48 protein-coding genes, 1 tRNA gene and 1 pseudogene (2 of these 50 only partly in view) are annotated in these 56,753 nt (G+C 70.7%); 25 read left to right on the forward strand and 25 right to left on the reverse strand.

Translation table 11 applies throughout. From position 1 onward, the window contains the following. Window positions 1-245, forward strand: the 3' portion of a protein-coding gene (locus tag L1280_RS07040; protein WP_253581390.1) for a four-helix bundle copper-binding protein. 103 nt of this gene lie to the left of the window's left edge; only the last 245 of its 348 coding nucleotides appear in the window; the start codon falls outside the window, past its left edge; it ends in the stop codon at window positions 243-245. Window positions 246-301: 56 nt separating this feature from the next. Here the strand turns inward: L1280_RS07040 and L1280_RS07045 are convergent, their stop codons facing one another. After that, window positions 302-514, reverse strand: a complete 213-nt coding sequence (locus L1280_RS07045; protein WP_253581391.1) for a hypothetical protein — start codon at window positions 512-514, stop codon at window positions 302-304. Window positions 515-601: 87 nt separating this feature from the next. Here L1280_RS07045 and L1280_RS07050 point away from each other — a divergent pair, with 87 nt between their 5' ends. Next, window positions 602-1,798, forward strand: a complete 1,197-nt coding sequence (locus L1280_RS07050) for a M20 family metallopeptidase (RefSeq protein WP_253581392.1) — start codon at window positions 602-604, stop codon at window positions 1,796-1,798. Between the two features lie 57 nt (window positions 1,799-1,855). Here the strand turns inward: L1280_RS07050 and L1280_RS07055 are convergent, their stop codons facing one another. The 4 genes from L1280_RS07055 to L1280_RS07070 form a co-directional block, all read right to left on the reverse strand. Then, entirely contained in the window at window positions 1,856-4,633 is a 2,778-nt protein-coding gene (locus tag L1280_RS07055) for a diguanylate cyclase (RefSeq protein WP_253581393.1), read from the reverse strand. A 298-nt stretch (window positions 4,634-4,931) separates the two neighbouring features. After that, window positions 4,932-5,489 carry a GTP cyclohydrolase I FolE gene (gene folE, locus L1280_RS07060; protein WP_253581508.1) on the reverse strand — a complete coding sequence of 186 codons (558 nt, stop codon included), beginning with the start codon at window positions 5,487-5,489 and terminating at the stop codon, window positions 4,932-4,934. A 156-nt stretch (window positions 5,490-5,645) separates the two neighbouring features. Beyond that, a complete protein-coding gene (locus L1280_RS07065) occupies window positions 5,646-6,860 on the reverse strand; it encodes an adenylosuccinate synthase (protein WP_253581394.1) in 1,215 nt (404 codons plus the stop codon). Between the two features lie 171 nt (window positions 6,861-7,031). Beyond that, a complete protein-coding gene (locus L1280_RS07070) occupies window positions 7,032-8,492 on the reverse strand; it encodes an E3 binding domain-containing protein (RefSeq protein WP_253581395.1) in 1,461 nt (486 codons plus the stop codon). Between the two features lie 505 nt (window positions 8,493-8,997). Here L1280_RS07070 and L1280_RS07075 point away from each other — a divergent pair. From L1280_RS07075 to csaB, 4 genes are all read left to right on the forward strand, one after another. Continuing rightward, window positions 8,998-10,059 carry a Glu/Leu/Phe/Val dehydrogenase dimerization domain-containing protein gene (locus L1280_RS07075; RefSeq protein ID WP_253581396.1) on the forward strand — a complete coding sequence of 354 codons (1,062 nt, stop codon included), beginning with the start codon at window positions 8,998-9,000 and terminating at the stop codon, window positions 10,057-10,059. Next, entirely contained in the window at window positions 10,056-10,670 is a 615-nt protein-coding gene (gene udk, locus L1280_RS07080; RefSeq protein WP_253581397.1) for a uridine kinase, read from the forward strand. Before L1280_RS07075 ends, udk begins: the two co-directional genes overlap by 4 nt. Window positions 10,671-10,814: 144 nt before the next feature. Continuing rightward, window positions 10,815-12,749 (forward strand): DUF5693 family protein, encoded by a 1,935-nt coding sequence (locus L1280_RS07085; RefSeq protein WP_371922889.1) that lies wholly within the window; start codon window positions 10,815-10,817, stop codon window positions 12,747-12,749. After that, complete coding sequence (csaB, locus tag L1280_RS07090) at window positions 12,746-13,717, forward strand: polysaccharide pyruvyl transferase CsaB (RefSeq protein ID WP_253581398.1); 972 nt, start codon at window positions 12,746-12,748, stop codon at window positions 13,715-13,717. The genes L1280_RS07085 and csaB overlap by 4 nt, the downstream gene beginning before the upstream one ends. 184 nt (window positions 13,718-13,901) lie before the next feature. Here the strand turns inward: csaB and L1280_RS07095 are convergent, their stop codons facing one another. The 3 genes and pseudogenes from L1280_RS07095 to L1280_RS07105 all read right to left on the reverse strand — a co-directional run bounded on the left by L1280_RS07095 (window position 13,902) and on the right by L1280_RS07105 (window position 18,447). Then, the gene (locus L1280_RS07095; protein ID WP_253581399.1) at window positions 13,902-14,369 is read right to left on the reverse strand and encodes a PaaI family thioesterase; all 468 of its coding nucleotides are present in this window, start codon (window positions 14,367-14,369) and stop codon (window positions 13,902-13,904) included. 17 nt (window positions 14,370-14,386) lie between these two features. Next, window positions 14,387-15,334, reverse strand: coding sequence for a GTP-binding protein (locus L1280_RS07100; RefSeq protein WP_253581400.1), 948 nt, complete (start codon window positions 15,332-15,334; stop codon window positions 14,387-14,389). 35 nt (window positions 15,335-15,369) lie between these two features. Then, window positions 15,370-18,447, reverse strand: a pseudogene (locus L1280_RS07105) (type ISP restriction/modification enzyme). Between the two features lie 126 nt (window positions 18,448-18,573). Between L1280_RS07105 and L1280_RS07110 the strand changes: the two are divergent. After that, window positions 18,574-20,412, forward strand: a complete 1,839-nt coding sequence (locus L1280_RS07110; protein ID WP_253581401.1) for an ABC transporter transmembrane domain-containing protein — start codon at window positions 18,574-18,576, stop codon at window positions 20,410-20,412. Here the strand turns inward: L1280_RS07110 and L1280_RS07115 are convergent. The 5 genes from L1280_RS07115 to L1280_RS07135 form a co-directional block, all read right to left on the reverse strand. Beyond that, window positions 20,399-20,668: a hypothetical protein gene (locus L1280_RS07115; protein ID WP_253581402.1), complete on the reverse strand. Its 270-nt coding sequence runs from the start codon at window positions 20,666-20,668 to the stop codon at window positions 20,399-20,401. The two genes, L1280_RS07110 and L1280_RS07115, sit on opposite strands and share 14 nt — an antisense overlap. A 10-nt stretch (window positions 20,669-20,678) precedes the next feature. Beyond that, a complete protein-coding gene (locus L1280_RS07120; RefSeq protein ID WP_253581403.1) occupies window positions 20,679-21,167 on the reverse strand; it encodes a flavin reductase family protein in 489 nt (162 codons plus the stop codon). 60 nt (window positions 21,168-21,227) lie between these two features. Further along, entirely contained in the window at window positions 21,228-22,970 is a 1,743-nt protein-coding gene (locus tag L1280_RS07125) for a glycoside hydrolase family 10 protein (protein ID WP_371922890.1), read from the reverse strand. A 64-nt stretch (window positions 22,971-23,034) separates the two neighbouring features. After that, window positions 23,035-25,314, reverse strand: a complete 2,280-nt coding sequence (gene dnaX / locus L1280_RS07130; RefSeq protein WP_253581404.1) for a DNA polymerase III subunit gamma/tau — start codon at window positions 25,312-25,314, stop codon at window positions 23,035-23,037. A 218-nt stretch (window positions 25,315-25,532) separates the two neighbouring features. After that, a complete protein-coding gene (locus L1280_RS07135) occupies window positions 25,533-26,918 on the reverse strand; it encodes an NCS2 family permease (RefSeq protein WP_253581405.1) in 1,386 nt (461 codons plus the stop codon). A gap of 132 nt (window positions 26,919-27,050) precedes the next feature. Here L1280_RS07135 and L1280_RS07140 point away from each other — a divergent pair, with 132 nt between their 5' ends. The 4 genes from L1280_RS07140 to L1280_RS07155 all read left to right on the forward strand — a co-directional run bounded on the left by L1280_RS07140 (window position 27,051) and on the right by L1280_RS07155 (window position 32,297). Beyond that, on the forward strand, window positions 27,051-28,268 hold the full coding sequence (locus L1280_RS07140) for a CinA family nicotinamide mononucleotide deamidase-related protein (protein WP_253581406.1): 1,218 nt from the start codon (window positions 27,051-27,053) through the stop codon (window positions 28,266-28,268). Then, on the forward strand, window positions 28,265-29,002 hold the full coding sequence (thpR, locus tag L1280_RS07145; RefSeq protein ID WP_253581407.1) for an RNA 2',3'-cyclic phosphodiesterase: 738 nt from the start codon (window positions 28,265-28,267) through the stop codon (window positions 29,000-29,002). The genes L1280_RS07140 and thpR overlap by 4 nt, the downstream gene beginning before the upstream one ends. Continuing rightward, the gene (gene recA / locus L1280_RS07150) at window positions 28,999-30,078 is read left to right on the forward strand and encodes a recombinase RecA (protein ID WP_253581408.1); all 1,080 of its coding nucleotides are present in this window, start codon (window positions 28,999-29,001) and stop codon (window positions 30,076-30,078) included. Before thpR ends, recA begins: the two co-directional genes overlap by 4 nt. 353 nt (window positions 30,079-30,431) lie before the next feature. After that, window positions 30,432-32,297 carry a glycoside hydrolase family 2 TIM barrel-domain containing protein gene (locus L1280_RS07155; RefSeq protein ID WP_253581409.1) on the forward strand — a complete coding sequence of 622 codons (1,866 nt, stop codon included), beginning with the start codon at window positions 30,432-30,434 and terminating at the stop codon, window positions 32,295-32,297. 79 nt (window positions 32,298-32,376) lie between these two features. Here the strand turns inward: L1280_RS07155 and L1280_RS07160 are convergent, their stop codons facing one another. Beyond that, the gene (locus L1280_RS07160; RefSeq protein ID WP_253581410.1) at window positions 32,377-32,955 is read right to left on the reverse strand and encodes a biotin transporter BioY; all 579 of its coding nucleotides are present in this window, start codon (window positions 32,953-32,955) and stop codon (window positions 32,377-32,379) included. Further along, window positions 32,952-33,890: a biotin--[acetyl-CoA-carboxylase] ligase gene (locus tag L1280_RS07165; RefSeq protein ID WP_253581411.1), complete on the reverse strand. Its 939-nt coding sequence runs from the start codon at window positions 33,888-33,890 to the stop codon at window positions 32,952-32,954. The genes L1280_RS07160 and L1280_RS07165 overlap by 4 nt, the downstream gene beginning before the upstream one ends. Window positions 33,891-34,029: 139 nt before the next feature. Here L1280_RS07165 and L1280_RS07170 point away from each other — a divergent pair, with 139 nt between their 5' ends. The 6 genes from L1280_RS07170 (at window position 34,030) to L1280_RS07195 (ending at window position 37,882) form a co-directional block, all read left to right on the forward strand. Next, window positions 34,030-34,434: a Fur family transcriptional regulator gene (locus L1280_RS07170; RefSeq protein WP_253581412.1), complete on the forward strand. Its 405-nt coding sequence runs from the start codon at window positions 34,030-34,032 to the stop codon at window positions 34,432-34,434. A gap of 41 nt (window positions 34,435-34,475) precedes the next feature. Continuing rightward, on the forward strand, window positions 34,476-35,126 hold the full coding sequence (locus tag L1280_RS07175; RefSeq protein WP_253581413.1) for a hypothetical protein: 651 nt from the start codon (window positions 34,476-34,478) through the stop codon (window positions 35,124-35,126). Window positions 35,127-35,182: 56 nt separating this feature from the next. Beyond that, window positions 35,183-35,863: a MarC family protein gene (locus L1280_RS07180; RefSeq protein WP_104989703.1), complete on the forward strand. Its 681-nt coding sequence runs from the start codon at window positions 35,183-35,185 to the stop codon at window positions 35,861-35,863. Window positions 35,864-36,099: 236 nt separating this feature from the next. Beyond that, window positions 36,100-36,672: an HNH endonuclease gene (locus L1280_RS07185; RefSeq protein WP_371922891.1), complete on the forward strand. Its 573-nt coding sequence runs from the start codon at window positions 36,100-36,102 to the stop codon at window positions 36,670-36,672. Window positions 36,673-36,745: 73 nt separating this feature from the next. Beyond that, window positions 36,746-37,288: an HD domain-containing protein gene (locus tag L1280_RS07190; RefSeq protein WP_253581415.1), complete on the forward strand. Its 543-nt coding sequence runs from the start codon at window positions 36,746-36,748 to the stop codon at window positions 37,286-37,288. 114 nt (window positions 37,289-37,402) lie between these two features. Further along, window positions 37,403-37,882 (forward strand): hypothetical protein, encoded by a 480-nt coding sequence (locus L1280_RS07195; protein WP_253581416.1) that lies wholly within the window; start codon window positions 37,403-37,405, stop codon window positions 37,880-37,882. A gap of 136 nt (window positions 37,883-38,018) precedes the next feature. On the opposite strand, the gene L1280_RS07200 is transcribed toward L1280_RS07195, so the two are convergent. From L1280_RS07200 to L1280_RS07210, 3 genes are read right to left on the reverse strand one after another with little or no spacing between them, the layout of a single operon-like run. Next, complete coding sequence (locus tag L1280_RS07200; RefSeq protein ID WP_253581417.1) at window positions 38,019-38,483, reverse strand: response regulator; 465 nt, start codon at window positions 38,481-38,483, stop codon at window positions 38,019-38,021. Continuing rightward, window positions 38,480-40,756: a PAS domain S-box protein gene (locus L1280_RS07205; RefSeq protein WP_253581418.1), complete on the reverse strand. Its 2,277-nt coding sequence runs from the start codon at window positions 40,754-40,756 to the stop codon at window positions 38,480-38,482. Before L1280_RS07205 ends, L1280_RS07200 begins: the two co-directional genes overlap by 4 nt. Before the next feature lie 7 nt (window positions 40,757-40,763). After that, a complete protein-coding gene (locus L1280_RS07210; RefSeq protein WP_104989698.1) occupies window positions 40,764-41,429 on the reverse strand; it encodes a response regulator transcription factor in 666 nt (221 codons plus the stop codon). A gap of 264 nt (window positions 41,430-41,693) precedes the next feature. Between L1280_RS07210 and L1280_RS07215 the strand changes: the two genes are divergently transcribed. Further along, window positions 41,694-43,373: a ribonuclease J gene (locus L1280_RS07215; RefSeq protein ID WP_253581419.1), complete on the forward strand. Its 1,680-nt coding sequence runs from the start codon at window positions 41,694-41,696 to the stop codon at window positions 43,371-43,373. A 56-nt stretch (window positions 43,374-43,429) separates the two neighbouring features. Here L1280_RS07215 and L1280_RS07220 read toward each other — a convergent pair whose 3' ends face one another. After that, window positions 43,430-43,600, reverse strand: coding sequence for a hypothetical protein (locus L1280_RS07220; RefSeq protein ID WP_253581420.1), 171 nt, complete (start codon window positions 43,598-43,600; stop codon window positions 43,430-43,432). A 177-nt stretch (window positions 43,601-43,777) separates the two neighbouring features. On the opposite strand from L1280_RS07220, the gene L1280_RS07225 reads away from it, so the two are divergent. The 4 genes from L1280_RS07225 to lon all read left to right on the forward strand — a co-directional run bounded on the left by L1280_RS07225 (window position 43,778) and on the right by lon (window position 48,443). Beyond that, window positions 43,778-43,936, forward strand: a complete 159-nt coding sequence (locus L1280_RS07225) for a hypothetical protein (protein ID WP_253581421.1) — start codon at window positions 43,778-43,780, stop codon at window positions 43,934-43,936. A 96-nt stretch (window positions 43,937-44,032) separates the two neighbouring features. After that, window positions 44,033-44,644, forward strand: a complete 612-nt coding sequence (gene clpP / locus L1280_RS07230) for an ATP-dependent Clp protease proteolytic subunit (RefSeq protein ID WP_104989696.1) — start codon at window positions 44,033-44,035, stop codon at window positions 44,642-44,644. Then, the gene (gene clpX / locus L1280_RS07235; RefSeq protein WP_253581422.1) at window positions 44,641-45,861 is read left to right on the forward strand and encodes an ATP-dependent Clp protease ATP-binding subunit ClpX; all 1,221 of its coding nucleotides are present in this window, start codon (window positions 44,641-44,643) and stop codon (window positions 45,859-45,861) included. Before clpP ends, clpX begins: the two co-directional genes overlap by 4 nt. A 134-nt stretch (window positions 45,862-45,995) precedes the next feature. Next, the gene (gene lon / locus L1280_RS07240; RefSeq protein WP_253581423.1) at window positions 45,996-48,443 is read left to right on the forward strand and encodes an endopeptidase La; all 2,448 of its coding nucleotides are present in this window, start codon (window positions 45,996-45,998) and stop codon (window positions 48,441-48,443) included. A 76-nt stretch (window positions 48,444-48,519) separates the two neighbouring features. Here lon and L1280_RS07245 read toward each other — a convergent pair whose 3' ends face one another. Continuing rightward, window positions 48,520-49,326, reverse strand: coding sequence for a hypothetical protein (locus L1280_RS07245; RefSeq protein ID WP_253581424.1), 807 nt, complete (start codon window positions 49,324-49,326; stop codon window positions 48,520-48,522). A gap of 110 nt (window positions 49,327-49,436) precedes the next feature. Continuing rightward, complete coding sequence (locus tag L1280_RS07250; protein ID WP_253581425.1) at window positions 49,437-49,856, reverse strand: thioesterase family protein; 420 nt, start codon at window positions 49,854-49,856, stop codon at window positions 49,437-49,439. Between the two features lie 101 nt (window positions 49,857-49,957). Between L1280_RS07250 and L1280_RS07255 the strand changes: the two genes are divergently transcribed. After that, a complete protein-coding gene (locus L1280_RS07255; RefSeq protein ID WP_253581426.1) occupies window positions 49,958-51,139 on the forward strand; it encodes a YihY/virulence factor BrkB family protein in 1,182 nt (393 codons plus the stop codon). Window positions 51,140-51,199: 60 nt separating this feature from the next. Here the strand turns inward: L1280_RS07255 and hisA are convergent, their stop codons facing one another. Next, entirely contained in the window at window positions 51,200-51,931 is a 732-nt protein-coding gene (gene hisA / locus L1280_RS07260; RefSeq protein ID WP_253581427.1) for a 1-(5-phosphoribosyl)-5-[(5-phosphoribosylamino)methylideneamino]imidazole-4-carboxamide isomerase, read from the reverse strand. A gap of 64 nt (window positions 51,932-51,995) precedes the next feature. Here hisA and L1280_RS07265 point away from each other — a divergent pair, with 64 nt between their 5' ends. Both L1280_RS07265 and L1280_RS07270 read left to right on the forward strand, forming a co-directional pair. Beyond that, window positions 51,996-53,159 (forward strand): glycosyltransferase, encoded by a 1,164-nt coding sequence (locus L1280_RS07265; RefSeq protein WP_253581428.1) that lies wholly within the window; start codon window positions 51,996-51,998, stop codon window positions 53,157-53,159. Window positions 53,160-53,314: 155 nt separating this feature from the next. Then, on the forward strand, window positions 53,315-54,217 hold the full coding sequence (locus tag L1280_RS07270) for a phosphotransferase family protein (RefSeq protein ID WP_253581429.1): 903 nt from the start codon (window positions 53,315-53,317) through the stop codon (window positions 54,215-54,217). Between the two features lie 48 nt (window positions 54,218-54,265). Here L1280_RS07270 and L1280_RS07275 read toward each other — a convergent pair. The 3 genes from L1280_RS07275 to L1280_RS07285 form a co-directional block, all read right to left on the reverse strand. After that, window positions 54,266-54,350: transfer RNA gene (locus L1280_RS07275), tRNA-Leu, on the reverse strand. Window positions 54,351-54,434: 84 nt separating this feature from the next. After that, complete coding sequence (locus L1280_RS07280; RefSeq protein ID WP_253581430.1) at window positions 54,435-56,501, reverse strand: prolyl oligopeptidase family protein; 2,067 nt, start codon at window positions 56,499-56,501, stop codon at window positions 54,435-54,437. A 69-nt stretch (window positions 56,502-56,570) separates the two neighbouring features. After that, window positions 56,571-56,753, reverse strand: the end of a protein-coding gene (locus L1280_RS07285; protein ID WP_253581431.1) for a malate dehydrogenase. The gene runs 813 nt beyond the window's last position; the window shows 183 of its 996 coding nt (coding positions 814-996); its start codon lies off the right edge, out of view — the gene reads right to left on this strand; the stop codon is at window positions 56,571-56,573.

Genomic DNA, 56,753 nt, shown 5'->3' on the forward strand with positions numbered 1-56,753 from the left:
CGGACGTGACGATGCTGGCCGAGTGCATCCGCCGCGACCGCGACTGCGCCGACGCCTGCGCCCTTACGGCCCGGCTGCTGATGCGGGCGAGCGACCTGCACCCCGACGCCTGCCGGACATGCGCCGAAGCCTGCGCCCGCTGCGCCGGGGAATGCGAGCGCCACGCCGGGCACCACGAGCACTGCCGGGTGTGCGCCGAAGCCTGCCGCCGCTGCGAGGCGCTGTGCCGTCAGATGGCCGCCTGACCCTCAACAGGAAAGCACCCCCGCCCGAGTGGACTGGGGGTGCTTCTTATTGCGGCTCAGAACCAGCCGCGCCGCTTGGTCTTCTTGCCGCCGAGCCTGCGCTCGGCCTGTCCGAGCATGAAATCCAGGGCGCGGTCGCGCTTGCGGAGCTTGGTGTACTTGCCCCTTTTCGCCATCTGCTGGCGGCGCAGGGCCGAGACGACCTGCAGAATCAGGGGCGCGTAGACCATCAGCTTGCCGAGTTTGCCGGAGGAGCGGCGTGCTTTCATGCCTTCCATTACGGCATGGGGGCCGCAAAAGTTGCTGAGGTTCGGCTGACCTGCCTTCACCCTCCCCCCGGCGCCCTAGACTGGGGCATGACCACAATCCAGGACCCGGTGATGAGCCTGCGGGATCAACTCGTCGCGTGGCGGCGGCACCTGCACATGAATCCCGAAGTCGGCTTTCACGAGCACGACACCGCCAACTACATCGAGGCCGAGTTGCGCCAGATGCCCGGCCTGACTGTGTCCCGCCCCACCGCGACGAGCGTGCTGGCGATATTGAGGGGCGGGAAGCCGGGGCGCACCCTCTTGCTGCGGGCCGATATCGACGCGCTGCCCATTGAGGAGGAGAACACCTTTGAGTTCCGCTCGCAGCGTCCCGGCGCGATGCACGCCTGCGGGCACGACGGCCACACGGCGATCCTGCTGGGCGTGGCGCGGCTGCTCTCCGAGAACCCCGGCGAGGTGCCCGGCGAGGTCCGCATGATCTTCCAGCACGCCGAGGAGATCGGGCCGGGCGGCGCCGAGGAACTCGTGATGGAGACGGGCCTGATGGACGGCGTGGACGTGGTGACGGGCCTGCACCTCAACTCCCAGCTTCCGGCGGGGCTGGTCGTGGTCAAGCCGGGGGCGTTCATGGCCGCGCCCGACACCGTCCACATCACCGTGAAGGGCAAGGGCGGGCACGGGGCGCACCCCGAGCAGACGGTCGACCCCATCGCGGTGGGGGCGCAGGTCGTGACCAACCTCCAGCATGTCGTGAGCCGCCACGTGGCCGCGCTCGACGCGCTCGTCGTGTCCATCACCTATTTCCAGAGCGGCACCACCCACAACGTCATTCCCGACACGGCAGCCTTGATGGGCACGGTGCGGACCTTCGACCCCGAGCTGCGGCAGCGGGCGCCGGAGCTGATCGAGCGGGTGGTCAAGGGCGTGACGGAAGCGCACGGGGCGGGCTACGACTTCCGCTACGAGTTCGGCTACCGGCCACTCATCAACACGGAATGGGTGGCCGCGCAGCTCAAGGAGATCGCGCTGGAGACGGTGGGGGAAGAGCACTACCAGGACGCGCAGCCCACGATGGGCGGCGAGGATTTCAGCGCCTACCTGGAAAAGGCGCCCGGCGCGTACTTCAACGTCGGCTCGGGCAGCGACGAGGCCGACAGCCGCTGGCCGCACCACCACCCCCGCTTCACCATCGACGAGGAGAGCCTAGTGACCGGAGCGCGGATGCTGTACGCCGCCGCGCTGCGGCTGACCGGGGAGCCGGGGGCCGAGCGCCGGAACTGACCCTCTGCAACGAATGCGGCGGCTCCTTTGCTGGAGGCCGCCGCGTTCATTTCTGGCTTAATCCTCCCCGGCCGCAGGCTGCTCCGGGAGGCGAGGGGGTGGGGGCGCCTCGTGGCGGGAGGTGTGCAGGGGCGCCGTCCAGGGTGGCCCGAACCTCCCCGTCCGCTGCAAGGCCACGAAGCGGCCTACGAGCGCAGGATCGAACTGGGTGCCGCGCCCGGCTTCCAGGATGGCGAGGGCCTCTTCGGGGGGCAGGGCCGCGCGGTAGGGGCGGTCGCTCGTCAGGGCGTCGTACACGTCGCACAGGGCGAAAATGCGGGCGAGCAGCGGCACGCCCTCGCCGCGCAGGCCGTCGGGGTAGCCGGTGCCGTCCCAGCGCTCATGATGCGAGCGAATGACCCCGCGCGCCTCGGGATGCAGGAAGGGGATGCGGGCAGCGAGTTCGGCGCCGCGTGGGGCGTGCGTTTCGATCAGCAGGCGTTCTTCGGGGGTCAGGCGACCCGGCTTGAGCAGCACCGCGTCGGGCACCCCCAGCTTGCCGATGTCGTGCAGCGCCGCCCCCTGCCGCAAGCCCAGCAGCCGCTCCGGGGGCAGCCCCAGCCCCTCCCCGAAGGTCAGGGCGAGGTGGGTGACCCGCTCGGTGTGGCCCTGGGTTTCGAAGTCGCGCAGCTCGACCGCCACCCCCAGGGTTTCGAGCGCCGCGTCCAGGGTGGCCCGCAGGTCCCCGAAGTGCGCGTCGCGCTCCAGCAGCCGGGCGGCGAGGCTGCCCAGCAGCAGGGCGAGGTGTTCATCCGCCTCCCCGAAGGGCCGCTCGGGTTCGCGGGTCAGGATCAGGGCACCCAGCGGCTCGTCGTGGCTGCTCAGCAGCGGGACCGCCATCATCGCGCTCCCCCCCAGCCGCTCGCGGCGGTAGATGCGGGCGTCTTGCCGCACGTCGGACACCCGCAGCACCCGGCGTGCCGCGAGCGCGGCCCAGGCCAGCCCCTCGCCCCGCCGCAGCACGACTGGCCCCAGCGGCGGGACGTGGCGTTCAGGACCGGTCGAGCGCAGGGTGTCGGTGGGGGCGTCGTGGCGCAGCAGCAGGGCGTACCTGGCCCGCAGCAGGTCCTGCGCCGCGCAGGTCAGGTGGTCTTCCAGGGGCGCGCCCTCGGGAGCGGCGCTCAGGGACGTGTGCAGCTCGACCAGCCGGGTCAGCTCGTTCCAGCGCTCCTGAAGGTGCAGCAGGGCGGCGATCTGCTGGGTGAAGAGCCCCGCGTCCTCGACCGCCCGTGGCCCGAACGTCTCGTTTGGCGCCAGCGCGTCGAGGTTGAGGTGCGCGACGACCTCGCCCTCCAGCACGACCGGAAAGCAGAGGTTGGCCCGCACCTCCTGGCGGCGGCCCACGTCGCTGAGCAGCCGGGCTGCCGGCGAGGCGAGTTCGGCGTCCGACTCGGCGTAGGCCCGGATGAGGGCCTCGCCCCCCACCACGCGGGGTTCCCCGGCCCGCCACGCGGCGAGGGACGCGCCGTACCAGCGCTGCTGTGAGTCCTCGCTCAGGGTCAGGCCGACCAGCCCGGAGCCGTAGCCGTGCGCGGCGACCACCCGGAACTCCCGGCCCTCGCGGATGTCCAGGGTGCCGCACCCGGCCCCGTCCACCGCGTTCACCGCCAGGGTCAGCACCTCCGCCCAGTCGGCGTCCCCCAGGGTCCGCCGCCCGGCCAGCAGCGCCACGGTGGTCCGCAGGCCCTGCCACACCGAGTGCCGGGGCTGGGCCGGGGGCGCGGCGGGCCGGGCCGGACCGGCCGGGGGCGCTTGCGGCGGGCGCGGCGTCCAGACCACAAGCTGGTTGCGGCCGTTGGTCTTGGCGAGGTAAAGGGCCTCGTCGGCGCGGCGCAGCAGGGTGCCCTCGGGTTCAGCGAGCAGGCGGGTCGCCAGCCCCGCCGACAGGGTCAGGACACCCCAGGGCGCTTCTCCCTGGCCCAGGTGTGCCCGCAGGTCTTCGACCCGCGCGGTCAGGTATCCCCGGTCAGGTGCCCCGGCCAGCAGGGCGAATTCCTCGCCCCCCACCCGGTAGGCCCGCACCCCGTCGACCTCGAACTCGCGCAGCAGCCCGGCCACCTGCCGCAGCGCCCGGTCGCCGCCGCTGTGGCCGTAGCGGTCGTTCACCGCCTTGAAATGGTCGAGGTCCAGCAGCGCGAGGTGGCCCCCGGTGCCCAGCGCGGCGAGGTCGCGGTCGAACTGGCGGCGGTTGGGCAGCCCGGTCAGGGGGTCGGTGTGGGCCTGGGTGCGCAGGGTGTGCGCGAGGTGCAGCAGCCGCAGCCGCGACTGCAAGATGCCCAGCGCGACGAGCAGGCCCAGGGCGCTGAGCGACACGCCCAGCAGGTACAGCGGCCCGAACATCGCCTGTCCCTGCGGGTGCAGCAGCAGGCTCCAGCTCAGCCCCAAAAAGGGCACCGGCGCCAGCAGCAGGTCGCGTGGTCGCCACGCGGGGATGGGCAGCGGCCGGAAGCGCCGCACCAGGCCGCTCAACCCCACCACGCTCAGGGCGCTCACGGTCACGACCGCCGGAAACGCCCCCTGGGCCAGCAACCACGCCAGCGCGGGAGCGGCGACCAGCGCCCCGGCGGGCAGGCCGTAGCGCAGGGTCACCAGCGCGACCGGCACCAGCCCCAGGTCCAGCACCATCGGCCCCACCGGCGCCCCGTTGCGGGCCAGCAGCCACGTCGCGCCCGCCGCCAGCACCAGCCGCAGCGCGTGTTCGGCGCGTCGGCGGCGCACCGGCCACTCGCGGTAGGTCAGACTCAGGACGTATGCGCAGGCGATCAGCAGGCAGAAGTTGAGCAGCAGGGAAGTCATGACAAGGGGGGCCACCGGACCGTCAGGAAGAAGGCGGGCGCCGGAAGCTGTTCTCCCGCCGCCCCATGTGCCCCATTCTGCCGCAGCCTCCGCTGAAATGCCAGTTTTTCCGCGCCAGAACGTGACTTTTTCGTCTTTTTGGACTGCCCCCCTCTGGGGGGGGTCATCCGGTTGCCGTCCACTCCGTGACCGGAGCGGGAGAGCGCCGACGGGGGAACTCCTTTCCCGGCAACCGTGGTGTTCCTTCTCCCTTGGGCCGGGTTGACCAGCCCCAACAACGGTTCAACCGCAGTCCGTATCAGCGCCCACGCAGCGAGGTCTGCACCGCGCTCATGAACTCGGCGCGGGTGCGGGCGTCGTCCTTGAACAGCCCGCGCATGGCGCTGGTGGTCGTCGACGAGTTCTGCTTCTGCACCCCGCGCATCGCCATGCACAGGTGAACGCCTTCGAGCAACACGGCCACCCCACGCGGGGCGAGCAGTTCCCCCAGGGCGTCGGCAATCTGGGTGGTCAGGCGCTCTTGCACCTGAAGGCGCCGGGCGTACAGGTCCACGATGCGGGCGAACTTGCTCAGGCCCAGAATCTGCCCGTCGGGGATATAGGCGACGTGCGCCCGGCCGTAAAAGGGCAGCATGTGGTGCTCGCACATCGAATAGAACTCGATGTCCTTGACGATCACCATCTCGCTGCCCTCGGCGGCGAACACGGCGTCCCCGGCGGCGTCCGCGAGGGTGCGGCCATACCCGGCGGTCAGGAAGGCCCAGGCTTTGGCGACCCGCTGCGGGGTTTTTTGCAGGCCCTCGCGCTCCGGGTCTTCCCCAATGGCCGCGAGCCAGCCGTGGGTCAGGTCGCGCAGGCCCGGCACTTCCAGCCGCTCGTCGGCGGCGCTGATGGTGGGTGGAATGGTCAAGGTGGGATCGCTCCTTCTTCCGCGCCGCGCGGGCGCCGCGGGTGAATGCGCCGAGTCTAGGTCCGGCGGGCGGGGAGGGACTGTGGGGGATGCGGCCTGCGGTCAGCCCCAGCTCACGGCCCCGTAGGTCTGCTCGCGGGCGGGGCCGCACGAGAAGATCACGACGGGCACGCCCACCGTCTCCTCGATCAGGTCGAGGTAGGCCTGGGCTTCTTTCGGCAGCGTGTCGCGGCTCGTGGCCCCCTCGGTGGTGGTCCAACCGGGGAGTTCGCGGTAGACGGGCTGGCCTTCCGTGCCGTGGGCGACGCAGACCTTGACCGTCTCCAGCCCCGCGAGGATGTCCATCTTGTTGATGACCAGCCCGTCGAGGCCGTTCACCTCGGCGGCATATTTCAGCAGTTCGAGGTCCAGCCAGCCCACCCGGCGGGCGCGGCCCGTTGTGGTGCCGAACTCGTCCCAGGGCTGCGAGCCGTCGCCGCGCAGGCGCCGCTCCATCTCCCCGAAGACCTCGGTGGGAAAGGGGCCGTGGCCCACGCGGGTGTTGAAGGCCTTGGCAACCCCGTACACCTGCCCGATGGCCCGGTGGTTGACCCCCGCCCCCACCAGGATGCCGCCCACGGTGGGGTGGCTGCTGGTGACGAAGGGGTAGGTCCCGTAGTTCAGGTCGAGCAGGGTGGCCTGGGCGCCCTCGAACAGCACGTTCTCGCCCTCCCGGATCGCCCGGCGCAGGTCCGAGCCGGTGTCGTGGACAAAGGGGAGCAGGGCGTCCCGGATGGGGAGCAGGTAGCCCAGCGCGTCCTCCACGGTGGCCCAGCCCGCGTCACGGGTGGAGTTGGGTTTGGCCTCCAGCAGCCGGGCGACGCGCTCGCGGAGCGTGCCCTCGTCGGCGAGGTCCCCGAAGCGCAATCCCACCCGCCGCGCCCGGTCGGCGTAGGCGGGGCCAATGCCGCGCCCGGTGGTCCCCACGAAATCCTTGCGGCCGTCCACGTACTTGTGGTGCGGCAGCACGAGGTGGGCGCGGTCGCTGATCCGCAGCTCGGGCGAGAGGCCGCCCGCGAGCAGACTCTGGCGCTCGGCGAGGAACTTCTCGGGGTCGATGACCATCCCGTCGCCCAGCACGCTGATCACGCCCTCATGCAGCACCCCGCTGGGCAGCAGGTTGAGCTTGAAAGTCTGGCCCCTGGCCGTGACGGTGTGCCCGGCGTTGGCCCCGCCCTGATAGCGCACCACGTAGCGGGCCTCCGGCGCCAGAAAATCGGTGATCTTGCCCTTGCCCTCGTCTCCCCACTGCGCCCCGATGATGGCGATTCCCGGCATTGCAGCCTCCAGCCACGCGCTCAGACTTGCTCCCTCCCGGCTCCAGGCCAAAAAAAAGCACGGCGCGTGGCACCGTGCCCCAGTGTACCCCGGCGGGGCCAGGACCCCAGGGAACCCCACGACAAAGGCCCCAGCCGGAGCTGGAGCCTTCTTCGGAACGCGGGCGGGGGGTCAGATCACCAGGATGATCGGCTCTTCGAGGGTCGCCGCCACGCTCGCCAGGAAGCGGGCGCCCTGGGCGGGGTCCACCGGGCCGTTGAGGGTCAGGGCGGCGCGGCCCCCCTGCACGCGGCCCACGCTGAGGGTCAGGGCGTGCGGCAGGTGCAGCTCGTCGAGGTCGAGCGCCCCGGCGTCGGTCACGAGGAGGTCGGGCGTTCCGGCGAAGTTGCCGTCAAGGGCGGCGAGGGCTTCGCGCAGGCTGCCCGCCTGCACGGGACGGGCCTGTTCGCCACCCACCCGGTAGACCGCGACGGTGCCCAGCTCCAGCGTCTCGGCGTGGCGCTGCGCGGCGCGGGCGACCAGCAGCGCGAGCGGCACGTCCTGCCCCAGCGCCCCGGCGAGCTGACGGCACAGCTCCAGGGTGGGGGCCACGTTGCCGTCCCGGCGCAGGTAGGGACCGAACCACACGGCCTCGCGGACGGGCGCGGCGGGGCTGGGGGCGGGCGCGGGCTGAAGCTCGGGCTGGACCTCGGCGGGCGCGGGCTGCGCGACAGGCTCGATCTCGGTCGGCTCAGGCTGCACGGGCGCCGGGGCAAACTCGGGCAGCGGCGCGGCGGCCACCTCCTCGACCACCTCCGGAGCGGCGACCTCGGGCACGGGGATGACCTCGGGCTCGGCGGTGAGCTCGGGCTGGGGCGCCGGGGTGAAGGTGGGGGCCACCGGGGTCGGCTCGGCTGGGGCGGCCTCGGCCACGGGGGCCGAGAAGGGAGAGGCGGGCGCGGGCGTGAAGGCGGGGGCCGTCGGCTGGGGCTCGGGCTGCGCGGGGGCAGCGGGAGCCGCGTCCTGGCCGGGCTTCTGGTACAGGCGCGAGAGCAGGCCGCCCAGACCGCCCATCACGCCGCCGGTCGCGGCAGCCGCCGCAGCGGGGACGGCAGGTTCCGGGGTGACGGGTTCGCTGGCCGGGGTCGGCAGCGGCTCGCTGGGGCTCGGCATAGGGATGGCCGGGGTGACGGGCGGCACGTCCACCGACTCGCTCGTCGCCGCGAAGGGCACCGGCTCGGGCGTGGGGGCCACGATCTCCGGCTCGTCTTCCAGCTCGAACTCCATCGCCTCGTCTTCCAAGCTCACCTCGGGCAGGGTTGCCTCAGGGGCGGGCATGGGAGGCACCGGGGCGGGCTGGCCCACGAGCGCGGCGAGGTCCGAATCCACGCCCGCGCTGCTGAGCATGTCCATGCTGGGCATGCCGGGGGCGAGCAGGCCGCCGCCGGGGGGCAGTTCGGTGCCCGTCCACTCGGGCGGGGGGGCGTCGACGGGCGTGGCGGGCGGTTCCTCCTCCCCGCTCATGATGCGGGTGAGGTAGTTCAGGATGTCCTGCTCAACGATCATGCCGCCTTCGCCGCTGCCGTCGAGATGCTGCCAGTCGATGCCGTTCGCTTCCGCCAGAATCTTGGCGAGCGGAGCAATCCGTTCCATTCATGTCCCCCTTCGGGTGCCGCGGGGGCCGGGCACCAGCTTGGCACTGCCTTGCATACGGTCCCAGGGTGACGCCTGCCCCCTGACAGGCTTCTTTCAGAGGGGGCGGGCAGGGTGGTTGTCTCGTCTGGTAAAGAGGGCGAGCTGCGCCCGCCACCCCCCTCCCAACCTCCCCCGCAAGGGGGGAGGAGCGAAAAGCCCGTCTGAGCCGCTGAGCCTTCTAGAGAAGAATGAGTGCTGTTCTGACCCTCTCCCCTCGTGGGACTCGCAGAGCTGCTTGCAGAGAGGGCCTTGCGGAGCAGAAGGTGAGGGGGCGTCCAGACCAACTCGATGAGCAGTTTTTTTCGTCGAATGCTTTATGCCACACCAAGCGTCACAAGCTGGGAGAAGAAGCTTCACCTGCTCAGCGTGCTCTCTCCCGAATGGGACGCCTCCCGCCCGTCTTCCCGCCCCGCGCCTTGCTACCCTACGGGGGTTGCCGCGGGGGACGCGGCGAGGAGTCCGAATGCAGATATTTGACGAGATGCAGGCTCGGGGCCACGAGGCGCTGACGCTGCTTCACCATGCGCCCAGCGGGCTGAAAGCGGCGCTGGCGGTTCATTCCACGGTGCTGGGTCCGGCCATCGCCGGGGTGCGGCTGCGGCCCCTCGACGAGACCGAGGCGCTGCGCGGGGCGCTGGCCCTCTCCGAGAGCCTGACCCTCAAGGCGGCGCTGGCGGGCCTGAACTACGGCGGCGGCGCGTGCGTGCTGATGCTGCCCGAGCAGGGCGTGGACGACCCGCACGCCCGCGAGGCCCTCTTCCGGGCGCTGGGGCGGCAGGTGCGGCCGCTGGAGTCGCGGGTGGTGCTGACCGAGGACATCGGCGTGACGCCCACCGACATCGCCTTTGTCGCGCAGGAGACGCCCGCCACCCTGGGCGTGAACACCGACACCAGCAGCGTGACGGGCTACGGCGTCTACCGGGGCATGAAGGCCGCCGCCCGGCACGCCCTGGGGTCCGAGAGCATGCGCGGGGTGCGGGTGGCGATCCTGGGGGTGGGGGCGGTAGGCCGCACGCTCGCCGCGCACCTGCACCGCGAGGGCGCCCGCCTGACCCTGGCCGACACCCGCCCCGAGCGGGCACAGGCGCTCGCCGAGGACCTCGACGGGGTGACGGTGGTGTCCGCCCACGAGCTGTTCGACGTGCCCTGCGACATCTTCTCGCCGTGCGGCTACGGGCACTCCATCCGCAGCGCGGACGTGCCCCGCTTGCAGTGCCGCCTGATCGCGGGCGGCGAACACCATCCCCTCTCCCGGCAGGGCGAGGCCGCCGTGCGGGAGGCCGGAATCGTGTATATGCCCGACTTTGCCATCAACGCCGCCGGACTGATCGCCGCCGCGACCACCCTCACGCCCGAGCAGGCCGCCGAGCGGGTGTACGCGACCGTCTCGCGCATCGCTGCCGCCGCCGAGCAGTACGGCAAGCCGCCCCACCTGATCGCCCGCCGCATGGCCGAGCGCCGCATCGACCTGATCGGCAGCCTCGGTGCGGGGGCCGGGGCGGGGACCTACGGGAGGAGCGCATGACCTCCCCCTTCGTCATCGGCGTGGCGGGCGGCTCGGGCAGCGGCAAGACCACCGTGACCCGCCGGGTGATCGAGACGGTAGGCGCGGGCAGCGTGGCCGTGCTCAACCAGGACAACTATTACCGGGCGCAGGACGACATCCCCTTCGAGGCGCGGCTGACCACCAACTACGACCACCCGGCGGCGTTCGACTGGGTGCTGCTGCGCGAGCATCTGGGGGCGCTGCTGGCCGGGGTGCCCATCGAGATGCCGGAGTACGACTTTACCCGCCACACCCGCTCGGCCCAGACCAGCCGGGTGATGCCCGCACCCGTGGTCGTGCTGGAGGGCTTTTTCGCCCTGTACGACGAGGAGGTGCGGGAGCGGATGCACCTCAAGGTCTTCGTGGACGCCGACGCCGACGTGCGCTTTATCCGCCGGTTGCTGCGCGACACGCAGGAGCGCGGGCGCACTCCCGAGAGCGTGATCTCGCAGTATCTGGAGTTCGTGCGGCCCATGCACCTGAGCTTTGTGGAACCCACCAAGAGATACGCCGACGTGATCATCCCCCACGGTGGCATGAACGAGCCCGCGCTGGACATGCTCGCGGCGCGGATTCGCACCACGGTGTGAGGGCGTGTGGCCGGTCGCAGCTTGGATCACCGGCCCCCTTCCCCCTTTCGGCGGACGACGCCCCCCGCCCCGGCGGGCACGCTGACGCCCGGACCTCTCCCCACCCTCGCCTCTCCCCTCACCCGCGCCCCCTAGGATGACCCCGTGACCGACCCCGCCCCGACCCCGTCGCCGTCCGTCCGCCCCGACCTCACGCCGCCGCCCGCACCGGGGGGAGCGCTGGCCCCGGCCACGCCGCTGCCGCCTGCGAGTCGCCACCGCCTGACGTGGCCGCTGCTGGGGGTGATTCTGCTCTCGCTGATTCCGGCGCTGCTGCTGGCCTGGGACCGGGTGAATTACGAGCGGGGCGAGAAGACGGTCGCGCTGGTGATGGACTACCCGGCGCTGGCGGTGCAGGCGCAGCGGGTGGGCCTGACCCCGCAGGCGCTGCTGGACCGCTACAAGGCGCTGGGGGTCAACGGGGTCGCCGTCTACGAGGACGTGATCGGCAACCGCGAGCAGCGCGGCGACCTGTACGTGAAGCGGGGCGCCGACCTCGCCGCCGAGAATCCCGGCGAGAACGTGAATCCGCAGTGGGTCTACATGCGGGCGCTGCGGCCGGGAGCGCTCGACGGACTGGCCGAACGCTACACCATCCCCACGCGGGAGGTGCAGATCGCCGGGCAGACGTGGTTGGAGTGGCCCACCGATCCCTCCTTCCTGCCCGCCGGGCCGAACACCGAACTGATCGCGGACCTGGGGCGGCAGGGCCTCGTGACCGTCTACCGCCCCTACGACGACGTGGCGGTCAAGGCTCCCGGCGCGGACTGGCCCGACGTGCCCTTCGTCGCCTTTACCGGGGACGAGGTGATCGGGGCACGGACACCGGAGCGCCTCGCGCAGATCGACCGGGCGATGGGCAGTCGCCTGCCCGCCCTGGTGGAAGGCTCGGACCAGCGCGGCCTCGACACCTTGATCGAGGACCGGGGGGGCGTGCGGACCTTCGCCATGAACCCGTCATGGCAAAACCGCCTCGCGCCGGAGGAGGTCGCCAGCAAGTACAACCTCGCCGCCCGCGAGCGCGGCCACCGCCTGCTGTACCTGCGCCCCTACCCCACGGTGAACGAGACGGAAGCCCTGCTGCGCCGCACCTCCGAGCTGCTGGAGCGCTCCGGCCTGACGGTCGGCACGCCCGAGGTGCGCCCCTACGCGCCGAACCCCACCCTGCGCTGGCTGAGCCTGCTGGGGCCGCTCGCCGCTGCCCTGCTGCTGGCGCTGAGCTTCCCGCTGCCCCGGCTGGGCCTGCTGGTCATGGCGGGGGTGACGTTGCTGGCGTTCGCGCTGAACAGCCTGGACGGGTTCCAGCCCTTCGCGGGCGCGGCGCTGCTCGCCGCCGTGACCTTTCCGGCGCTGGGGCTGGTGCTGCGGCGCTCCAAGGTGACCGACTGGTTCCTGGCGACGGGCCTCTCGCTCGTCGGCGTGCTGTTCGTCTCGGCGCTGGGGGCCAGCCGCGAGAGCGTGCTGGGCCTGGAACCCTTCCGGGGCGTGGGCCTGACCCTGCTGGTGCCGCTGGTGCTGGTGGCCCTGAGCTTTCTGCCCCGGCAGGACCTGCGGAAGACGGCGCGGGACCTCTACAACTCGCCCATCCGGTTGGGTGACATCGCCGTGATGGGGCTGGGGCTGGCCGTCTTCGCGCTGGTCTTCCTGCGCCGGGGCAATGTCAGCGCGGTCGGCGTGAGCGACGCCGAGGCGCAACTGCGGCAGGGTCTCCAGGACTCCATCGTGCGACCCCGGTTCAAGGAACTCGCCGGGCATCCGCTCGCCCTCGTGGGCCTGAGCGGCGTGTTGCCGGGCTACTTCAGCCCGCTGCTGATTCTGGGCGGCGTGGTGGGGCAGGCGAGCATCCTGAACACCTTCTCGCATTTCCACACGCCGCTGCTGATCAGCGCCGCCCGCTGCTTTATCGGGCTGGGGGCAGGGCTGCTGCTGGGACTCATCGCCATTCCGGTCGTGAAGTACCTGCTGCGGCTGTGGCAGACGTGGGGAGCGAGAGGGGCCAGCCGCCAGCCGCCAGCGACCAGCGGGGAGAGCCGGGCGTGAGGGTCGCCGTCAGCGGGTATTACGGGTTCGGGAATACAGGGGACGAGGCCATCGCCCTGGCGATCACGCGGGAGCTGAAGGCCGCCGGGCACACGCCGCTGCTGCTGTCGAACACGCCCAGCGAGACGGCGCAGACCTACGGGAGCGAGAGTGCGCCCCGGATGCAGCCGCTGGGACTGGTGGGCGCTTTGGCCCGCTCCCAGGTGCTGCTCTCGGGCGGCGGCGGGCTCTTGCAGGACGGGACGAGTGCCCGGACATTGACCTATTACCTCGGCGTCATCCGGCTGGCGCAGGCGCTGGGCAAGCGTGTGGTGGTTTTTAACCAGAGCGTCGGCCCGCTCAGCGAGGAGGGGGGGCGCAAGGTGGCCTCGGCGCTGAGGGGCGTACCCCTGATCGTGCGCGACCGGGGCAGCCTGGAGACGCTGCGGGGGCTGGGGCTGGAGGGACGGCTGGGCGGCGACCCGGCGCTGCTCCTCGCGCCCACGCCGGGCCTGACGCCCGACCCCGCCCACGTGATCGTCGCCCCACGCGGGGACGTGACGGCGGCCGCCCCGGCGCTGGCCGAGACGGTGCGGCGGCTGCGGGCAGAGGGCCGCCGCGTGACCGCTCTGAGCTTCATGCCGAGCCACGATGACGCGGCGGCGCAGGCCCTCGGGGCCGACCACGTGCTGAGCACCCGCGACCCGCAGGAGGCGCTGGACGCCATCGCCGCTTCCGGGTTCGTGATCGGGGTGCGGCTGCACGCGGTGATCCTGGCCGCCGCCGCCGGAGTGCCCTTCGCGGGGGTGGCCTACGACCCCAAGGTCGCGGGCTTCTGCGCGGACGCAGGGGCACCCGCCCACCCGGTCACGCCCGGCGTGGACACGCTGAGCACCCAGGCCCTGGCCCGCACCGCTCCCGACTGGGGCGCGGTGGCGGAGATGAAAGGGCGGGCGCGGGAGAGCTTCGGGTGGGCGCTGGGGGTGTAGGGTTCGCTCTTGGATGGTGCCTTGAGCAATTCACCGACTTTGGGACGCCGGACCTGCTCACCCCCTCTCCTGCGGAGCTGGGCCAGTCCCAGCCTCCCCCCTCAAGGGGAGGAGCTTTTGTTGCTATGCGACCCCTCTACCTCGGGGAGAGGAGCGCTGCGTCAGCAGCGGGGTGAGGGGTCCCCTACCCTGCCCCGTGCGTCACCACGTTGCAGGTGCACCGCGCCAGCGTGGTCGTCCGGCCCCGCTCGTCGCGGACCTCCACCGTCCAGACCATCACCGTGCGGCCCCGGTAGGCCAGGCCAGCCTCGGCGGTGACCCAGCCTTCCGAAACGCCGCGCATATGGGTGCCGCTCACGTCCACGCCGACGCCGACCTGCCGCCGCACGTCCAGATTCAGCCAGGTGCCGATGCTGGCGAGTTCCTCCGCGAGCGCGAGGCTGGCTCCCCCGTGCAGCCGTCCGGCGGGCTGGCGGTTGCCCTCCACCGGCATCCGGGCGGTCAGGCGCTCCCGCGAGGCGGTGAGCAGTTCGATGCCCAGCCGCTGGCCCAGGGTGCCGGACAGGCCATTCATGCGAGACGCCAGTTCCTCCGGCGTCAGCGTGTCCAGCTCGTCGGGGCCAGGCAGGTGAAGATCCGGGTGGAGGGTCATGGGGGCAGGATAGGCGCTCAGGCTTCCGCCACGCACCCCGCCCACGCCGCCCCGTACTCCGCCCGGTCCAGCCCCCGCCCGATCAAGACGAGTTCGGACGCCCCCGGCTCGCCCTCCCAGGCGTCGGCGGTGAAAAGGTCGCGCACAGCCTGAAACAGCACCGGGTGCGGGTAGCCCGCGAGCGAGAGCGTCCCCTTGACCCGCAGCACCTCGGCGGGGCGCGAGAGAATCAGGTCGGTCAGGAAGCGCTGCCAGCGGTAGGGGTCCAGCGGCGCCTCCGAGCGCAGGGTGAAGGAGGTCAGGCCCGGCGTGTGGGTGACGGGCGCGGCCCCCTCCAGGGCACGGGGGTCGAAGTCGTCGCGGGCGAGCAGCGCGTCCGCGTCCACCTGTCCCTGTTCCACCCGCACCACGCGGGCGAGGGGGTTGACCCCGTGCAGCACGTCCTCGGCGTAGGTCAGGCGCACCGGGTCCGCGAGGTCGGTCTTGTTCAGCACGATCACGTTGGCGTAGGCGAGTTGCCGCGCCGCCTCGGGGTGCTCGCGCAGGGTGGTCAGGACGTGCCGGGCGTCCACCACCGCGACCAGCGTGGTCACCCGGAAGGCCGCCCGCACGGAGCGTTCCAGCAGGGTGGTCAGCACGGGCGTGGGGTCCGCCACCCCGCTCAGCTCCACCAGCACGGCGTCGGGCCTGTGCTCGCGCAGCCCGATGGTCACGAGCGCCCGCAGCAGATCGTCCCGGCCCGTGCAGCACAGGCATCCGGCGGTCAGTTCGGTCACGTCGTCCTGAAGGCGCTCGATCAGGCCGCCGTCCACGCCCGTGGCCCCGAACTCGTTCACGATCACGCCGAGGCGGTGGGGCAGCGAGCGAATCAGGTGGTTCACCAGCGTGGTCTTGCCCGCGCCCAGAAAGCCGCCGATCACGAGGACGGGAATGCGGTCGTCGGGGCGGGCGCCGGGCGGGATCATGGGACCGAGGATAGCGGGGGCCGGGGCCTGCCCCCCTACACCGTCTCCGGCGGCATTTCCCCCAGAATCCGCACCGTCTCCACGCTCACGGTGGTCACGCGGGCGAGCAGGTCCACGACCCGTTCCTTGTGGTCGGCAAAGCGGTAGGTATGGAACCGCTCGCGGATGGTCGGGTCTTTGGGTGCCGTCTCCTTGTGGCGCTCCAGCACCCATTCCAGCGCCGAGCGGTTGCCCAGGCGGTAGCGCCACGCCGCAGGCGGCACCCCGCGCAGGGTCGTCAGGCCGTCGAGCTCTATCGCCCCGGTCGGCACCTTCGCCGCGTCCCGCACCACCTTCAGCCGTCCCCGCGCCGCCAGCGCCCGCGCTTCGGGCGTGTCCCCTTTCGGCGGCACCTCCACGCGCTCCAGCGGGTAGGGGTCCGCCGATTCAAAGTCCACGTGCAGCGCCATCAGCTCGCGGCCCCAGCCTGCCCAGCGCCCGAAATCCGGGTAAAAGGGCACGCGCGGAAACTCCTGGCGCAAGTTCAGCGCGTACTTCTCGCGGTACGCCGGGTGGTGCAGCACCGCGTAGACGTAATGAAAGATGTCCTCCCGGCTGATGCTGGCGTCGGCGTAATGGCTTTGGAAGGCTTTCAGGGCAAAGTCGGTGATGTTGGGAATGCGCTCGCCGCCTGAGTAGCGGTAGAGGGGGAGGCATTGAGCGCCGCCGTAGAGACAGTTATAATCTAGAACATATTTAGATTATAGACAATCCCAACGTACATTATTAAAGCTGTTGAACGCAATAAGAAGGTTTTTATCTGATCCTTCGGGAAATATAAATCTATTTTGATACTGCATTTCGTTAAGGTTCTCGTCATAATAAAATTCAAGAAGTTGGTATGGTCTGTAAAGCGCACGGACTATCTTATCAGCATGAAATCCAAAGATCACACCTTTTAGCAACTTGCTTTTCACTGCACGGGACCATTTTATCACTCTGTCGTCTTCGTAGCTCCCTCCCATCTGACTATTATAATACGCCGTTAAATACTCAACTTTGCCTCCTAATGACCTCTTACTGAAGTCAAAAACCCACTCATCTCTCGCTGTTACCACTCCCAACGAATACAGCTTGAAAATTGCCTGCTCTTGCCCTTCCACCTTCGCCTGCTTCGTTTGCTTATCCGCCACAGGCAGGAACTCCTCCCACCCGTGCTCGGCCTGCCCGATCCAGTTGTGCTTGGCGTCGGGGCGGATGCGCTCGAAGTCCACGTCCTCGAAAGGGGTGGTGGCGAGCCACTCCAGCTTCTGGCGGGCGGTGTCCATCTCGGGGCGGCGGACGTACTCGATCACGGCGGGCTGCGCCCTGGCCTCGGCGCGGCGCCGCTTGGTGGGCGTCGCCTTGACCAGAAAGGCGATGGCGATGCCCGTCTGAATGGCAAAGACGTTGTGCCTGGGGCCGCTGAGCCGGGGGTTGGCCCGCACGTCGCCGCCGAGGTCGATGACATAGATGTGGGTGTACTCCTCGGCGGCGACCTTGCGAAAGCCGTCGAAAGTGCGGCTGTCGATAAAGCTGCGATTCATGACAAAGGCGACGATGCCGTCGTCCTTGAGCCTATCGGTGGCCCAGCGCAGAAACCGGGAATACATGTCGTAGAGCTTGGTTTTCTGGGCGCGGCTGGCGGCGACGTAGGTTTCCTTGATGCGGCGGTCGATCTCGCGGTACTCGCGGTTCTTGTTGTTGTCGTTCTCGTTGGCCTGGTTGGCGCGGTAGGGCGGGTTGCCGATGATGACGCGCAGCGGGCGGGCGTTCTGCCGCTTGACCCGCTCCAGATTCTCGGCGCTGACGCCGCCGAACAGCGACTCCTGGGCACTGGCGACGCCGAAGCCCGTGTTGTCGAGGGTATCGACGAGGACGATGTTGCGGAACTCGGCGTAGTAGCCCATCTTCTGGGCGTAGGTGGCCTCGATGTTCAGGTTGGCGATGTAGTAGGGCAGCAGCGCCAGCTCGTTGCAGTGCAGGTCGTGGGCGTACTTGTGTTCCAGCCTGTTGCGCGGCAGGTAGTCGATCAGCTCGGTGATAAAGGTGCCCGTGCCGGTGGCGGGGTCCAGAATCTCGACGCCGGGGTCACTCAGCGCCTTGCCGAAGTGGCGGTCGAGCAGGGCGTCGGTGGCCGCTACCATGAAGCGCACGATCTCGCCGGGGGTGTAGAAGATGCCCAGGCGGTCGGCCCCGGCGGGGTTGTAGGCGCGGTAGAAGTTCTCGTACAGGACCTTCAGGAACCGCTGTTTCTCGTGGTGGTCGGCGATCTGGGCGGCGGCGGCGTTGATCGCGCCGTAGTAGCGCCGGGTTCGCCCGGTCACGTCGCGTTTGATCTGGCCCTTGTAAAAGGTGTCGGCCAGCCGCCCGAGCTGCTGGGCGATGTTGTTGTCCTCGTGGTACTGGGCGTTGTCGAAGACGCTGCGAAAGAGGTCCCCGGTCAGGATGTGCTGAATCAGCATCTCGCCCGCGTCCTTGGCCCGGAACTCGGGGTCGATGGCTTCCCGCCCCAGCTCGACAAAGGCGCCCAGCTCGCGCCGGTAGTCGGGGTTGTCCCCGGCGGCGGCGATGGCCTCCCGCAACACGCCCAGCAGGTGCGGCATCTCGGCCCGGAACTGCTCGATGGCCCGCCGGAACTCGGTGACCTGCGGCGGCTCGAAGGCGAAGAAGGTGGTCAGCAATCCCGCGAGCGCCTCGGCGTCGTCCATCGGCACGCGCCGGACCTCCTCGCCATGCTGAATCAAGACGGCGGTGCGGCTGTCCTCAAAGAGGATGTTGTCGCGCGGGTACCCCTTGGCGAACTTCTTCTCGATTTCATGGTCCAGCGTGTCGGCCTCGTCCTTGCTCTCCCAGAAGCCGCGCGGCTGTTGCAGGGCGTCTTTGAGGGTGCCGTCGGGGTAGACCGTGTTCTTCTGGCCGGGCGGACGGTACCCCACCTCGGGCACCAGCCGCAGGGGATCGCTCTGGGCCTCGGCCCACTCGGTCAGCAGGCCCTGAAAGGCCCCGCGCACGCTCGTCTCGTTGCGCGTGCCGCCGAACTGCACGGCGTCTTCGAGCCTTTTTTGAAACCTGCGGACGAGCTGAAGGGACATGCCCGGCAAGATAGGGTGCGGGGAAACGGGGCGGGGGCAGGGTTGCGGGGGGCGGCAGGGAGCAAGGGGGGAGGGGGCCACCGTGCACCCCCGCCGCCTACCTCCCCCCGCGCTACCCTCTTCCCCGTGCCCCCCAGCCCCAATCCCCAGAGCGCAGGCCCCGCCACGCTCGGCCCCGGCGTGACCCGCCGCCTCTACGGCCTGCTCACGCCCTACCGCCGCACGGTGGGGCTGGGCCTGCTGCTGCTGGTGGGCAGCGTGGCCGCCGAGCTGTATCCGCCGCTGGTGTGGATTCGGGTGGTGGATCAGGGAATTCCGGCGCGGGACTGGACCTTGATCGGGTGGCAGCTTGCCCTGCTCGTCGGCATGTTCGGGCTACAACAGCTCCTCTCCGCGTGGCGCGGGCTGCTGCTGGAGCGGGCGGGGCAACAGCTCACGCTGGACCTCCGGTTGGCGGTGTACCGCAAGCTTCAGGGCCAGTCCGCGAGCTACTTCGAATCGCAGCGCACCGGAGACCTGATCGCCCGCGTGACCGGGGACGTGGACGCCCTGCAAGACGTGCTGGTGCGCGGGACGGACGCGGTGTTGGCGAATGCGCTAAGGCTGATCGGCGTGGTCGCCATCTTCATCGCGCTGCAACCGCTCCTCGGCGTGCTCGTCACGCTGCCCATGCTGGCCGTCGCGCTGATGCTGCGGCGCTACGCCCGGACGGTGCGGCCCGCCTACCGAGCGGCGCGGACCCGGCTGGGGGACCTCACGGCGCTGATCACCGACCGCCTGGGCGGGGTGCGGGTGGTGCAGGGCTTCGCGCGGGAGGCGGCGGAGGAACACCGGGTCGCGGCGCTCGCGGGCGAGCTGTATGCGGAGCAGGTGAAGGCCGTCGCCCTGCGCAACCGCGCCTTTCCACTGGCCCGCTTCGTGGCGAACTTCGGCAACGTGATCATGCTGGGGGGCGGCGCGTGGCTGATTCTGGCGGGGCAGTTCACGTTGGGCGGCCTGCTCGCGTACCGGGGCTACGGTCGCTACTTCTACGGCCCGATCGACGACCTCGTGAATATCGGGGACCTCCTGCAACGCGCCGAGGCGAGCGGGCGGCGGGTCTTCGAGGTGCTCGACGCGCCCGTGGCGGTGGCCGAGCGTCCCGGTGCGCGTCCCCTCCCCGAACCGGCGCGGGGGGAGGTGCGCTTTGAAGGCGTGACCTTCGGCTACGACCCCGCCCGCCCGGTGCTGCGCGACGTGACGTTGACCATTCCGGCGGGGCAGCGGGTAGCCGTGCTGGGGCCGTCGGGAGCGGGCAAAAGCACACTGCTCTCGCTGGTCCCGCGTGGGCATGACCCGCTGGAAGGCCGCGTCCTGCTGGACGGAATGGACGTGCGCGACCTCACGCTGGAGAGCCTCCGCACCCACGCCGTCACCATGCCGCAAGACACCTTCCTCTTCCACGACACGGTGCTGGCAAACGTGCGCTACGCCCGCCCGGACGCTGGCGACGCGGAAGTCGAGGGGGCGCTGGAGGCCGCCTACGCGCTTGCTTTCGTGCAGGCGTTGCCGCAGGGACTGGACACGGTGGTAGGCGAGCGTGGGGTCAGGCTCAGCGGGGGCCAGCGCCAGCGCCTCGCCATCGCGCGGACGCTGCTCGCGCGGCCCACTGTGCTGCTGCTCGATGAGCCGACCAGCGCCGTGGACGCCGAGAGCGAGGCCGTCGTGGTGGCGGCCCTGGGGCGGCTGATGCGTGGGCGAACGGCATTGATCGTGACCCACCGCCTCAGCCTCGCGCGGACCTCCGACCGGGTGCTCGTGCTCGACGGGGGCCGGGTGGTGGAGGACGGTCCACCCGACGTGCTGCGGGCGCGGGACGGCGCCTATGCCGCGCTGGAACGGGCCGCGCGGGGGCTGGACGGCACGCTGCCGGGCGAGTGGCCGGACGACCTGCCGCTGCCCGCCGAACCCGTCAACGCGGAGTGAGGGCGCCAATCATCCCGGTGGCGATCAGGGCCGCCGTGCCCAGCCCCAGCAGGGCGAACCACGCGGGCGCCCGGCCCCCGTTGGCTGTATTCGCGGCCGACCACGCCAGCCGCAGATTGACCAGCGCGAAGACCAGTAAAAAGGCGTCCAGCGCGTCCACGCTGCGCCCGCCCCCGATGCTCCAGGGATAGGACACGAAGAAGGTCAGCCCCGCCAGCGCGAGGGCGACCACGAGTTGGGGGGCGTAGGAAGGCATCGGCCGCTCCTCAGACCAGCTCGTGGTACTGGCCCCGGAAGTAGACCAGCGGGTCGTCGTCGGTGTAGCGGGCGTACTCGACCAGCCCGAGGTAGAGGGTGTGGTCGCCTGCCGGGATGACCTCCTGCTTGCGGCACACGAGCTGCGCCACGCTGCCGCCGATCAGGGGCAGGCCCTCGTGGGTAAACCACGGCACCGCCTCCTCGGGACCCGGCCGCCCGGCGAAGTGGTCGCTGAGGTGGCGCTGCGCGGCAGAGAGGACGCTGACGCCGAAGCGCCCCACCTCGGGCCGCGAGAGCAGCGCGTGCATCTGGGCGCGGTGGTCCACGCTGACCAGAATCAGCGGCGGGGTCAGGCTGACCGACACGAACGCACTCGCCGTCATGCCCCGCCGCTCGTCCCCGTCCGCCGCCGTGATGACGGTCACGCCGCTGGCAAAGCGCCCCAGCGTCTGCCGGAACTCGAAGGGGGGAATACCGTCGTGGGCGGGAGTGGTCATGGGGTGAGTGTAGCGGGGGGTGGCCTCAGCCGACTTCCCGTGGGGTGAAGGTAAAGGCCCCTACCGCTTCCCACTCGCCGCCGGAGCCGCCACCGAATCCCGCACCAGCAGGTCCGGCAGCCGCACCACGCCGACCTCCGGCACCGCCTCGGCCCACCGCTGCCCTCCAACCCGGACCTCGACCGGTCCGGCGGGCAGCGTCAGGAACCCGTAGTGCCCGCCCCCATCCGTGGTGGTCCGGGCAACGACCTTGGCGCCCTGCACGGCTTCCACCGCCCGGCCCCCCAGTACGGAGGTCCCCACAATTCGCCCGGAGAGTCCCCGCAGGGTCGGCGGCTTGACCTGCCAGTCCACCCGGCCCGCCAGCGCCCCGCCCGGCGCGGTGAGGGCCGCGCGAATCGCCTCCAGCCCCTGCCCGGTGCTTTGGCGGGTGCCGTACACGTCCAGGGTGGGCGTGCGGTAGGAGTAGCCCACCCACCCCAGCCCGGTGGCGACCGTGCGCCGGGCCTGCGAGGCGGTCACGGCGGGCGTGTTGAGGTACAGGGCCGTGCCGCCCGCGACCTCGGCGCGGCCGCGCACGCTGGCGGCAAAGGCGTTCCAGCCGTCCAGCCATTCGCCCTGCTCGCCCACCGTGTCACGCTTGTAGTTCATCAGGACATTGAGGTCGAGGTAGCCCTCGCGCATCCAGGTCGGCCAGTCCTGCAACACGTCGGTGTAGGTGCGCGACTTGCGGAAGGCCGCGAGGTCGCCCGGCGCGGGCGGTGCCCCGTAGGTGATGGTCGCGGCGGTGACCCAGGCGGTCGGGCGCACGGCCTTGACCTCCAGGCTGACGCGGCGCACCAGCGCCGTGACCTGCTCGCGCTTCCAGGCCTGCCAGCGCGGGTCGGAGGCGGCGGGCGTGCCCTTGGTGCCCGTCTCGGCGCGGTAGCGGGCCAGCGTCTTGGGGTCGTAGCCCCACGCGCCGCCGTCGGGGTAGCGGATGCGGTCGAGCTGCACGCCGTCCACCGGGTAGTTGCGGACGAGGCTGACCACCGACTCGACCATGTGGTCGGCGGCGGCGGGAATGGCCGGGTCGAGCCAGCCGTCGCCGCCCTCCTGCCAGGAGCCGTCCGGGCGGCGGGACATCCACGAGTTGGCCCCGGCGGTCGGGCCGTGCAGCCGCGAGACGTGGCGGGGGCTGGTGTTGGGCACGCGGGCGTTGACCCCGCCCGTCACGCTGACCCAGGCGATCACCCGCATGCCCCGCGCGTGCGCCAGCCGGGTCACGATGGTCAGGGGGTCGAAGTTCTTCTCGAAGTCCTTGTCGGTGATGGGCGGCACGCTGGCCCGCAGGCACAGGCAGTCGCCCCGCCGCACCGCCTGCACGAAGAGGGTATTGACCCCCAGCCGCGCGGCGTCCTCCACGACCTGCGCGACCTGCTGCCGCGTCTTGAGCCCTGGCCCGAACGCGTCCACCCACAGGCCGCGCACGGTGCTGATGGGCGCGGGTTGGGTGGGGGCGGGCGGCACGGGAGCCGGGACGACGGGCACCGACACCGGTGGAGCCAGCGGCGAGGCCACGGGCGCCGCTGGGAGAGCCGGAACCACCGGCGCTGGAGGGACGGGAGCGGGCTGCACGGGGGCCGGTTCGGCGGGCGTCGCCGGGGGCGCGGGGTCCACCGGAGCCGGGGCGGGCACCACCGGCGCAGGGACAGGCGGCAGAGGCTCGGGCGTAGGCGCGGTCGCCCCCGCCACGGGGAGCACCGCTCCCGCGAGCAGCAGGGTCAAGGGCAGGGCAAGGCGCACGGGGGACAAGGTCTTCACGGTGTGCGGGCAGCGTAGCGCAGGGGCCAGGGCGGGCGGGTGAAGGCAGGGGCCTGTTGCGGTGCTAGGTCTGGGCCTCGGGGCCTTCGGCCTCACCCTCGTCGTCCGCTCCCGGCGCATCGGCAGCGGCGGCCTGGACACGGCGGTTTTTGCCGATCTCGCGCACACGGCCCGAAAAGCGGCCTTTGATCTCCTCGTATAGGGGATGGGCGCGGATGTCGCCGGGGCGGGAGGGGGCGGCCTGGGCAGGTGCGGGGGCCGGGACCGCCGGGCGCGGGGTGGGCGCTGGTCGCGCAGACACCACGTCCGCGAAGGGGGCGTCCTCCAGCGAGGGCGCTGGCCCGTCCACCGAACCGCCGATGTCGTCCCAGTCGGGCTCCTGGGTCACCTCCTCCACGATGTACAGCTCGCGGGACGCGCCCGGCGGGGCCACCCGGTCCCCACCCTGTGCGCCCTCGGGCGGGGGGGGCGGGTCGGCGGCGTGGTCGTCCTCCCAGGGGGCGGGACCGGACTCAGCGAGCGGCGCGGGCGCCACGTCGTCGGGACTGGGGGGTGGGGCGGGACGTAGGGGCGCGGGTGGGGGAGCGTCCAGAGTGGCGGTCGCCGCGCGGGCCTGGGGCGCGGCCTGGGCAACGGGCTTCTCCGGTGCCGCCCGCTCCACCGGGGCGAAGTCCGGCCCCCGTGAGGCGCGGGGGCGGGGGGACGGCTCGAAAGCGGGGATATCCGCCTTTGGCGCCGCCGCCCGTGCGGGAGGAGGGCTGGCGGGCGCCGGTCCAGGGGACGGCGACACGCCCCCTCCCCCACCACCGCCTCCCGGCCCCGGACCGTCCCCGCCACCCCCCAGCCGCACCCGCCGCCCGCCCTCGGGCGCGACGAGTTCGAAGGTCACCGGGCCGAAGACCTTCAGCACCAGCGTGGCCACCTCGTCGAATTTTGAGGCGATCTGCTTGGCGTGGAAGGCGTTCTTCTCGTCGTAGCTCAGGCTCACGTAGCCGGGTTCGGCGTGCATCCGGGCAGGCTTGAGAAAGGCCCGGAGCTGCATGGACGCCTGCCGGGTCACGTCCGCCCAGTTGCCCTGCACGGGGACGGGGGCAGACACTGGGGCCTCCTGAATGGGCGGGGGCGTCGCCGGAGCGGACCGCCGCGCCGTGGGCTGGGGGGCCGGAGCCTCCTGGGTCGGTGCCGGACCCGCCCGCACCCCCGAAGTTCGCAACTCGGCCAGCTCACGTTCCAAGCGGCTCAGGCGCTGCGTCACATCGGCCGGAACGGAGGATGCGGCGGCAGCTCCAGCGGGAGCACTGGTCGCCCCTCCCCCATCCGCCGCGAGGAGGGCGTGGGTCAGCGCCAGTTCCAGGCTCAGGCCGTCCGCCGAGCGGGCAAAGCGTGACTCCTGCTCGTCCAGCGCGGCTTGCAGCTTCAGCAGCCGGGGCACGTCGGCGCCCTCCAGCGCCTGCCCCTCCAGCCCCAGCTCGGCGTGCAGGGCGTCCGCGAAGGCCGCGACCAGTCCCTCCACCACCGTCCGTGCCGCGAAGCCCTCGCGGTAGAGCGCCGCCGCGCCCTGAAGAGCCGTCGCCGCGTCCCCCAGCACCAGCGCCCCCGCGATGCCCCGCACCCGCTCGCCGGGGGGCAGTCCCAAGGCGTCCTCGACCGCCGCTTTCGTGACCGCCGTCCCCGCCGCGAGCATCCGCTCCAGCAGGCTCTCGCCGTCGCGCATGGCGCCGTCGGCCAGCCGCCCGATCAGGTTCAGGGCTTCCGGCTCGGCCGTCATGCCCTCGCGCTGGGCCAGCCCCGCAAGCTTGCCCGCGATTTCCTCCGGCGTCAGGCGGCGAAAGCGGTAATGCTGGCAGCGCGAGAGGATCGTCGGAATGATTTTTTCCGGCTCGGTCGTCGCCAGGATGAAGATGACGTGGCTGGGCGGCTCCTCCAGCGTCTTGAGCAGGGCGTTGAAGGCCGCCCGGCTCATCATGTGCGCCTCATCGAGGATGTAGATCTTCTTGCCGCCGCGCATGGCCGCCAGGGAGACCTTCTCGCGCAGGTCGCGCACGTCGTCCACCGAGTTGTTCGACGCCGCGTCAATCTCCAGCACGTCGGGGTGCGACCCCGCCCGCACCGCGAGGCAGCTCTCGCACTCGCCGCAGGGCTTCGGACTCGGCCCGGTGCAGTTGGCCGTCATGGCGATCAGGCGGGCGGTGGTCGTCTTGCCCACCCCGCGCGGCCCGGAAAAGAGGTAGGCGTGGCCCACCCGCCCCTGCTCCAGCGCGGTTTTCAGCACGTCCTTGACGTGTTCCTGTCCGACCACCTGATCCCAGCGGATGGGCCGGGCACGTTGGTAGATGGCGCTCATGGGCACTCCTGGGGGCACGCAGCGGAAGCGGGGGCGAGGCGGCAAAGTTGCCGTCTCCACCGATATTTTTCGTCCGACCTCATGCTGCGCCCCGCGTCGTTGCCCTTCACTCAGTCAGTGTAGCCGGGGCCTCCGGGCCGGGGGGTGAGGGGGGGCAGGTTCCATGCGCCCCACGCAAAAGGAGCGCCCTGCAGGACGCCCCCAACTTCCAATTCCCGTTACTCCGAAAGCCAGATGTACCGCGCCAGCAGCAGCACGGCCACCCCGTACAGGATGGGATGCACCTCGCGGCCCCGGCCCGACAGCAGCTTGATGCCGCACAGGCTGATCACGCCCCAGCTCACCCCGTTGGCGATGGAAAAGGTCAGCGGCATGGCGATGATGGTCAAGAAGGCGGGAATGCTCTCGGTCACGTCGTCCCAGTTGACGTGGCGCAGGCCCTCGAGCATCAGCGCCCCGACCAAGATCAAGGCGGGCGCGGTCGCGGCGGCGGGGATTGCGCTCGCCAGCGGCCACAGGAACATGGCGAGGAGGAACAGCACGCCCACCACCACGGCGGTCAGCCCGGTGCGGCCCCCGTCCTCGATGCCCGACGCCGATTCCACGTAGGCGGTCGTGGTCGAGGTGCCCATCAAGGCCCCGAACATCGCCGCGAGGCCGTCCATCGCAAAGACGCGCCGGGCGCGGGGCATGTCGCCTTGCTCGTTCAGGTACCCGGCCTTTTGCGCGAGGCCCGTCAGGGTTCCGGTCGCGTCGAAGAAGTCCACGAAAAAGAAGGTGAACACCACGCTGAGCAGCCCCAGCCCCAGCGCTCCGGCGATATCGAGCTGCCCGATCAGCGAGGCGGGCCACACCGGGGTGTCGAAGATGCCCAGGAAGCGCCCGGTAAAGCCGCTGAAGGGCGCGGGCTGCCCGTTCGCGCCCACGTACACGGGAAGCTGGAGGACGATGGCAAGCACCGTGGCCGCCAGGATGCCCCACAGAATCGCGCCCTTGACCCGCCGGGCCAGCAGCGCCGCCGTGATGACGAGTCCGGTCAAGGCCACCACCGACGGCGCGGCGGTCAGGCGGCCCAGGCCGACGATGGTCGCCTCGTTCGCCACCACAATCCCGGCATTCCGCAGCCCGATAAAGGCCAGAAAGGCCCCGATCCCCGCCGTGATGGAGAACTTCAGCACGTTGGGAATCGCCCGCACGATGGCCTGCCGGGCGCCCAGCACGCTGAGCAGCACAAACAACACGCCCGAGATGAAGACCGCCCCCAGCGCCGTCTGCCACGGCACCCCCAGCCCCCCCACCACCGTGAAGGCGAAGAACGCGTTCAGGCCCATGCCCGGCGCCTGCGCGAACGGGTACTTCGCTACCAGCCCCATCGCCAGCGAGCCGAACGCGGCGGCGATGGCGGTGGTCATCAGCAGTTGCACGAAGGCATTGGGGACCTGGATCGCCGTGCCCAGAATCTGCGGATTCACGAACAGCACGTAGCTCATGGTCAAGAAGGTGGTCAGGCCCGCCCGCACCTCGGTGCCCACCGTGCTGCCCGCCGCCCGGAGGCCGAAGTAGCGGTCGAGAAACCCGCCCGTCGAAGCTGGAGTCGTCGTCACGGCCTCCACTATGAAGCCCCCGTGAAACCCGCGTCGCAACTCCCCCAGTTCACCCCCCGCCACCCCCTACACTCGGGCGGTGATCCCCCTGGTACATGGCTTCGCTATCGCCTATACTCAGCCGAGGTTGTTATGCTGCTAGCAGAAATTATCAGCGTGGGAACGGAGCTGCTGCTCGGCGAAATCGTCGACAGCAACGCCGCATTCCTCGCCCGCGAACTCGCCGGGCGGGGCGTCACGCTGCACCGCAAGACGGTGCTGGGCGACAACCTGGGCCGGGTGTCTGAAGGGCTGCGGCTGGCCCTCTCCCGCGCCGACCTCGTGATCGTGGGCGGCGGCCTCGGCCCCACCGACGACGACCTCACGCGGGAGGCGATTGCCGCCGTGCTGGGCGAAACGCCGCAGGAGGACCCGGCCCTGATCGCGTGGCTGGAGGGCCTGTATTCCAGCCGGGGCCGGGTGATGCCCGCCGTGAACCGTAAGCAGGCGTGGCTGATCCCTTCGGCCGAGGCGCTGCCCAACCCGGTCGGCACCGCGCCGGGGTGGTTCGTGCGGACGAAAGTGGAAGGCCGGGAACGCTTCATCGTCGCCCTGCCCGGTCCCCCGCGCGAGATGCACCGGATGTGGCGCGAGCAGGTGCTGCCCCGGCTGCCGCTGCCGGATTCGGCCCTGCACGCGGTCACCCTGCACACCCAGGGCATCGGGGAGAGCAACGTGGCCGAGCTGCTGGGCGAGCTGACGCGGGCGGCCAATCCCAGCGTCGCCACCTATGCCCGCAAGACCGGGGTGGACGTGCGGGTCGCGGCGAGTGCCCCCACGCTGGAAGGAGCGCAGGCCCTCGCCGCCCCGGTGCTGGCGACTGTGCGCGAACGCCTCGCCCGCTGGGTCTGGGGCGAGGACGGCGACACGCTGGCCGGAGCGGTCACCAGCGCACTCGCCGGGCGCACCCTGGGCGTGGTGGAGGCCGGAAGCGGCGGGGCACTCTCCTCCCTGCTGGCCGACGAACCCGGCTTTCTGGACGCCGCCGTCACGGTGGACCACGCCCGCCTGATCACGCTGGGCCTGACTCCGGTGACCCTGCGCGACCACGGGGTCGTGAGCGAACCCGCCGCGCTGGAACTGGCACGGGGAGCGCGGGAACACCTGGGGGCCGAGGTGGGCCTCGCGGTCGTGACCGCCGCAAAGGGAGAAGGCGCGGGCCGCACCTTCGTCGCCCTCAGCGACGGGGAGCGGGCCGAGGTCCGGGCGCTGGACTGGCCGGGTGACGCCGCGCAGATTCGGGAGCGGGCGGCCGTCGCTGCATTGGCCTTGGCCCTGCGCGTGCTGCGCCCGGCGGCGGTGAGCGCATGAAGATTCGCAAGACGCCCAAGCCCGTCGCGCCGCCCTTGGAGGAGGTCAAGGTCAAAGCTGAGGCTCCCCGGCCGGACCCCAAGCCCCGCCCCACCCCTCCACAGGCCACGGGCGACAGGCCACACGCCCCCCAGACCCTCCGCCTCTTTTTCGCGTTCAAGGTCCCCGGCGACGTGGCGGCCCCGCTGGCCGAGTCGCAGCGGCACCTGCGCGGCAACTGGCGGGCGGTGCGGGCGGACCAACTGCACATCACCCTCGCGTATCTGCCCGCTGTCCCGCCGGACCGGGTGGCCGACCTCAAGCGGCTGGGCACGCGGCTCACCGAGAATCTTCCGCCCATGCAGGTTCGGCTGCGCGGCACCGGCTACTTTCCCAACGAGGGCAGCCCGCGCGTCTGGTTCGTGAAGGCGGAAGCCGAGGGGCTCAACGAGCTAGCGGCCGAGTTGCGGATGGGCCTGAAAGAACTGGGCATCGCCACCGACGACCTCCCCTTCAAGGCGCACGTCACGCTGGCCCGCAAGAAGGGTCCGGCGCCGCGCGTGCCCCCGCTTCTCTTCGATCTGGGCTGGCAGGCAGGGAATATGGCGCTGATTCGCAGCACCCTCCGTAAGACCGGCCCGATCTACGACACCGTGAGCACCTTCCGGCTGAGGGGCGAGGCCAGCAGCCCGCCTCCGGCAGCCACCGAAGACATGACGCCCTCCGCCCCTTCCCCCTCCCAGGAGACCCCATGAGCAAGGACAACCCCAAGGACTTCGGCACCCCCGGCGACAGCAAGGAACGCACCAAGGCCATCGAAACGGCCATGACCCAGATCGAGAAGGCCTTCGGCAAGGGGTCGATCATGCGGCTGGGCGCCGAGAGCAAGCTCGACGTGCAGGCGGTCAGCACCGGCAGCCTCAGCCTTGACCTCGCGCTGGGCGTGGGCGGCATTCCGCGCGGGCGCATCACCGAGATCTACGGCCCCGAGTCGGGCGGCAAGACCACGCTGGCCCTGAGCATCATCGCGCAGGCCCAGAAGGCGGGCGGCACCTGCGCCTTTATCGACGCCGAGCACGCCCTCGACCCCGTGTATGCCCGCAGCCTCGGCGTGAGCACCGACGAGCTGCTGGTCTCGCAGCCCGACAACGGCGAGCAGGCGCTGGAGATCATGGAGCTGCTGGTGCGTTCGGGCGCGATCGACGTGGTCGTCGTGGACTCGGTCGCCGCGCTGACCCCCCGCGCCGAGATCGAGGGCGAGATGGGCGACTCGCTGCCCGGCCTCCAGGCCCGGTTGATGTCTCAAGCCCTGCGCAAGCTCACCGCGATCCTCTCCAAGACGGGCACCGCCGCCATCTTCATCAACCAAGTGCGCGAGAAGATCGGCGTGATGTACGGCAACCCCGAGACCACCACGGGCGGCCGGGCGCTGAAGTTCTACTCCAGCGTACGCCTCGACGTGCGCAAGATCGGCCAGCCCGTCAAGCTGGGCAACGACGCCGTGGGCAACACGGTGAAGGTCAAGACCGTGAAGAACAAGGTCGCGCCCCCCTTCAAGGAGGTCGAGCTGACCCTGATGTACGGCAAGGGCTTCGACCAGCTCTCCGACCTCGTGACGCTGGCCTCCGACATGGACATCATCAAGAAGGCCGGGTCCTTTTATTCCTACGGGGAAGACCGCATCGGCCAGGGCAAGGAAAAGGCCATCGCCTACATCGCCGAGCGCCCCGAGCTGGAAGCCGAGATCCGCGAGCGCGTTCTCTCGGCCATCAAGGAAGGCCGCGCCGGGGACGTGGGCGCGGTGGCGAGCGTGCCCGCCGTCGCGGAATAAACCCACAGCCTCCACACGTCAGCGCCCCTGCCCATCTTCCGGGCAGGGGCGCTTGGCATGGGGCAAGCCCCGCCATCTCCCCTACCCGCCCCCTCCCCCTTTCGGCGGATGCCCCGCTGGGGCCGGACGGCCACACTGGGACCATCCTTCGGGCGGGGTCTCCGCACGGGAGACACACCCACAACCCGCCCCAAGACGAAGCCCCCACCCGAGTGAAGGTGGGGCTTTTTCATTCTCCGGCCGCCCCGTGACCCACCCCCCACTCCCCCCCGCCCAACCGTGTAGCGTGGGCCATCTCCACCCAGTCCGCCCCCCGGCCCCGCCCCCACTCCCCCCACCCCAGGAGTTCCCGCGTGCCCTATTCCACCCACCCCACCCCGCTGCTGGAGCGCGAGCATTGGCGCGACCTCGGCGGGTCCTGGCGCTTTGCCTTCGACGACGCCGCGCAGTGGTCGCACCCCGAGGAAGTGGTGTTCGACCGCGAGATCGTGGTGCCCTACCCGCCCGAAAGCCCGCGCAGCGGGATTCACGATCAGGACTTTCACCGGGTGGTGTGGTACGGCCGCACGGTGGTGCTGGACGCCCACGAACGGGTCGGAAGGCTGCTGCTGCACTTCGGGGCGGTGGACTACCGCGCCCGCGTGTGGGTGAACGGCGAACTGGTGGCCGAGCACGAGGGGGGGCACACGCCCTTCACGGCGGAGGTGACCCGGCAGGCGGCCTTCAGCCCCACGCTGGAGGTGGTGGTGCGGGCCGAGGACGATCCCCACGACCTGACCCAGCCGCGCGGCAAGCAGGACTGGCAGCGCGAGCCGCACTCGATTTGGTATCCCCGCACGACCGGCATCTGGCAACCCGTGTGGCTGGAGCCGGTGCCCGAGACGTATCTGGAGCGCCTGACCTGGACCAGCGACATGCAACGCTGGCAGATCGGGGTGCGGGCCGTGCTTCAGGGCGAGCTGGGGCCGGACCTGACCCTGCGGGTGCGGCTGTGGCGCGGCAACGAACTGCTGATCGATGACCGCTACGCCGTGACGCACCTGCACATGGCCCGGCAGCTCTCGCTGGCCGACCCCGGCATCGACGACTTCCGCAACGAGCTGCTGTGGAGTCCGGGGCACCCGCAACTGCTGGGGGCCTGCGTGGAACTGTGGCGCGGCGAGGTTCTGCTCGACCGGGTGCACAGCTACGCGGCGCTGCGCTCGGTGGGCGTGTCGGGCAACCGCTTCCTGCTCAACGGGCGGCCCTACTACCTGCGGATGGTGCTGGACCAGGGCTACTGGCCGGAGGGCCTGCTCGCCGCCACCGACGAGGAACTGCGCCGCGACGTGGAACTCGCGCGGCAACTCGGCTTCAACGGCGCCCGCAAGCACCAGAAGATCGAAAACCCGCGCTGGCTGTACTGGTGCGACGTGCTGGGGCTGCTGGTGTGGGAGGAGATGCCCAGCCCCTACCGCTTCACGCCCGAGGCGGTCGGTCGGCTCACGCACGAATGGCTGGAGGTGCTGGAGCGCGACATGTCGCACCCCTGCATCGTGGCGTGGGTGCCCTTCAACGAGTCGTGGGGGGTGCCCGACCTGCCCAACAACCCCGCCCACCGCGATTACGTCCGGGCGCTCTACCACCTCACCAAGACGCTGGACCCCAGCCGCCCGGTGATCGGCAACGACGGCTGGGAACACACCGCCACCGACCTGCTCACCATCCACGACTACGCCGACGACCCCGAGATGCTGCGGCGCCGCTACGGGACCTGCGAAGCCACCCACCAGACCCTCGAGCACCAGCAGCCCGCCGACCGCCCCATCACCCTGGGCCACCTGCCCGAGGCCGGGCTGCCGGTGATCCTCTCCGAGTTCGGCGGCATCGCGTACATTCCGGGGCGGCAAACCGGCTGGGGCTACAGCCAGTCGCAAAGCGAGACGGCTTTCCTGAGCGACTACTCGCTGCTGCTCTCGGTGATTCACGCCTGCGAGGGGCTCTCGGGCTTCTGCTACACCCAGCTCGCCGACACCTTTCAGGAGAAAAACGGCCTGCTGTACGAGGACCGCCGCCCCAAGGCCGATCTGCGGACCCTGGCCCGCAGCACCCAGGGACCGCGCACCGCCCGCGAGATGGCGGTGGACCCCCTCTCCAACCCCTTCGGCCACTCGGCCCGCTGGCGCCAGCGCCAGGACACGCTGGCTCCCCACCGCGCCGCCCAGGAAGCGGAGGCGTAGGAAGGACCCCTCACCCGCTCACAGCGAAGGGCGGGCCTCCATCCCCTGGAGCGCCCGCCCTTTCCCAACTTCCCTCAGCTCAGCGCCGCCGCGCCAGCGCCCACGCTCCCGGCAGCAGCAGCGCCGCGAGGCCGATCTTGAGCGCGTCCCCGACGAGGAAGGGGGTCAGGCCCGCCGTCAGGAGCGCCTGCCCCTTCAGGCCGGTGACCAGCCCCAGCCACGTCAGGCCGAAGGCGTAGATCACGGCGCTCGCCGCGAGCATGGCGAGGGCGGCCCCGGCGGACTTGCGGTCCAGGGCGTAGCGCTGCACCAGCCAGCCCACCAGCGCGGCGGCAAAGACGTAGCTCAGCAGGTAGCCGCCCGTCGGCCCGGCGAACTTGGCGAGGCCCGCGCTGCCCCCCGCGAAGACGGGCAACCCCGCCGCCCCGGCCAGCAGATAGGTCGTCATGCTCGCCGCGCCCCGCTTCCAGCCCAGCGCCGCCCCGACGAGCAGCACCGCGAGGGTCTGGAGGGTGACGGGCACGGGCTTCAGCGGGATCTCCACCTGCGCGATGAGGGCGACGAGGGCCGCGCCCCCCAAGACGAGCGCCACGTTACGGACGAGGCTGGAGCGGGGCACGAGCGTGCGGGCGAGGGTGGGGTGGGCGAGTTGGGTCATGGGGTGTCCTCCTGGGGACGGGAAGGGGCGGAAAGGGAACCGACGAGTTGCACGTCGCCCGCGTGAACGGGAACGGTGGCACCGCCCGGAAGGCGAACGAGGAGGCTGCCCCCCGCGTCCAGATCGAGGGCGGTGCCCGAGACCTCGCCCCGGGCGGTCGTGATCCGGACCTCGCGGCCCAGGGTGAGATTTGAGCAGCGCCACGCGGCGAGCACTTCCTCCGGCAGGGCCGAGAGCCAGTGCTCCAGCTCGGCCAGCAGGCGCGAGAGCAGCCCCGCGCGGGTCAGCTCCGGGCGGAACTCGTGCAGATGGGCGGCGCCGGGCGGTGCGGCGGCCACGTTCACGCCGAGGCCGAGGACCGCCCGGCGGGCTTCCTCACCCCGCAGGTCGGCCTCCAGCAGAATCCCGGCGAGCTTGCGGCCATCCGGCGCGAGGAGGTCGTTGGGCCACTTCAGCCCGCCCACCCCGCACGCGGCATGCAGCGCGACCCCGGCGGCCAACGGCATCAGGGAGAGGTCGGGCAGGGGCAGCGGCCCGTGCAGCAGCACGCTGAAGACCAGCGAGCCGTGCGCGGTATCCCAGGTCCGCCCCCGCCGCCCGCGCCCGGCGGTCTGCCGCTCGGCCACCACGACCGCGCCGTGGGGAGCGGGGTGCAGGGGGTCGTCCGCCCACGCCCGCACCTCGTCCTGGGTGCTGCCCAGGGTGCCCCGGTACCGCAGCGCCCGCCCGAAGGTGCCGGACACGGACACCAGCCCCGGCGCGGGCGTGCCGGGCACGAGGGCGTACCCGGCGCGGGTCGTGACCACCGGCACCCCCTCTCCCTCCAGCCGCCGCGCCAGCGTGTTCACGGTAACCCGGTTCACCCCCAGCCGCGCTCCCAGGGCGTCCCCGGACTGGGGCTGGTCGGTAAGCAGGGGCAGGAGGCGGCCGGGCACGTTCAGCGTTCTAACGGATCGGCTGAACGAAAGGCAATGAACCGGGTTCAGAGAGGGGGGTCGCCCGGCGGCGGGGAGGAGGTTCCCAACCGTAACCCCCGCGTCAGGCCCGGTTCAGCCCGTTTGCTATCTTCGGGGCATGACGATGGTGCGGCAGACCCGGCAGAGACAGGCGGTGATCGAGGTGCTGCGCGGGTCGCGCGAACACCCGGACGCCGCGTGGATTCATGGCCGGGTGCGCGAGGCGTTGCCGCAGGTCAGCCTGGGCACGGTGTACCGCACGCTCGACGCCCTGGTGCGCGACGGGGTGGTCGTGACGATCGAGCGGGCGGGGCAGGCCACCCGCTACGACTACAAGCACGCGGGCCACGACCACCACCACGCGGTGTGCCGCTGCTGCGGGGCGATCTTCGACGTGGAGGCCGCCGCCGTCCCGGTGCTGCCCCCCTCGGCGCTGCCTGCGGGCTTTCAGGTCACCGACGTGCGGCTGGAATTCATGGGCGTGTGCCCCGACTGCGGAACCCAGCCTCCGATGACGGATTGACCGGGAGAACCGTCCCGCCTCTCCCGCGCTAGCCTGCCGGGATGACTGCCGCTCCCGCCGCTCCGCGCCCCCGCTCGTTCCTGCTCCCCTTTTTGCTGGGGTGGGGGCTGGGGGCGCTGGTGCTGCTGCTGGTGCGGGGGGTGGGTTTCACGCTGCTGGACGGACCCTGCCAGGGCCGCACCGTGCTCGCGCTGCTGCCGCCGCTGCTGCTGGGGCCGGGGGGCTTGGCCCTGACCGCCGTGAACTGGGGCCGTCCCCGCCGGGCCGCGCTGACGCTGGGCCTGGTGGTGGCCTCGCTCTTTCCGGCGCTGGCGGTGGGGGCGCGGGACATCGGCATCCTGCGGGCCTCGGGCTGCGCGGGGGGATACGTGGTGGTGTCCCAGAATGACGAATCGGTCGCCGAACTCACCGTGGATGCGGGCACGACCCTGGACCTCACCGCGCGGGTGGGCGGCTACTCGGCGCAGACGCACCCTGGCCCCTTCACCCTGAGCAGCCAGACCACCGCGCCCGGCGTGAGCGCCACCTTCGGGCAGGCGCAGGCCGCCGCTGGCGAAACCGTGCCGCTGCGGGTGACCATCTCGCCCACCACCCCCGCCAACACCTACACCCTGAACGTGCGCGGGGTGCAGCGGGAGGGGGAACAGAGTTTCGAGGCGACCGGCACGCTGACCCTCAACGTGCGGCGCTGAGGCGTATGGGCACTGGCCGGGTCCGCTTCCTCAGGGGCGGGCGTTAGGCTGGGGGGGTGAATGTGGCGGAACTCTCCAGCATCAGTCTCCAGACCTTCCTGACCATGCTGGTGGTGATGGACCCGATCGGCCTCGCACCCATCTTTATCGGGCTGGCCGGAAACCGCCCCAGCTTCGAGCGGCGGCGGGTGGCCATGAAGGCCACGCTGGTCGCCGGGGTCATCATTCTGCTGTTCGGGCTGTTCGGCCGGGCGCTGCTGGAACACCTCGGTATCAGCCTCAGCGCCTTCCGGATCGCGGGGGGAATTCTGCTTTTCCTGATCGCGCTCGACATGGTGTTTGCCCGCCCCAGCGGCTCTAAGGAAACCCCCGAGGAGGAACAGGAGGCGCAGGAGCGGCAGGACATCAGCGTGTTTCCGCTCGCCATCCCGCTGATCGCCGGACCCGGCACCCTCGCCAGCATCATGATTCTGGCCGGGGACGCGCACGGCAGCGTGCCACTGCTCTCGGCGGTCTTTTTCGTGACCTTCGGGGTCCTGCTGCTGTGTTACCTCGCCCTGCGCCTCTCCGGGCAGATCGCCCGCGTGATCGGCGTGACGGGCGTGCATGTGGTCACCCGCGTGCTGGGGGTGCTGCTCGGCGCCCTGGCCGTGCAGTACGTGGCCGACGGGGTGCTGGAGTTCCTGCGCGGCGGCACGGAGGAGGCGCTGCGTGGGTGGTGGAGCGCGGGGGGCTGAGCGCCCGGTCCCAGGACGTTCGCTGGGAAAAAGACCCCTCACCCCGTTGCTGGCGCAGCGCCCCTCTGCAAGCAGCTCTACGGGTCTCCCCTGGGAGAGGAATTTTTAGCCCTCTCCCAGGGGGAAACTGGCACAGCCGCTTGCGAAGGGGCCTCGCGCAGCGTGGGGGTGAGAGGTCCCCGCCCCCACGCCCTAAGCGACATGGCGCAACATCTGCGCGGGGGGGCCGCTCTAGAATGCTCCGCGTGAACCTACACACGAGCGTGACCGGAAAGGAGGCACGCGAGCTGCGGGTGGTCCCCGACCTCAACGCACCGCGCGTGCTGGTGCTGAACGCATCCTACGAGCCTCTGCACGTCACGAGCGTCAAGCGTGCCATCACGCTCGTGCAGTACGGGGTCGCGGAGGTGCTGGAACTCGGCGGCGACGTCGTGCGCTCGCCCTCGACCGTGCTGCGGGTGCCCAGCGTGATTCGGCTGCGGCGCTACGTGCGGCGCCCGCGCGTGCACCCGGTGCCCTTCAACCGCCGCAACGTGCTCCGGCGCGACACCTACACCTGCCAGTACTGCGGCTCGGAGCAGGACCTGACCCTCGACCACGTGCTGCCCCGGTCGCGCGGCGGGCGGCATGGCTGGGAAAACGTGACCACCGCCTGCCGCCCCTGCAACCAGCGCAAGGGCAACCGCACCCCCGACGAGGCCGGAATGCCGCTGCGCACCCGCCCCCGCGCTCCCACCTTCGGCGTCTACGCCCACGGGCAGTTCGCCCACTGGCAACCCGAGTGGGCGCAGTACATCGGCCAGGCCTGAGCGGCAGGGAGGGCAGGGGCGGGGGCCAGGTGGCTTCCGTCTTCTCGGGTGCCCGGCAGCCCTACACTGCCGCATGACCCGCGAAGAAGCCCTCGCGCTGATGCACGCCCACACCCCCTCCGAGTCGCTGCGGCGCCACATGCTGAACGTGGAAGCGGCGATGCGCTGGTATGCCCGCGCCTTTGGCGAGGACCAGGAGCTGTACGGCCTCACCGGCCTGCTGCACGACTTCGACTATGAGGGGCACCCGGACGAGCATCCGGCCTGGGGCGTGGCCTACCTGCGGGAGCACACCGACCTCCCGGCCGAGGTGCTGGACGCGGTCTTGGGACACGCGGCGTCTACGGGTGTGCCCCGTGAGACCCGGCTGGCCAGGACCCTCTTCGCGGTCGACGAACTGACCGGACTGGTGCAGGCGGCGGCCCTGATCCGCCCCGACCGGGACGTGCGCGGAGTGGAACTCGGCAGCCTGAAAAAGCGCTTCAAGACGCGGTCCTTCGCGGCGGGCGTGAACCGGGAGGAGGTCGAGCAGGGAGCGCGGGAACTGGGCGTGGACCTGGACACGCACATGGCGAACGTGCTGCGGGCGCTTCAGGACCTGGCCGCCGACTCATGAGACGGGCCTCCGCACATGAAGGACTCATGGACGCGCACTCAGCGGCGGGCCATGTCGCCCGCTCAGACTGTGCTCAATTCACCCGTTGCTGACACAGCGACCTCAAGGAGACCCATGAACAAGACCCTGCTGACCCTGGCCCTGATCTTTGCCGCCCCCACCGCCCTGGCGACCGCCCCTGCGGCGGGCTACCTGCAGGTGCAGGACACCTCCACCGACACGACGGACACGGCGACCGACACCGGCACCACCGACGACTTCGGCGGCACCCCCGGTGAGGGCGATGAGGGTGTGGCCGAGGACCTCGGCGAGAACGTGGACCAGGCCGCTGAGGAAACCGGCGAGGCGATCGACACCGCCGCCACCGAAACCGGTGAGGCTGTGGACACCGCCACCGAAGATGTCAACGACGCCGTGGACCCCAACGGCGACGGCGTGGTCGACTCCAACAACGACGGCGTGGCCGACACCCGTCAGTTCCCCTGGGGCCTGCTGGGCCTCGCGGGCCTCTTCGGGCTGCTGGGCCGCAACCGCCCCGGCCCGGTCCCCGTCGCCACCCACACCACGACCACCAGCACCACCGACCGCCGCTGAGCGCGTCTCTCATGACCGCCCCCGCCTCCGGGCCGGGGGCGGTTTCTTGTGACAGGCCGACGTGACGTCCTGGCCTTGCGAGGCCGCCAAGACGACCCCCGGCCGGAGAGCCAGGGGCCGCGGGGGCAGGCGCCGGTCAGGCGCGGGGCGGAAAGCGCACGAAGGTCATCCAGAATTCCTCGAAGGCGCGAATGGCCTGGAGGAAGTTCTCGAAGCCGACGGGCTTGACCACGTAGCCGCTGGCGTGCCGGGCGTAGGAGCCGCGCACGTCGTCGTCGGACTGGCTGGTGGTCAGCATGACGACCGGGATGGTGGCGAGGCCGGGATCGGCCTTGATCTCGCCCAGCACCTCCAGCCCGTTTTTGCGCGGCATGTTGATGTCCATCAGGATCACGTCGGGGCGGGGGGCACTGGCGTGCTCGCCCTCGCGGCGCAGGAAACTCAGGGCCTCGACCCCGTCGCGCACCACGTGGACGCGGTTGGGCACCCGCGCTCCCTCGAAGGCCTCCTGGGTCAGCAGGACATCCGGCTCACTGTCCTCGACGAGCAGAATCTCGATGTGGCCGGGCCGGACCGGGCCAGCGGCAAGCTCAGGAGTCACGCGCCCTCCCGCCACAGCGGCAGCCGCAGCTCGAAGGTCGTGCCCTCGCCGGGGGTCGAGGTCAGGGTGAGGCGACCACCATGCGCCTCGGCGATCTTGCGGCAGATGGCGAGGCCCATGCCGTTGCCGGGATAGGTCTCGCGGGGGTTGAGGCGCTGGAAGATCGCGAACACCCGCTCATGATACTCAGGCGCGATCCCGATTCCGTTGTCCGTCACCCGAATCAGCACCTCGGTTCCCTCCACCACCGCCGTGACGCGCACCCGGGGCGCGGTTCCCTCCCGGTGGAACTTCAGGCCGTTGCCGATCAGGTTGGTCAGCAGTTGCACCAGCAGCCCCGGATGGCCCCGCACGGTCTGGGGCGCGTCCCAGGTCAGCTCTCCCCCGGTCGCTTCCAGCAGGGCAAGGACATTGCCCCCCGCCTGCCGCAGCGCCCCGTCAAGGGACACGGCCGTGGGCACGGCCCCGGTGCCCCCGGCGCGGCCCACCCGCGCGAAGCCCAGCAGGTCCTGAATCAACCCGCGCATCCGCCCGACCGCCTCGACCATGAAGCCCAGGTACTGGTCGGCCCGGTCGTCGAGCTGCCCGTGGTAGCGCCGTGCGAGCAGCTCGGCGTAGCTGCCCAACGTGCGCAGCGGCTCTTGCAGGTCGTGCGAGGCGACGTAGGCGAACTGTTCGAGTTCGGCGTTGCTGCGCTCGAGATCGCGCACGGCGGCTTCGAGCTCGGCGCGGGCACGCTGGCGCTCGCTGACATCCTGAAACATCACGACCGCCCCGCTGACCTCCCCGGCCGCGCCGCGGGTGGGCGACACCACGTAGGACACCGGGACCGGGTGGCCCCCGGCGTGCCAGAACACGTCCTCCTCGCAGCGGCGGGGCTGGCCGTCTTGCAGGGTCTGGTGGATGGGGCACTCCCCCACCGGAAACACTTCGCCGTCCGCGTGGTGGTGGTGGATCAGGGCGTGCTGCTCAGCCCCGATCAATCGCTCAATGCTGTAGCCCAGCAGCCGCGCCGCCGCCGGGTTGGCGAAGGTGGTGTGTCCCCGGCGGTCGAGCCCGAAGATGCCTTCCCCCGCCGCCGTGAGCAGCAGGGTGGAAAAGCGGGTCAGTTCGGCCAGCTCGCGGGTGCGCCCCGCCACCCGCCCCTCGAGCTCGGCATTGAGCGCCCGCAGGTGTTCCTCGGCGGCCCGCACCGCGCTGAGGTCCTGGTTGACCCCCACCCACTCGCGCACCTGACCGCCCGGCGCCAGCACGGGCACCCCCCGCGCCAGCATGGGCAGGTAGGTCCCGTCGGCGCGGCGCAGGCGGTACTCGGTCTGGTAGAGGCTGCGGGTGGCCGAGGCGTGCGCCCAGGCGACTTCGGCCGACGCGCGGTCGTCCGGGTGCAGCGCCGCGAGCCAGCCCACGCCCGCGTACTCCGCCTCCTGCTGCCCGGTGAACGCGGTCCAGTCCGGCTGCGGCCCGCCGAAGGTGCCGTCGGCGGCGGTGGTCCAGACGATCTGCGAGGTCGCCTCCACCAGGGAGCGGTACCGCTGCTCGCTCCGCTCCAGCTCACGGCGCAGGGTCTGCTCGCGCGTCACGTCCGCAAAGACAGTGGTGACCTGTTTGGCCTGCCGGGTGCCGGGAATGTGGCGCGGCAGGGCCGTCACGTTCAGCCAGCGGGTGCCCCCGGCTTCCCCCGGAAGGGCCACACCCAGCAGCACGTCGCGCTGCGCCTCGCCCGTCTGCTGGGCGGCGCGGGTGGGCAGGTCCTCCGGGGAGAGCCGTTCTCCCGCCGCCGAAACCACGTGCCAGCGGGTATCGGCCGGGGCCGCCCCGGTCATTTGCGCGAGGCTGAGGTCCAGCAGGCGTTGCCCCGCCGCATTGGCCTGGAGCACCCGGCCATCTTCCGCCTGCACCAGCAATCCCAACCCCAGGCCGTCCATCAGTTCCTCGGCGACCTCCAGAGGGTGCCGGGAGTCGCGCAGGTGCAGCAGCACGCCGCCCTCCCCGTCGGGGGTCAGGGTTGCCAGCGCCGGGGCCAGCGAGCCGGGCAGGCCCACGCTACGGCGCACCTCGGGCACCCCTCCGCGCACCTGCGCGGCGGCATCGGCCAGCAGCCCGGCGGTTTCCGGCGAGAAGAGGCCCGGCCAGCCGCCCGGCCCCGGTTCGCCCAGCCGCTCGCGGGCCGCCGGGTTGAGCCAGGCCACGCCCCCTTCCCCCGTCAGCCGCAGCACGGGGTCGGGGAGGGCGCCCAGCAGGGCGGAGGCCGCCGTGGCGGGCGTCAGGAGCACCGGGGCCTCATCCGCGCAGGGCATACCCGACGCCGCGCACCGTCCGCAGCAGGCCGTAGCCGTCGAGGTCGCGCAGCTTGGCCCGCAGGTTCGCCATATGCACGTCCACGACGTTGCTGCCTTCGGGAAGTCGGCCCTGCCAGATTTCCTGGCCGATCTCCTGACGCGAGTACACCCGGCCCGGCTGCCGGATCAGCAGCGCGAGGATGTCGAACTCCTTGGGCGAGAGCCGCAGTTCCTCGCCCTTGTAGGTCACCAGCCGCTTCTGGGGGTCGAGCGTCAGGTCGCCCATCGTGAGGCTCTCGGTGACCCGCTGCCGGAGCTGCACCTTGACCCGGGCGAGCAGCTCGTCGGGGTGGAAGGGCTTGATCAGGTAGTCGTCGGCGCCCAGGCCCAGCAGCCGGACCTTCTCGTCCACGGTGTCGCGGGCGGTCAGCACGATGATGGGCACGGCGCTGTTCTTGCGCAGCCGCTGCACCACGTCGCCGCCGTCGAAGTCAGGCAGGCCGAGGTCGAGCAGGATCAGGTCCGGGTGGTCCTCGCGTGCCCGGATCAGGCCGTTCATGGCCGAGTCGGCGTGCTCCACCGCGTACCCCGCGTCTCCGAGGTCCATGCGCAGCACGTTGGCGATATCGAGGTCGTCCTCGATCACAAGAATCCGTTGGGCACTCACCCCCTGATGATACCCGTCTTCATGGGCACTTCAGAAGAAATCGTGAGGATCGCCCCATTCCCCCCACATCCGGGGGTGGGGGACCTCATGTGCTAGGCTGCGGGGACTGCGCCCCGTGCCCCCCGACGGGCCGGGCCGACACAATCCGCCCTCCCCTGGGCCATGCCCCGCGCCGTTTCGGGCCTGGCCGCACCTCTCGCCCCGTGCCCGCGGCCCCCCGTCTTCCCGGTTCCCGCCGCGTACCCGGACTTCCCCGGAGACCCCATGACCAACCCCTCCCAGGGCGGCCCGCCCTCCCCCACCTCCCCCGCCCCGCATCTCGAAGTCGTGCCGCTCGGCGGCATGGGCGAGATCGGCAAGAACATCACCGCCTACCGCTCCGGCGACGAGATCATGGTCGTCGACGGCGGCCTCGCCTTTCCCGACGCCCACCAGATGGGCATCGACCTGATCATTCCGCGCATTGATTACCTCCAGCAGCACGCCGGATTGATCCGGGGCTGGATCCTGACCCACGGCCACGAGGACCACATTGGGGCGCTGCCCTACATCCTGCCCCGGCTGCCCAGGGTGCCCGTCTACGGGGCGCCCCTGACGCTGGGGCTGGTGCGCGAGAAGCTCTCCGAGTTCGGCATCAAGGACGGCGACGTGGACCTGCGCGAGGTGGACCTCAACGACAAGGTCCGCATCGGCAAACACTTCCACGTCGAGTTCCTGCGGATGACCCACTCCATCCCCGACAACATGGGCTACCTGCTGACCACGCCCGCCGGGACCGTGCTGCACACCGGGGACTTCAAGCTCGACGAGCAGCCCGCCGACGGCAGGCCCTCGGACCTCGCCCGCATCGAGCAGGCGGGCAAGGACGGCGTGCTGCTGCTGATCAGCGACTCGACGAACGCCGAGCGCCCGGGGCGCACCCCCAGCGAGGCCGAGGTCGCCAAGAACCTCGAAGACCTGATCTCGGGCCTGAAGGGTCGGGTCTTCCTGACCACCTTCGCCTCGCAGGTCAACCGCATTCAGAACCTGCTGCACATCGCCCACCGCCAGGGCCGCCGGGTGGTCATGGAAGGCCGCTCGATGCTGAAGTACGCGCAGGTCGCGCAGGCCACCGGGCACCTCGACACGCCCGACCCCTTCCTGACCTCGGAGGAAGTGTCGGGGCTGCAAGACCAGCAGATTCTGTATGTCTGCACCGGGTCGCAGGGGCAACCGATGGCGGTGCTGGGGCGACTCGCCTTCGGCAACCACGCCAAGATCGCGCTGCGGCGCGGCGACAGTGTGATTCTGTCCAGCAACCCGATTCCCGGCAACGAGGAAGCGGTGAACCTGATCGTCAACCGCCTGTACGAGATCGGCGTGGACGTGTACTACCCGCCCACCTACCGGGTGCACGCTTCCGGGCACGGCTCGCAGGAGGAACTCGCGACCATCCTCAACCTCGCGCGGCCCAAGTTCTTCCTGCCCTGGCACGGTGAGCCCCGGCACCAGATCAACCACGCCAAGCTCGCCCAGACGCTGCCCCGGCCCCCCAAGCGCACCCTGATCGCCAAGAACGGCGACGTGGTGCGGGTCGGTCCCGACGAGTTCAAGGTGACGGGCACCGTGCCCGCCGGGGCGGTGTACGTGGACGGCCTCGGGGTGGGCGACATCGGGGACGACGTGCTGCTCGACCGCGCCTCTATGGGGCAGGAGGGCATCCTGATCATGACGGCGGTGCTGCACCCCACCCCGCACGTCGAGATCGTCTCGCGCGGCTTCGTGCGCTCCAACCGCGAACTCGACGGGCAGATTCGCAAGATCGCCTTGGAAGCGGTCGAGGGCGGGCTGCGCGAGAAGAAACGGCTGGAGGACGTGCGCGACGACATGTACGGGGCCGTGCGCCGCTTTGTCCGCAAGGCGACCGGCCGCAACCCGGTGCTGATTCCGATGATCGTGGACTGAAGCCTTTCAAGGGAACGGGCCGGAGCTGTGAAGGCTCCGGCCCGTTCCTGCCGACCTCACTCCTGAAAAATCGTGGTCGTGGTGGTCGTCGTCGTCTCGGTCTCGACCTCCGGCTCGCGGGGAGCCTCTCCGGTCACCTCGTGGTGCTCGGTGTGGCGGTGGGTCTCGCCGCTGGGGGTGGTCACTTCGGTGGTCTCGGTGTGTTCCTCGTGCTCGCGTCTGGTCATCGCTGGCACCTCCTGGGTTGTGAACTGGAGCCTCAGCCTACCCCGCTGGCAGGGGCCACGGCTGGCCGTCTCAAGGGTGGGTAAGGTAGGGCTATGGCAAGTGTGGGATGGGGGTGCGGAGCAGTGGTCGCACTAGTGGCGTTTGGACTGTTTGGGGTCTTCTGGCAGGCGATAGGGATGCCCGGCCCGGTTTGGGTCTGGAGCACCCTCTCGACGCTGTGGCTCGTGGGCGCGGCCCTGCTGCCCGGCCGCATTCCAGGATGGGCTTACGGCATCCTGCTCTCCCTGCCGCTGGTTGGCATCGTGACGAGCCTGTTGCGGGCCGCGTACTTCTAACCCTCGCGGACTTCTTTGAGGTGGGCCGTAAGGGCCTGTCCCACCCGGCTTCCCAGCGCAGTCTTGCCCACGTTCGCCTCCCGGACCCGTGCGATAATGCCCGCCATGAGCGTGATTCCCTACGTGATCGAGCAGACCGGTCGGGGCGAGCGGATGTACGACATCTACTCGCGCCTGCTGAAAGACCGGATCATCTTTGTGGGCACGCCCATCGAGTCGCAGATGGCGAACACCATCGTCGCCCAGCTCCTGCTCCTCGATTCGCAAAACCCCGAGCAGGAAATTCAGATGTACATCAACTGCCCCGGCGGCGAGGTCTACGCGGGGCTGGCGATCTACGACACCATGCGTTACATCAAGGCCCCCGTCTCGACCATCTGCGTCGGGATCGCCATGAGCATGGGCTCGGTCCTGCTGATGGCCGGGGACAAGGGCAAGCGCATGGCCCTGCCCAACAGCCGCATCATGATCCACCAGGGCTCGGCGGGCTTCCGGGGGAACACCCCCGACCTCGAGGTGCAGGCCAAGGAGGTGCTGCACCTGCGCGACAAGCTGGTCAGCATCTACCACAAGCACACCGACCTGCCGCACGACAAGCTGCTGCGCGACATGGAGCGCGACTACTTCATGTCGCCCGAGGAGGCGCAGCAGTACGGCCTGATTGACTCGGTGATCGAGAACACCCGCTCGCTGGAGGCAGCGCTGTGACCGGGCGCGGCGGCGCACCGGGCGGGGACCGCTGCTCCTTTTGCGGGCGGCAGCACCCCCAGATCGCCCAACTGATCGAGGCGCCGGGCCGCGCGGCCTTTATCTGCAACGAGTGCACCGACCGGGCGCACGAACTCGTCAAGCAGAACAAGAAGGCCGGGAGCGAGTTCTCGCTTGAAGAACTGCCCACCCCCCGCGAGATCAAGGCCTACCTCGACGAGTTCGTGATCGGGCAGGACGAGGCCAAAAAGGCGCTCGCGGTCGCGGTCGTCAGCCACTACCAGCGCCTCGCGCACCCCGACGTGAACCTGCAAAAAAGCAACATCCTGCTGATCGGGCCGACCGGAACGGGCAAGACCCTGCTGGCGCAGTCGCTGGCCGAGATGCTGGAGGTGCCCTTCGCCATCGCGGACGCGACCACGCTGACCGAGGCCGGGTACGTGGGCGACGATGTGGAGAACGTGATCGTTCGGCTCTTGCAGGCCGCCGAGTACGACGTGTCGGCCGCCGAGCGCGGCATCATCTACATCGACGAGATCGACAAGATCGCCCGCAAGTCCGAAGGCACCAGCATCACCCGTGACGTGAGCGGTGAAGGCGTGCAGCAGGCGCTCCTCAAGATCATCGAGGGCACGGTCGCGCAGGTGCCGCCGCAGGGGGGCCGCAAGCACCCGCAGCAGGAACTCGTGCAGGTGAACACGAAGAACATCCTCTTTATCGTGGGCGGCGCCTTCGAGAGCATGGCCGAGATCGCCCGCGCCCGCACGAACGTCCGCGCGGTGGGCTTCGGCGCCGAGCACCGGGGCGAGGAGAAGGAGGAACTGCGCTTCCTGCCCGAAGACCTCGTGAAGTTCGGCCTGATTCCTGAGTTCGTGGGCCGTCTGCCGCTGGTCGTGCAGCTTCAGGACCTCGACGAGGACGCGCTCGTCCGCATCCTGACCGAGCCGCAGGGCGCGATTGTCAAGCAGTACCAGGCGCTGTTCGGCTTTCAGGACGTGAACCTCGAATTCAGCGAGGCCGCCCTGCGCGAGGTCGCCCACCGCGCCCGCGAGCGCAAGACGGGGGCACGTGGCCTGCGGGCCGTGCTGGAAAAGGCGATGACCGACCTGCTGTTCGAGCTGCCGGTCGAGGGCCTGCGCGACCTGCGCTTCGACGCCCCGCACATCGACAATCCGCTGGCGTTGCTTGAGTCTAACGGACTCAAGAAGTCTGCCTAAACGCAAGAGAGATTACAGCGGTTTCCCGCCCCAGTCCCTAGACTTCCGGGACATCGTGGGCGGGATTCTCTTTGGAGCTTCCCGCGTTAGACTCACCCAATTCCCGGCCCTCCGGCCGGTTACAAGGAGCAAGCATGATCTGGGAACTTCCCGTAGTCGCCCTCAGGAATATGGTCATCCTGCCCGGCATCACCATGAACATCGATGTGGGGCGTCCCAAGAGCAAGCGGGCGGTGGACGAGGCGCAGAGCAGTGACCGCCGCGTGCTGCTGCTGACCCAGCGCGACCCTCGCACCGACGACCCCACCCGCGCCGAGCTGTACGAGGTCGGCGTGTTGGCCGTCGTCAAGCAGGTCGTGCGGATGCCCGACAACACCTATCAGGTGCTGGTCGAGGCGCAGGAACGCGCCGTGGTGCAAGACGAGGTGCCCAGCAGCTACCTGCGGGTCCGCGCCGAGACGCAGGCGGCCACGGTGCCCGCCGACGAGACCCAGGCCCGCGAGGTGCAGGTGCTCGCGCAGGAGGTCAAGGCGGCTTTCGAGGAGTACCAGCGCCAGAACAAGAACCTGCGGCTGGACAACTACCAGCTTGAGGGCCTGAAGAACCTCTCCGATGCCGGGGCCTTGGCCGATCAGGTCGCGCACCACGCCACCTGGACGCCGGAGGAAAAGCAGGAGGTGCTCTCGGCCGTCTCGCCCCGCGCCCGCCTGGAAGCGGTGCTGCGGTTCCTGACGCGCGACACCGAGCGCTTCAACATGGACAAGAAGATCGCCGGGCGCGTCAAGGAGCAGATGGACGCCAACCAGCGCGAGTATTACCTGCGCGAGCAGATGAAGGCGATCTCCAAGGAGCTCGGCGGCGGCGAGGACGGCCCGGCCGAGGTCGAGGCCCTGCGCGAGAAGATCGAGGCCGCCGGAATGCCCGACTCGGTCAAGGACAAGGCCCTCAAGGAGCTCGCCCGCCTGGAGCGCACTCCCGGCGGCAGCCCCGAGAGCACGGTCGTCCGCAACTACATCGACTGGCTGACCGACGTGCCCTGGAGCAAGCGCGACGAGGAAATCCTCGACATCAACCGAACGCGCGAGATTCTGGACGCCGACCACTACGCGCTGGGCGACGTGAAGGACCGCATCCTGGAGTTCCTGGCGGTGCGGCAGCTCACCCACAAGGAAGGCGAGACAGAGGAGCAGCGCCGTGAGCGCACCGCCGAGGAGCGCACCGACGACGCCGAGCTGCGGGCGCCCATTCTGGTGCTCGTCGGCCCTCCCGGCGTGGGCAAGACCTCGCTGGGCAAGAGCATCGCCCGCTCGCTGAACCGCAAGTTCGTCCGCATGGCGCTGGGCGGCGTGCGCGACGAGGCCGAGATTCGCGGCCACCGCCGCACGTACATCGGCTCCATGCCCGGCCGCATCATCCAGGCGATGAAGACGGCGGGCGTGACCAACCCGATCATCCTGCTCGACGAGATTGACAAGATGAGCAGCGACTGGCGCGGCGATCCGTCGAGCGCGATGCTGGAAGTCCTCGACCCCGAGCAGAACCACACCTTCCAGGACCACTACCTGGAGGTGCCGTACGACCTCTCGCAGGTCATGTTCATCACGACGGCCAACTCGCTCCAGACCATTCCCCGGCCGCTGCTCGACCGCATGGAGGTCATCCAGATTCCGGGCTACACCCAGCCCGAGAAGGTGGAGATCGCCAAGCGGTACCGGGTCCCCCGGCAGATCAAGTCGCACGGCCTGACCGGGCGGCTGGAGATCACCGACGCGGCCTTGAACCGGATCGTGGAGGAGTACACCGCCGAGAGCGGCGTGCGCAACCTCGACCGCCAGATCAGCAAGCTGGCCCGCAAGGCCGCCCGCGAGCTGCTGGAGCAGCCCTGGGAGGGCGTGCGCGTGATCGACGCAGCGGACATTCCCGAGTACCTCGGCGTGCCGCAGCACCGCCCCGACCGGATGGAAAAGGAGCCGCAGGTCGGCGTGGCGCAGGGCCTGGCGTGGACCAGCGTGGGCGGCACCATGCTGTTGGTTGAGGCGCTGGCGACCCCCGGCACCGGCAAGATCGTCATGACGGGTTCGCTGGGTGACGTGATGAAGGAGAGCGTGGCTGCCGCCATCGCCTACCTGCGGGCCAATGCGGGCCGCTACGGGGCTGACCCCGACTTCCACAAGACGATGGACCTGCACGTCCACTTTCCCGATGGGGCGACCCCCAAGGACGGCCCCAGCGCGGGTATCACCATCGCTACCGCCGTCATCAGCGCGGTGACCGGCCGCCCGGTGCGGTTGGACGTGGCAATGACCGGCGAGATCAGCCTGCGCGGGCGGGTGCTGCCCATCGGCGGCGTCAAGGAGAAGCTGCTCGCGGCCCACCAGGGCGGCATCCGCGAGGTCATCATCCCGGCGGACAACGAGCCCAACCTTCAGGACGTGCCCGACTCCATCCGGGGCGACCTCCGCATCCACACCTTCGAGTGGGTGGGCCAGGTCCTCGACCTGGTGCTGCTGCCCAAGCCTGAAGGCGAGCCTGCGACCATCCCGCCCACCCAGGGCCGGGACGTGACGCAGCCGGGAGCCTGAACCCCCCTCGCTCCGTCCCCCGCTGAAGAGCCGCCTCCAAATCGCTGGAGGCGGCGTCTTTGTGTGCTCTGACAGGTCAGGCTGGTCGTGCTTTGGCCCGGCCTGCTGCTTGGCCTGCCCGGCCCCACCATGTCGCCCCCAGCACGCCCAGCGCCGCGAGCCCCGCGGCCCAGGCGACGGGGGGATTGGGGCGAACCGCCACGTTCTGAACGACCACGCCCGTCAGTCCCCACACCACGGCGGCGCTGTAGGCCAGCGGCGCTCCCGTTCGCCGAACCATCAGGGAAGCCGCGCCCCCGGCCACGGCGAGCATGCCCATGGCCCAGGAGGTGGGGCCTATCCCCAGCGGGGCCGTTACCCCCGACGCCTGGAGGCTGGAGGCCGCATTGGCGACAGTCGCCAGGGTCACGTACCCCGCGTACAGCCCCAGCGGCGTCACGACGAGCAGGCGGTCGGCCCGGTCCCCGGCAAGGGCCGAGGCGCGGTCCAGCGCCAGGCAGAGACTGCCGCACATCACGAACATCAGCCCCGCCGTGCCCCAGGTCACTCCAGGCGCGGGCAATCCGGCCGCCACGGCCCACAGGGCTGCGGCCCCGAACGCGGCAGCGGCCCACGGCCCGGCCTGACGGTGCAGGGGCCGCGCCGCCTGCCCCGTCCGGGCCTGATAGGCCGCGTAGGCGAAACTGGACGCGTAGATGGGGGCCCAGATGGCGAAGGTGTACAGCGCCGGAACGACCGGGGGATCGTCGCCCCGCTGGGACAGGTCCGCTCCTTCCCGGCTGAGGACGGCCTGCCACACGATCGCTCCCACCTGCGCGGCGGCCAGGGCGAGCGTGAGCCGGGCGCGGGCACGGTCGCGAAAGGGGCGGGGCAGGGTCACCATGGACAACCTCCGGGGGCGTGGGCGGGGGGAGGGCCGAGGCCCCAGTGTGCGCTTTCCAGAACCGTGAAGGCGCGGGCGGCGCCACAGTGTCGGGCCCGTGGTTCGGGGTGTCAGCTCCGCCGCTGGCGCCAGCGCTCGCGCAGCGTCCCGAAGTTCGCATCGATCCTCGCCTGGGGCAGCACCATCTGGGTGGTCGTGCCGTGCCCGATCTCGTCGCCCAGCTCGGAAACGGCGCGGAGGTCGCAGACAATCCGGCGGCCCTCCATCCGGGTCAACGTCGCCGTTACGGTGACGGTCATGCCGGGCAGCGCGGAGGCGGTGTGCGTCACGTCCACCTGGGTGCCGATGCCGCCCTCGCCGTCTTCGAGGAAGGGGAGGATGATCTTGCGCCCGGCTTCCTCGAAGTGGCGGGCCAGCCAGTAGGTCGCGTAGACGGGATGCACGGCGCCGAGTTCGGCGAACTGCACGGTCATCTCGTCGGTGACGAGCACGGTCAGGGTCTGGGTGAAGCCGGGCGGAATGGAGCGCATGGGGCGAGGCTAGCAGAGGGGCAGGAAGCAGGCCGAGCGTGAAGAAACCCGCCCCGGCGCGGGGTCCGGCAAGCTGAGGCCCCGCCGCTACACTGCTCCCCATGAAGCTCAAGCTGCCTGACCTCTTCACCCTGATCCGGGAAGCGGCCCTGGCCTTCGGGCAGGACAAAGCCCCCCGGCTGGCGGCGGCGGTGGCGTACTACTCGATTTTCGCCATCGCGCCGCTGCTGTTTTTTGCCCTGGCGGTCGCCAGCGGCCTGCTTGCCAATGTGGACGTGCAAGACCGGCTCTTTACCTTCCTGGCCGAGAACATCAACGAGAGCGCCGTGGAGTTCGTCAAGGGCATCCTGCCTTCGGAAAACCGGCTTCAGCAGTCCACCCTCTGGGCCAGCGTCATCGGCTTCGTGACGCTCTTTATGGGCGCGACCGGACTCTTCGTGCAGGTGCAGGACGCGCTGAATACCCTGTGGGGCGCCGAACCAGGGCCGCAGGGGGGCATCTTCACCATCGTCAAGGCCCGGCTTCAGGCGTTCGTGCTGATTCTGGGCTTCGGCGTGGTCATCATCGCCTTTCTGATCGGCAACACCTACCTGTCGGCGGTCGCGCGGCAACTGGGCGACGCCATCGGAATGGGCGCCTTTTTCGTGCGGCTGGTGACGCTGCTGGTCAGCGTGGGCGTGCTGACGCTGGTGTTCGCGGCCGTCTACCGGGTGCTGCCCAACGTCAAGCTCCAGTGGCGCGAGGTCTGGGTGGGCAGCGCGATCACCGCCCTGCTCTTTACGCTGGGGCAACTGGCGCTGAGCTGGTATCTGGCCCGCTTCGCGCCGGGCAGCGCCTTTGGGGTGGCGGGGGCGCTCGTCATCCTGCTGGTGTGGATCTACTACTCGGGGATGATCTTTTTCTTTGGCGCGGAGGTGACCTGGGTCTATTCGCAGAAGTACGGCTCGGGCGCGGGCGGGGCCGTCAGCGTGACCAAAAAGGAGGAGCTGGTGGGCAAGGGGGCCGATCTCGACCCCACCCCCTCCGAGCAGGAGCTGGAGGGCCTGCGCCGCGCCGCCGAGCAGGGCAAGCCGATTCCGGGCCGCTGGGCGCGGCTGGTCAGGGGCGTGCAGGACCGCCGCGCCGAGCTGCCCCGCGTGCTGCCGCAGGTGCCCACCCGCGAGGAAGGCCGGGTGCTGCCCACCGTGCGCGGCACGCTGTGGAACGCCGTGACCGCGCTGCTGGCCGTCCCCGCCGTGATCATGTTGCGGGTGCTGGGGCTGACGGGCGGGCAGAAGAAGTAGCCACCGGCGAGGGGTGCGGGACGCGGTGAGATGACTCGCCCGCGTCCCGCACCCTTTGGGTTACAGCTCCGGCACCGGGTACGGCAGCGTGCCCTCGTAGATCGCGCGGCCCACGATGGCCCCGTGAATGCCCTCCTCGGCGAGCAGTCGCACGTCCTCCACGTTCGCCACGCCGCCGCCCACGATCAGGGTATTCACCCACAGGCCGCGCACCTGCCGCATCAGCTCGCGGTCGAGGCCCTTCAGGGTGCCGTCGCGCGTCACGTCGGTAAAAATCAGGGTTTCCAGGCCCGCGTCGGCCAGCCTGGGCGTCAGCTCCGCCACCTGAAGGCCGCTGCCCTCGGCCCAGCCGTGGATGGCGACCTCCAGCCCCCGCGCGTCGAGGCTCACGACCACCCGCTCGGGGCCGTGTGCGGCGATCAGGTCGCGCACCAGCGCCGGGTGCTTCACCGCCGCCGTGCCGATCACCACCCGCTCGACCCCGGCTTCCAGCAGGGCTTCGGCGGCGGCGCGGTCGCGGATTCCGCCGCCGACCTCCACCGGCACCCCCAGCTCGGCGGCGATCTGGCGAAGGATCGCCCGGTTCTCCCCGCGCCCGGTCGCCGCGTCGAGGTCCACCAGGTGCACCAGCCCCGCGCCCAAGCCCACCCAGTGTCGGGCGGCGTCCAGCGGGGAGTCGAAGTACACCGTCTCGCGGTCGGGGTCGCCCCCGTACAGCCGCACGGCGCGGCCCGACTGAATGTCCACGCAGGGAATGATCTGGGGCTGGGGGCGGGGGGAGCCGGGCGTCATGGGGGTCAGAATAACGGCCCTGGCGCGAGGCTCCGGGGGTTCAGGGGGTACACTCCGGGGAATCGTGCGTATCGGGATCGTGACCGCCACCTACCTGCCGTCCCGCAACGGCGTCGCCACGAGTACGGCGCTGTACGCCCGTGGCCTGCGCGAACGCGGGCACGAGGTCCGCATCTTCGCGCCGCGCCATCCCCAGGCGCGGGGGCACGAGGAAGGCGTCTACCGCCTCAACTCGTCCTTCGCGGGGGCGCGGACGCTGGGAGCACCCGCCGACTACCCGGTCATGCTCGCGCCGGGGCCGCTGCTCACCTCGCGGCTGCCGCTGCGCGACCTCGACGTGCTGCACACCATGCATCCCTTCCTGGCCGGGCGGCTGGCGCTGCGCTGGTCGCGGTTCTCGGGCGCCCCGGTCGTCTTTACCGCGCACACCCAGTACGACCAGTACCTGCACTACGCGCCCATGCCGAGGCGGGTGGGCCGGGCGATGCTGCGCCCGCATGTGGCCGCGTTTGCCCGGCGGGTCGACACCGTGCTGGCCCCCGGCCGCGCGATGGTCGAGATGCTGCGCGATTACGGCTTCGGCGGAGAGGTCGAGCTGTTTCCCAACCCGGTAGACCTCGCCAGCTTCCGGGAGGCGCGGGGCGAGGAGTTCCGCGCCGAGTACGGGGTGCCGGGGGACGTGCCGCTGGTCATGTATCTGGGCCGCCTCGCCGCCGAGAAGAATCTGGAGGTGATGCTGCGAGCCTTTGCCCAGGCGCAGGCGTCGCGGCCCGAGCTGCGGCTGCTCGTCGTGGGTGACGGGCCGGGGCGGGCGGCGGCGCAGGCGGCGGCCCCCCCCGGCGTCACCTTGACCGGACCCGTCTCCTACGCCCGCGTGCCCGAAGCGCTCGCCGCCGCCGACGCCTTCATCACGGCGAGCACGTCCGAGGTGCTGCCCATGAGCATGATCGAGGCGTTGGCCGCCGGAGCGCCGCTGGTGGCCGCGCAGAGCCCCGCCGCGCTGGACCTCGTGCAGCCGGGGGTCAATGGACTGGTCACGGACGCGGCGCCGGACGCGCTGGCCGCCGGACTCCTCGGCGTGCTGCGTCCGGATCGCCTGCCCGCCCTGCAAGCCGGAGCGCGGGCGAGCGCGGCGCAGTACGACCTGCCCACCCGCGCCGCCGCACTGGAGGAGGTCTACAGCCGGACGGTGGCGCAGGGGCGCACGCGCAGCCGCTTTTCTCTGTGACGGACAGACGCCTCCCCTTGCCCGTCTCCCGGCCCTCCGGCACAATGGCTGTATTCCCAAGGAGTCTTCCCGCGTGATTCGTTAAGCCTTCCATCCTCGTCAACCCGGCCCTTCCCGTCTGGGGGCGCCTTCGACCTGTGAATGGAGGGAACGTCATGTCTGCACTGGCTCTGCCTCAGCCATATCTCGACCGGATTCGGTCCCGTTTTCCCGCGCTGCCCCTGCGCGAGCTGGAGTTCAATCAGGATGGCCTCGTCAACGACGTGGTCGTCGTCGGTGGCGACCTCGTCTGCCGTTTTCCCAAACACGACTGGGCGCCCGCCCTGCTGCGGCAGGAGGCCCGGGTGCTGGAGCTGGCCCGGCGCCACGTGACCCTGGCCGTTCCCCGGTTCGAGGTGCTGGAAGAGGACTTCGCGGCCTACCAGTTCCTGCCCGGCGAGCCACTGACCCGGACGCGGCTGCTCCGGCTGTCCGGGCGGGCACGGCGGGCGGCCCTGACCGAACTGCTGACCTTTCTGCAGCAACTCCACGCCGTTCCCCAGGACGAGGTGGAGGCAGCGGGGGTCGGTCCCTCGGACGCGACCCGAACCCGCGAGGACTGGTTGGCCTTCGCGGGGGAGGTGGAAGACGCCCTGTTCCCCCTGCTGATGCGCCACCAGCGGGAGGCGTTCCGCGAGGTGTTCGGCCCGGTCCGGAGCGGCGCCCTCGATCTGAGCCACACGCCCCGGCTGATCCACGGCGACCTGGGGGTCTATCACGTCCTCTTCGACCCCGGTGCGGGGCGGCTTTCCGGCGTCATCGACTTCGGCACGGCGGGGTTGGGCGATCCAGCCCTCGACCTGGCGGTGCTCCTGGGCAACTACGGCGAGAGCTTGGTGGCCCCGGTGCTGCCCACTTACCCAGAACTGGGGGACCACCTCGACCGCGCCCGCTTCTGGGTGGGCACGCTGGAATGGCAGTGGGCATTGGCGGGGGTGGTGGGGGGCCGCACGGAGTTTGCCCTGGCCCACCTGGGCGGTGCGCGTGATGTGCTGCCCACCGGCTCGTCCCGAGACTGACCCGCCCCGCGCAAAGAAGAACCCCCGCTTGCTTCGCGGGGGTCTTTCTGGTGCCGAGGATGGGATTTGAACCCACACGCCTCGCGGCGCTAGTCCCTGAAACTAGTGCGTCTACCAATTCCGCCACCTCGGCCTACCTTGGTTGCGCCCGCGCGGGGGCGCGTTTCAGGGCTTGCTTACTTTAGCGGCGAGGCGGGGGACTGTCAACCGCCGCGCTTCAGCGGGGGCCGCCCAACCGGTCCTCCAGGAAAGCCCACACGTCGGCGGCCTCCTCGATCACCAGCGCGGTCGGTTTGCCCGCCCCGTGCCCAGCCCGCGTCTGGATGCGGATGAGCACCGGGGCCTCTCCCCCATGCGCCCGCTGGAGTTCGGCGGCGAACTTGAAGGAGTGCGCCGGAACCACCCGGTCGTCGTGGTCGCCCGTGGTGATCAGGGTGGCGGGGTAGGCGGTGCCTTCCCGCAGGTTGTGCAGCGGCGAGTAGGCCAGCAAAGCCTCCAGCATCTGCGGGTCGTCGGCGCGGCCGTAGTCCGACGCCCAGGCCCAGCCGATGGTGAAGTGCTGGTAGCGCAGCATGTCCAGCACGCCGACCTGCGGAATGGCCGCCGCGAAGAGGTCCGGCCGCTGGGTCATGCACGCGCCTACCAGCAGCCCGCCGTTGCTGCCGCCTTGAATGCCCAGGTGTTCGGGGGACGTGATGCCGGAGGCGATCAGATGCTCGGCCACCGCGATGAAATCGTCGAAGACATTCTGCTTCTGCCCCAGCGTGCCCGCCCGGTGCCACTCCTCGCCGTACTCGCCGCCGCCGCGCAGGTTGGCCTGCACGTACACGCCGCCGCGCTCCAGCCACGCGAGGCGCGAGGGGCTGAAAGCGGGCGTCAGGCTGATGTTGAAGCCGCCGTAGCCGTAGAGCAGGGTGGGGTTCCCGCCATCGCGGACCATGCCCTTCCGCGCCACGATAAAGAGGGGCACCGGCGTTCCGTCCCGACTGGTGGCGAATTCCTGCGTGACCTCGTAGGCGGAGGCGTCGAAGGTCAGCGCAGGTTCGGCCAGCGGCTCGGGCTCGCCGTCCGGCAGCAGCAGGCGGTAGGGCAGCGCCGGGGTCAGGAAGGACGTGAAGCCCAGGAAGACCTCGGGGTCGTCCTCGCGGGTGCTGATGCCCATCAGGGAGCCGAGGCCGGGGAGGGGGATCTCGCGGCGGTGGGCGCCATCACGCCCATACAGATTGACCCGGTGGCTGGCGTCCACCAACGTCACCGTGAGGAGGCCGTCGGGCACGGGCAGGACGTATTCCAGTTTGTGCGGCCCTTCGGGGATCAGGTCGCGCCGCTCGCCCGTCTTCAGATTCCAGGCGATCACCTTCTCGCGGGGCGCGTCCTCGTCGGTCCTCAGCAGGAGCACGTCCTCCTCGCTGGCGATGAAACTGAAACTGGCTCGGAAGTCGGAGACGAGTTCACGCCAGGGACCGTCCGAACCGAGTTCACGCACCCACAGCAGGTTCCTGGGGTCAGTGCCCTTCCAGACGTGCAGGACGAGCAAGCGGCCATCATGGGTGACGTGGGGGTCAAAGCCCCAGTCAGGCTCGTCGGGGCGGGCGACGACCAGGGTGTCCTCGTCCTGCGGGGAGCCGACCCGGTGGAACATCAGGCGCTGGTTCTTGTTCGCCCCGGTCAGGACGCCGCCCTGCCCCGGCGCGTCGTAGGCGCTGTAGTAGAAGCCAGAGCCGTCGGGCAGCCACTCGGCACCACTGAACTTGCTCCAGTCGAGGCGGTCGGGGAGGTCTTCCCCACTCGAAACGTCGCGCACCTGCCAGGTCACCCAGTCGCTGCCGCCGCTCTGGGTACCGTAGGCGAGCCGCTCGCCGTCCTCGCTCACCGACGCCCCCGCCAGCGCCACCGTCCCGTCCGCGCTGAGGGCGTTGGGGTCCAGCAGCGTGCGCCACGGCCCGCGCGGACTGTCCGCCACCTCCAGCACGGGCTGGTTCAGCAGGCCGGGGTTGAACTGCCGGAAGTACCGCTCGCCGCGTTTCCAGGGCGTGCCTTCCTTGGGGTAGTTCCACAAGGCGGTGAGGCGTTCCTGGTAGGCGGCGCGGGCGGGCAGGGTGTCCAGATGGGCCTGGGTCACCCGGTTCTGCGCCCCCACCCAGGCGCGGGTCTGCGGGCTGTCGGGGTCCTCCAGCCAGCGGTAGGGGTCGGGCACGCGGACCTCGCGGCCGTGGGGGTCGGTGTACACGTCCACGTGGTCGCCACGCGGAGACTCCGGGTATGAGGGGGTCACGGGGGGCATTCTGTCACGGCAAAAGCCGGGGCAGAGGGCGGGAATCTCCCCTGCCCCTCTGCCCCCGAGCTTCCGGCCTTACTTCACCAGGCCCAGCTTGCGAACCTCGTCGCGCTCCTCAATCAGTTCCTGCGCGGTGGCGTCCATCTTGCCCCGGCTGAACTCGGACACGTCGAGGCCCTGCACAATCTCGTACTGACCGCCGCTGCAGCGCACGGGGAAGCCGTAGATCAGGCCTTCGGGCACGCCGTAGGAACCGTC

This window comes from Deinococcus sp. HSC-46F16, from assembly GCF_024171495.1.
Classification (GTDB): Bacteria; Deinococcota; Deinococci; order Deinococcales; family Deinococcaceae; genus Deinococcus.

Bases quoted from the DNA above. Each gene is read 5' to 3' on its own strand.
- L1280_RS07045 (WP_253581391.1), bottom strand. From the start codon at position 514: ATGAAAGCACGCCGCTCCTCCGGCAAACTCGGCAAGCTGATGGTCTAC.
- L1280_RS07050 (WP_253581392.1), top strand. From the start codon at position 602: ATGACCACAATCCAGGACCCGGTGATGAGCCTGCGGGATCAACTCGTC.
- L1280_RS07055 (WP_253581393.1), bottom strand. From the start codon at position 4,633: ATGACTTCCCTGCTGCTCAACTTCTGCCTGCTGATCGCCTGCGCATAC.
- L1280_RS07065 (WP_253581394.1), bottom strand. From the start codon at position 6,860: ATGCCGGGAATCGCCATCATCGGGGCGCAGTGGGGAGACGAGGGCAAG.
- L1280_RS07070 (WP_253581395.1), bottom strand. From the start codon at position 8,492: ATGGAACGGATTGCTCCGCTCGCCAAGATTCTGGCGGAAGCGAACGGC.
- L1280_RS07075 (WP_253581396.1), top strand. From the start codon at position 8,998: ATGCAGATATTTGACGAGATGCAGGCTCGGGGCCACGAGGCGCTGACG.
- udk (WP_253581397.1), top strand. From the start codon at position 10,056: ATGACCTCCCCCTTCGTCATCGGCGTGGCGGGCGGCTCGGGCAGCGGC.
- L1280_RS07095 (WP_253581399.1), bottom strand. From the start codon at position 14,369: ATGACCCTCCACCCGGATCTTCACCTGCCTGGCCCCGACGAGCTGGAC.
- L1280_RS07100 (WP_253581400.1), bottom strand. From the start codon at position 15,334: ATGATCCCGCCCGGCGCCCGCCCCGACGACCGCATTCCCGTCCTCGTG.
- L1280_RS07115 (WP_253581402.1), bottom strand. From the start codon at position 20,668: ATGCCTTCCTACGCCCCCCAACTCGTGGTCGCCCTCGCGCTGGCGGGG.
- L1280_RS07120 (WP_253581403.1), bottom strand. From the start codon at position 21,167: ATGACCACTCCCGCCCACGACGGTATTCCCCCCTTCGAGTTCCGGCAG.
- dnaX (WP_253581404.1), bottom strand. From the start codon at position 25,314: ATGAGCGCCATCTACCAACGTGCCCGGCCCATCCGCTGGGATCAGGTG.
- L1280_RS07140 (WP_253581406.1), top strand. From the start codon at position 27,051: ATGCTGCTAGCAGAAATTATCAGCGTGGGAACGGAGCTGCTGCTCGGC.
- thpR (WP_253581407.1), top strand. From the start codon at position 28,265: ATGAAGATTCGCAAGACGCCCAAGCCCGTCGCGCCGCCCTTGGAGGAG.
- recA (WP_253581408.1), top strand. From the start codon at position 28,999: ATGAGCAAGGACAACCCCAAGGACTTCGGCACCCCCGGCGACAGCAAG.
- L1280_RS07160 (WP_253581410.1), bottom strand. From the start codon at position 32,955: ATGACCCAACTCGCCCACCCCACCCTCGCCCGCACGCTCGTGCCCCGC.
- L1280_RS07170 (WP_253581412.1), top strand. From the start codon at position 34,030: ATGACGATGGTGCGGCAGACCCGGCAGAGACAGGCGGTGATCGAGGTG.
- L1280_RS07175 (WP_253581413.1), top strand. From the start codon at position 34,476: ATGACTGCCGCTCCCGCCGCTCCGCGCCCCCGCTCGTTCCTGCTCCCC.
- L1280_RS07185 (WP_371922891.1), top strand. From the start codon at position 36,100: ATGCTCCGCGTGAACCTACACACGAGCGTGACCGGAAAGGAGGCACGC.
- L1280_RS07190 (WP_253581415.1), top strand. From the start codon at position 36,746: ATGACCCGCGAAGAAGCCCTCGCGCTGATGCACGCCCACACCCCCTCC.
- L1280_RS07195 (WP_253581416.1), top strand. From the start codon at position 37,403: ATGAACAAGACCCTGCTGACCCTGGCCCTGATCTTTGCCGCCCCCACC.
- L1280_RS07215 (WP_253581419.1), top strand. From the start codon at position 41,694: ATGACCAACCCCTCCCAGGGCGGCCCGCCCTCCCCCACCTCCCCCGCC.
- L1280_RS07220 (WP_253581420.1), bottom strand. From the start codon at position 43,600: ATGACCAGACGCGAGCACGAGGAACACACCGAGACCACCGAAGTGACC.
- L1280_RS07225 (WP_253581421.1), top strand. From the start codon at position 43,778: ATGCCCGGCCCGGTTTGGGTCTGGAGCACCCTCTCGACGCTGTGGCTC.
- clpP (WP_104989696.1), top strand. From the start codon at position 44,033: ATGCCCGCCATGAGCGTGATTCCCTACGTGATCGAGCAGACCGGTCGG.
- lon (WP_253581423.1), top strand. From the start codon at position 45,996: ATGATCTGGGAACTTCCCGTAGTCGCCCTCAGGAATATGGTCATCCTG.
- L1280_RS07245 (WP_253581424.1), bottom strand. From the start codon at position 49,326: ATGGTGACCCTGCCCCGCCCCTTTCGCGACCGTGCCCGCGCCCGGCTC.
- L1280_RS07250 (WP_253581425.1), bottom strand. From the start codon at position 49,856: ATGCGCTCCATTCCGCCCGGCTTCACCCAGACCCTGACCGTGCTCGTC.
- L1280_RS07255 (WP_253581426.1), top strand. From the start codon at position 49,958: ATGAAGCTCAAGCTGCCTGACCTCTTCACCCTGATCCGGGAAGCGGCC.
- hisA (WP_253581427.1), bottom strand. From the start codon at position 51,931: ATGACGCCCGGCTCCCCCCGCCCCCAGCCCCAGATCATTCCCTGCGTG.
- L1280_RS07270 (WP_253581429.1), top strand. From the start codon at position 53,315: ATGTCTGCACTGGCTCTGCCTCAGCCATATCTCGACCGGATTCGGTCC.
- L1280_RS07280 (WP_253581430.1), bottom strand. From the start codon at position 56,501: ATGCCCCCCGTGACCCCCTCATACCCGGAGTCTCCGCGTGGCGACCAC.